This is a genomic window from Bombella sp. ESL0378 (assembly GCF_009725845.1).
Classification (GTDB): domain Bacteria; phylum Pseudomonadota; class Alphaproteobacteria; order Acetobacterales; family Acetobacteraceae; genus Bombella; species Bombella pollinis.
The window spans coordinates 286,696-344,366 of sequence record NZ_WNIF01000006.1; the positions used below are offsets into that span (position 1 = coordinate 286,696).

Annotated in this window: 53 protein-coding genes and 5 tRNA genes (2 of these 58 only partly in view); 29 read left to right on the top strand and 29 right to left on the bottom strand. The window is 52.8% G+C overall.

The window, feature by feature from the left end:
• From GM556_RS04860 to GM556_RS04955, 20 genes are all read left to right on the top strand, one after another.
• Positions 1–437: the 3' portion of a hypothetical protein gene (locus tag GM556_RS04860; RefSeq protein ID WP_155579421.1), read on the top strand. 307 nt of this gene lie to the left of the window's left edge; 437 of the gene's 744 nt are visible here — the last part of the coding sequence; its start codon lies beyond the left edge, outside the window; it ends in the stop codon at positions 435–437.
• Positions 438–654: 217 nt separating this feature from the next.
• A complete protein-coding gene (locus tag GM556_RS04865; RefSeq protein WP_230873299.1) occupies positions 655–2,427 on the top strand; it encodes a penicillin-binding protein 2 in 1,773 nt (590 codons plus the stop codon).
• A gap of 9 nt (positions 2,428–2,436) precedes the next feature.
• Complete coding sequence (locus GM556_RS04870) at positions 2,437–3,924, top strand: UDP-N-acetylmuramoyl-L-alanyl-D-glutamate--2,6-diaminopimelate ligase (RefSeq protein WP_155579423.1); 1,488 nt, start codon at positions 2,437–2,439, stop codon at positions 3,922–3,924.
• Positions 3,924–5,336 (top strand): UDP-N-acetylmuramoyl-tripeptide--D-alanyl-D-alanine ligase, encoded by a 1,413-nt coding sequence (murF, locus tag GM556_RS04875; protein ID WP_155579424.1) that lies wholly within the window; start codon positions 3,924–3,926, stop codon positions 5,334–5,336. The genes GM556_RS04870 and murF overlap by 1 nt, the downstream gene beginning before the upstream one ends.
• Positions 5,336–6,427: a phospho-N-acetylmuramoyl-pentapeptide-transferase gene (gene mraY / locus GM556_RS04880; RefSeq protein ID WP_155579425.1), complete on the top strand. Its 1,092-nt coding sequence runs from the start codon at positions 5,336–5,338 to the stop codon at positions 6,425–6,427. The genes murF and mraY overlap by 1 nt, the downstream gene beginning before the upstream one ends.
• Before the next feature lie 2 nt (positions 6,428–6,429).
• Complete coding sequence (gene murD, locus GM556_RS04885) at positions 6,430–7,806, top strand: UDP-N-acetylmuramoyl-L-alanine--D-glutamate ligase (protein ID WP_155579426.1); 1,377 nt, start codon at positions 6,430–6,432, stop codon at positions 7,804–7,806.
• Positions 7,806–8,999 (top strand): FtsW/RodA/SpoVE family cell cycle protein, encoded by a 1,194-nt coding sequence (locus GM556_RS04890; RefSeq protein WP_155579427.1) that lies wholly within the window; start codon positions 7,806–7,808, stop codon positions 8,997–8,999. Before murD ends, GM556_RS04890 begins: the two co-directional genes overlap by 1 nt.
• A 3-nt stretch (positions 9,000–9,002) precedes the next feature.
• Entirely contained in the window at positions 9,003–10,115 is a 1,113-nt protein-coding gene (gene murG / locus GM556_RS04895) for an undecaprenyldiphospho-muramoylpentapeptide beta-N-acetylglucosaminyltransferase (RefSeq protein ID WP_155579428.1), read from the top strand.
• 42 nt (positions 10,116–10,157) lie between these two features.
• A complete protein-coding gene (gene murC / locus GM556_RS04900) occupies positions 10,158–11,576 on the top strand; it encodes a UDP-N-acetylmuramate--L-alanine ligase (RefSeq protein ID WP_155579429.1) in 1,419 nt (472 codons plus the stop codon).
• A complete protein-coding gene (gene murB, locus GM556_RS04905; protein ID WP_155579430.1) occupies positions 11,573–12,484 on the top strand; it encodes a UDP-N-acetylmuramate dehydrogenase in 912 nt (303 codons plus the stop codon). Before murC ends, murB begins: the two co-directional genes overlap by 4 nt.
• Positions 12,485–12,497: 13 nt before the next feature.
• Positions 12,498–13,490 (top strand): D-alanine--D-alanine ligase, encoded by a 993-nt coding sequence (locus GM556_RS04910; RefSeq protein WP_155579431.1) that lies wholly within the window; start codon positions 12,498–12,500, stop codon positions 13,488–13,490.
• A gap of 6 nt (positions 13,491–13,496) precedes the next feature.
• A complete protein-coding gene (locus tag GM556_RS04915) occupies positions 13,497–14,390 on the top strand; it encodes a cell division protein FtsQ/DivIB (protein WP_155579432.1) in 894 nt (297 codons plus the stop codon).
• A gap of 4 nt (positions 14,391–14,394) precedes the next feature.
• Entirely contained in the window at positions 14,395–15,714 is a 1,320-nt protein-coding gene (gene ftsA, locus GM556_RS04920; protein ID WP_155573348.1) for a cell division protein FtsA, read from the top strand.
• A gap of 129 nt (positions 15,715–15,843) precedes the next feature.
• Positions 15,844–17,280 carry a cell division protein FtsZ gene (ftsZ, locus tag GM556_RS04925; RefSeq protein ID WP_155579433.1) on the top strand — a complete coding sequence of 479 codons (1,437 nt, stop codon included), beginning with the start codon at positions 15,844–15,846 and terminating at the stop codon, positions 17,278–17,280.
• Positions 17,281–17,292: 12 nt separating this feature from the next.
• On the top strand, positions 17,293–18,345 hold the full coding sequence (gene lpxC / locus GM556_RS04930) for a UDP-3-O-acyl-N-acetylglucosamine deacetylase (protein ID WP_155579434.1): 1,053 nt from the start codon (positions 17,293–17,295) through the stop codon (positions 18,343–18,345).
• Positions 18,327–19,364 (top strand): outer membrane protein assembly factor BamD, encoded by a 1,038-nt coding sequence (locus GM556_RS04935; RefSeq protein ID WP_230873287.1) that lies wholly within the window; start codon positions 18,327–18,329, stop codon positions 19,362–19,364. The genes lpxC and GM556_RS04935 overlap by 19 nt, the downstream gene beginning before the upstream one ends.
• A gap of 128 nt (positions 19,365–19,492) precedes the next feature.
• Positions 19,493–21,229 (top strand): DNA repair protein RecN, encoded by a 1,737-nt coding sequence (gene recN / locus GM556_RS04940; protein WP_155579435.1) that lies wholly within the window; start codon positions 19,493–19,495, stop codon positions 21,227–21,229.
• Entirely contained in the window at positions 21,226–23,301 is a 2,076-nt protein-coding gene (gene ligA / locus GM556_RS04945; protein ID WP_155579436.1) for an NAD-dependent DNA ligase LigA, read from the top strand. Before recN ends, ligA begins: the two co-directional genes overlap by 4 nt.
• A gap of 9 nt (positions 23,302–23,310) precedes the next feature.
• Positions 23,311–24,672 carry a hemolysin family protein gene (locus GM556_RS04950; RefSeq protein ID WP_155573353.1) on the top strand — a complete coding sequence of 454 codons (1,362 nt, stop codon included), beginning with the start codon at positions 23,311–23,313 and terminating at the stop codon, positions 24,670–24,672.
• Entirely contained in the window at positions 24,669–25,247 is a 579-nt protein-coding gene (locus GM556_RS04955) for an isochorismatase family protein (protein WP_155579437.1), read from the top strand. The genes GM556_RS04950 and GM556_RS04955 overlap by 4 nt, the downstream gene beginning before the upstream one ends.
• Before the next feature lies 1 nt (position 25,248).
• Here GM556_RS04955 and GM556_RS04960 read toward each other — a convergent pair whose 3' ends face one another.
• Entirely contained in the window at positions 25,249–26,631 is a 1,383-nt protein-coding gene (locus tag GM556_RS04960) for a glucoamylase family protein (protein WP_155579438.1), read from the bottom strand.
• 313 nt (positions 26,632–26,944) lie between these two features.
• Here GM556_RS04960 and glf point away from each other — a divergent pair, with 313 nt between their 5' ends.
• Positions 26,945–28,099 (top strand): UDP-galactopyranose mutase, encoded by a 1,155-nt coding sequence (gene glf / locus GM556_RS04965; protein ID WP_155573356.1) that lies wholly within the window; start codon positions 26,945–26,947, stop codon positions 28,097–28,099.
• Between the two features lie 6 nt (positions 28,100–28,105).
• Here the strand turns inward: glf and GM556_RS08800 are convergent, their stop codons facing one another.
• Complete coding sequence (locus tag GM556_RS08800) at positions 28,106–29,971, bottom strand: glycosyltransferase family 2 protein (protein WP_196424772.1); 1,866 nt, start codon at positions 29,969–29,971, stop codon at positions 28,106–28,108.
• Between the two features lie 144 nt (positions 29,972–30,115).
• Between GM556_RS08800 and GM556_RS04975 the strand changes: the two genes are divergently transcribed.
• Positions 30,116–31,009 carry a glycosyltransferase family 8 protein gene (locus GM556_RS04975; protein ID WP_155573358.1) on the top strand — a complete coding sequence of 298 codons (894 nt, stop codon included), beginning with the start codon at positions 30,116–30,118 and terminating at the stop codon, positions 31,007–31,009.
• Between the two features lie 109 nt (positions 31,010–31,118).
• Here the strand turns inward: GM556_RS04975 and GM556_RS04980 are convergent, their stop codons facing one another.
• The 4 genes from GM556_RS04980 to GM556_RS04995 all read right to left on the bottom strand — a co-directional run bounded on the left by GM556_RS04980 (position 31,119) and on the right by GM556_RS04995 (position 35,465).
• Entirely contained in the window at positions 31,119–31,760 is a 642-nt protein-coding gene (locus tag GM556_RS04980) for a hypothetical protein (RefSeq protein WP_155573359.1), read from the bottom strand.
• A gap of 111 nt (positions 31,761–31,871) precedes the next feature.
• Positions 31,872–32,912 carry a glycosyltransferase family 32 protein gene (locus GM556_RS04985; protein ID WP_196424601.1) on the bottom strand — a complete coding sequence of 347 codons (1,041 nt, stop codon included), beginning with the start codon at positions 32,910–32,912 and terminating at the stop codon, positions 31,872–31,874.
• A gap of 4 nt (positions 32,913–32,916) precedes the next feature.
• Complete coding sequence (locus GM556_RS04990; protein WP_155579440.1) at positions 32,917–33,573, bottom strand: hypothetical protein; 657 nt, start codon at positions 33,571–33,573, stop codon at positions 32,917–32,919.
• Positions 33,574–33,620: 47 nt separating this feature from the next.
• On the bottom strand, positions 33,621–35,465 hold the full coding sequence (locus GM556_RS04995) for an HAD-IIIC family phosphatase (RefSeq protein ID WP_155579441.1): 1,845 nt from the start codon (positions 35,463–35,465) through the stop codon (positions 33,621–33,623).
• A gap of 156 nt (positions 35,466–35,621) precedes the next feature.
• Here GM556_RS04995 and GM556_RS05000 point away from each other — a divergent pair, with 156 nt between their 5' ends.
• Both GM556_RS05000 and GM556_RS05005 read left to right on the top strand, forming a co-directional pair.
• Complete coding sequence (locus GM556_RS05000; protein ID WP_155579442.1) at positions 35,622–36,263, top strand: hypothetical protein; 642 nt, start codon at positions 35,622–35,624, stop codon at positions 36,261–36,263.
• Between the two features lie 17 nt (positions 36,264–36,280).
• Positions 36,281–37,315, top strand: coding sequence for a glycosyltransferase family 32 protein (locus tag GM556_RS05005; protein WP_155579443.1), 1,035 nt, complete (start codon positions 36,281–36,283; stop codon positions 37,313–37,315).
• A gap of 123 nt (positions 37,316–37,438) precedes the next feature.
• Here GM556_RS05005 and GM556_RS05010 read toward each other — a convergent pair.
• The 8 genes from GM556_RS05010 to ispH form a co-directional block, all read right to left on the bottom strand.
• A tRNA-Arg gene (locus GM556_RS05010) sits at positions 37,439–37,515 on the bottom strand.
• Between the two features lie 21 nt (positions 37,516–37,536).
• Positions 37,537–37,613: transfer RNA gene (locus GM556_RS05015), tRNA-Pro, on the bottom strand.
• Positions 37,614–37,692: 79 nt separating this feature from the next.
• Positions 37,693–38,208 (bottom strand): xanthine phosphoribosyltransferase, encoded by a 516-nt coding sequence (gpt, locus tag GM556_RS05020; RefSeq protein ID WP_155573365.1) that lies wholly within the window; start codon positions 38,206–38,208, stop codon positions 37,693–37,695.
• Positions 38,209–38,355: 147 nt separating this feature from the next.
• Positions 38,356–38,431 (bottom strand) — tRNA-Asn (locus GM556_RS05025).
• A gap of 129 nt (positions 38,432–38,560) precedes the next feature.
• A tRNA-Asn gene (locus GM556_RS05030) sits at positions 38,561–38,636 on the bottom strand.
• 110 nt (positions 38,637–38,746) lie between these two features.
• Positions 38,747–39,214 (bottom strand): ribonuclease HI, encoded by a 468-nt coding sequence (gene rnhA, locus GM556_RS05035; protein WP_155573366.1) that lies wholly within the window; start codon positions 39,212–39,214, stop codon positions 38,747–38,749.
• Positions 39,204–40,157 (bottom strand): homoserine kinase, encoded by a 954-nt coding sequence (locus tag GM556_RS05040; protein ID WP_155579444.1) that lies wholly within the window; start codon positions 40,155–40,157, stop codon positions 39,204–39,206. Before GM556_RS05040 ends, rnhA begins: the two co-directional genes overlap by 11 nt.
• A 6-nt stretch (positions 40,158–40,163) precedes the next feature.
• On the bottom strand, positions 40,164–41,186 hold the full coding sequence (ispH, locus tag GM556_RS05045; protein WP_155579445.1) for a 4-hydroxy-3-methylbut-2-enyl diphosphate reductase: 1,023 nt from the start codon (positions 41,184–41,186) through the stop codon (positions 40,164–40,166).
• Positions 41,187–41,349: 163 nt separating this feature from the next.
• On the opposite strand from ispH, the gene GM556_RS05050 reads away from it, so the two are divergent.
• Positions 41,350–41,952: a hypothetical protein gene (locus GM556_RS05050; protein ID WP_230873288.1), complete on the top strand. Its 603-nt coding sequence runs from the start codon at positions 41,350–41,352 to the stop codon at positions 41,950–41,952.
• A gap of 14 nt (positions 41,953–41,966) precedes the next feature.
• On the opposite strand, the gene GM556_RS05055 is transcribed toward GM556_RS05050, so the two are convergent.
• From GM556_RS05055 to GM556_RS05065, 3 genes are all read right to left on the bottom strand, one after another.
• Positions 41,967–43,061 (bottom strand): glycosyltransferase, encoded by a 1,095-nt coding sequence (locus GM556_RS05055; protein WP_155579446.1) that lies wholly within the window; start codon positions 43,059–43,061, stop codon positions 41,967–41,969.
• A 6-nt stretch (positions 43,062–43,067) separates the two neighbouring features.
• The gene (locus tag GM556_RS05060) at positions 43,068–43,664 is read right to left on the bottom strand and encodes a hypothetical protein (protein ID WP_155579447.1); all 597 of its coding nucleotides are present in this window, start codon (positions 43,662–43,664) and stop codon (positions 43,068–43,070) included.
• A gap of 179 nt (positions 43,665–43,843) precedes the next feature.
• Positions 43,844–44,389 (bottom strand): DUF4142 domain-containing protein, encoded by a 546-nt coding sequence (locus GM556_RS05065; protein WP_155579448.1) that lies wholly within the window; start codon positions 44,387–44,389, stop codon positions 43,844–43,846.
• 110 nt (positions 44,390–44,499) lie between these two features.
• Between GM556_RS05065 and GM556_RS05070 the strand changes: the two genes are divergently transcribed.
• Positions 44,500–44,886 (top strand): DUF423 domain-containing protein, encoded by a 387-nt coding sequence (locus GM556_RS05070; RefSeq protein ID WP_196424774.1) that lies wholly within the window; start codon positions 44,500–44,502, stop codon positions 44,884–44,886.
• Here GM556_RS05070 and GM556_RS05075 read toward each other — a convergent pair.
• The 11 genes from GM556_RS05075 to ffh form a co-directional block, all read right to left on the bottom strand.
• Complete coding sequence (locus tag GM556_RS05075) at positions 44,883–45,203, bottom strand: hypothetical protein (protein ID WP_370513589.1); 321 nt, start codon at positions 45,201–45,203, stop codon at positions 44,883–44,885. The genes GM556_RS05070 and GM556_RS05075 overlap by 4 nt on opposite strands.
• A 127-nt stretch (positions 45,204–45,330) precedes the next feature.
• Complete coding sequence (locus GM556_RS05080; protein WP_155579450.1) at positions 45,331–46,536, bottom strand: pyridoxal phosphate-dependent aminotransferase; 1,206 nt, start codon at positions 46,534–46,536, stop codon at positions 45,331–45,333.
• Positions 46,536–47,738, bottom strand: a complete 1,203-nt coding sequence (locus GM556_RS05085; RefSeq protein WP_155579451.1) for a pyridoxal phosphate-dependent aminotransferase — start codon at positions 47,736–47,738, stop codon at positions 46,536–46,538. The genes GM556_RS05080 and GM556_RS05085 overlap by 1 nt, the downstream gene beginning before the upstream one ends.
• Before the next feature lie 49 nt (positions 47,739–47,787).
• Positions 47,788–48,897 carry a 3-isopropylmalate dehydrogenase gene (leuB, locus tag GM556_RS05090; RefSeq protein ID WP_155579452.1) on the bottom strand — a complete coding sequence of 370 codons (1,110 nt, stop codon included), beginning with the start codon at positions 48,895–48,897 and terminating at the stop codon, positions 47,788–47,790.
• Positions 48,894–49,556, bottom strand: coding sequence for a 3-isopropylmalate dehydratase small subunit (leuD, locus tag GM556_RS05095; protein ID WP_155579453.1), 663 nt, complete (start codon positions 49,554–49,556; stop codon positions 48,894–48,896). The genes leuB and leuD overlap by 4 nt, the downstream gene beginning before the upstream one ends.
• A 2-nt stretch (positions 49,557–49,558) precedes the next feature.
• Positions 49,559–51,001, bottom strand: coding sequence for a 3-isopropylmalate dehydratase large subunit (gene leuC / locus GM556_RS05100; RefSeq protein WP_155573378.1), 1,443 nt, complete (start codon positions 50,999–51,001; stop codon positions 49,559–49,561).
• A 33-nt stretch (positions 51,002–51,034) separates the two neighbouring features.
• Complete coding sequence (gene rplS, locus GM556_RS05105; protein ID WP_155573379.1) at positions 51,035–51,412, bottom strand: 50S ribosomal protein L19; 378 nt, start codon at positions 51,410–51,412, stop codon at positions 51,035–51,037.
• 24 nt (positions 51,413–51,436) lie between these two features.
• Positions 51,437–52,141, bottom strand: a complete 705-nt coding sequence (gene trmD, locus GM556_RS05110) for a tRNA (guanosine(37)-N1)-methyltransferase TrmD (RefSeq protein ID WP_155573380.1) — start codon at positions 52,139–52,141, stop codon at positions 51,437–51,439.
• Positions 52,138–52,680 carry a ribosome maturation factor RimM gene (gene rimM, locus GM556_RS05115; RefSeq protein ID WP_155573381.1) on the bottom strand — a complete coding sequence of 181 codons (543 nt, stop codon included), beginning with the start codon at positions 52,678–52,680 and terminating at the stop codon, positions 52,138–52,140. Before rimM ends, trmD begins: the two co-directional genes overlap by 4 nt.
• 22 nt (positions 52,681–52,702) lie before the next feature.
• Positions 52,703–53,059, bottom strand: a complete 357-nt coding sequence (gene rpsP, locus GM556_RS05120) for a 30S ribosomal protein S16 (RefSeq protein WP_155573382.1) — start codon at positions 53,057–53,059, stop codon at positions 52,703–52,705.
• A 53-nt stretch (positions 53,060–53,112) separates the two neighbouring features.
• Positions 53,113–54,534, bottom strand: coding sequence for a signal recognition particle protein (gene ffh / locus GM556_RS05125; protein ID WP_266137487.1), 1,422 nt, complete (start codon positions 54,532–54,534; stop codon positions 53,113–53,115).
• A 207-nt stretch (positions 54,535–54,741) separates the two neighbouring features.
• On the opposite strand from ffh, the gene GM556_RS05130 reads away from it, so the two are divergent.
• The 3 genes from GM556_RS05130 to GM556_RS05140 all read left to right on the top strand — a co-directional run bounded on the left by GM556_RS05130 (position 54,742) and on the right by GM556_RS05140 (position 57,475).
• Positions 54,742–55,512, top strand: coding sequence for an NAD(P)H-dependent oxidoreductase (locus tag GM556_RS05130; RefSeq protein WP_155579484.1), 771 nt, complete (start codon positions 54,742–54,744; stop codon positions 55,510–55,512).
• 52 nt (positions 55,513–55,564) lie between these two features.
• On the top strand, positions 55,565–56,875 hold the full coding sequence (locus GM556_RS05135) for a DUF2130 domain-containing protein (RefSeq protein WP_155579454.1): 1,311 nt from the start codon (positions 55,565–55,567) through the stop codon (positions 56,873–56,875).
• 510 nt (positions 56,876–57,385) lie between these two features.
• Positions 57,386–57,475 (top strand) — tRNA-Ser (locus GM556_RS05140).
• A gap of 91 nt (positions 57,476–57,566) precedes the next feature.
• Here the strand turns inward: GM556_RS05140 and GM556_RS05145 are convergent.
• Positions 57,567–57,671, bottom strand: partial view of a hypothetical protein gene (locus GM556_RS05145; protein ID WP_099027240.1) — the 3' end only. Its footprint extends 159 nt past the window's final position; only the last 105 of its 264 coding nucleotides appear in the window; the start codon falls outside the window, past its right edge — the gene reads right to left on this strand; its stop codon occupies positions 57,567–57,569.

The following is a 57,671-nucleotide window of genomic DNA, read 5'->3' on the forward strand; positions in this document are numbered from 1 at the left end:
TGACACCTGCGCGGGAGCAAGCACGGCGTACATTAGTGGCCCTCACCACGCCTGCTGCCCCCACAACAGCGACCCCGCATGATGATAGCCCCCTCACTGAACACCACATCACACACACGCACAGCCCCGCCAGCATTGCGGATAAGCAGAGCGTCACAAACCACAGTTTAGAGCAAGACCTTGCCTTACTTAGCGGGCCTGATAATACTAAAGCTACACGCCCTCACCGGCATGATGCAGATGCTACCATCCTTCACAAAAGCCATTCTGTAACGTCCCATCCCCATACAGAGGCTACGGATGATGTCGCTTGGCATCCGTCTGCTTCTCACCAAGAGGGACACCACAGCCATGAAAGGGGCATCCATACATCCGCCCTCTCTTTTGGTGATGACGACCAAGCCCCCTTACCCCCGCCTACGCCTTTAACGAACTAATCAAAGCGGTAAGGCGTACCGCTCCCCTCCTCCACCTCTTTCGTAACCGAACCCCCGCCCCATGGCTGCCAAACCTTCCCATACAGCTCATAAGAAACAACGGAGGCCCTTTTTTCTCCTCCGTTGGGTAGCGGCCTGTCGGCAATGGCGCAATGACCGTAAGCAAAACCCTTTTAGCTGGTTAGAAACAAGCCATAATCGGCTCATCTATTTGGGGATGGGATTTCTCTTTCTTTATGGTGGGGTCGCGTTAAAGGCCCTCTTTGCCACCATTCTTGCCCCTATGGCCCCGCTTCCTAATCAGGTCGGGGCGATTATTCCTGACATTCCCCACCCAGACCCTAAAGCCCTCGCTGGCAGTGGGTTTGTACTGCCTAATATTCAACGCGCTACCATTACAGACCGTAACGGCCAGCCTTTGGCTCTCTCTCTGCCAGTTGTGCAAGTTTACGCCAACCCGATGGAAATTATTGAGCCTGAAGATGTTGCCAAACAACTCCATTCCATATTGCCTAACCTAAATATCCCTGAGACCATTCGCCGCTTAAAGCAGAAAAAACAGTTCGTTTATCTCGCCCGCAATATTGCCCCTGTTGATGAATTGGCAATTAATAATCTAGGCATCCCCGGCATTTATTTTGAGAATGGTGAACAACGCCATTACCCGCTTGGCACGCTTGCCGCGCAAATATTAGGGGCTGTGGATATTGATAATCACGGCATTGCAGGGGTGGAGAAATATTTTAATCAACGCCTCCTCAGCGACCGCACACCCCTGCGCCTCTCCCTTGATGCCCGCGTGCAAGCGGCAATGCGCGATGAACTTAATGAAGCCAAAACACGCTTCCGCGCTATCGGGGCCTCGGCCATCCTCATGGATGTCCATACGGGGGAAATCATCGCTATGATTAGCTTGCCTGATTATGATGCGAATGACTTCGCCCATGCCTCAGATGATGCACGCTTTAACCGTGCGGTAACAGGTATGTATGAGCCGGGATCGACCTTTAAGCTACAAACAGCAGCTATGGCGTTACAGCTTGGGGTAGCGCATCCGTGGGACCAATTCTCTACCACTCCTATCAAGGTAGGGCGGTTTAAAATCTCCGACTTAAAGACCGACCATTTCGCCCCTTGGCTGGCTCTACCATCGGTCATGGCGTTTTCCTCCAACCCTGCTTCAGCTCATATTGCCCTAGATGTCGGGCGGGAACGCCAACATGATTGGCTTAAAAATATGGGCTTCCTCGACCGCGTCCCAGTCGAACTCCCCGAGGCGGGCCGTCCCATCGTCCCTTCCCTCAAAAATTGGGGGGAAACCACCGTTATGACCGTAGGCTTTGGTCATGGTGTTGCGGAATCCCCTCTCGCTATCGTCCGTGGGACAGCCACAACGGGGAATGGTGGGTACCTCGTCACCCCTACACTCTTAGCCCGCGATCATCTAAATGATGATGTCGTGATGGCTGAGGAGGAGAAAGGCCCACATCTCATCTCCACCCACAATGCAGACCTATTACGGCGTATTTTACGGCTCGTTGTTACAAAAGGCATCGGTAAAAAGGCCGAAAGCCCCGGCTATCTCGTTGGTGGGAAAACCGGCACAGCAGAGAAAATCGGGGCACATGGCGGGTACCTTAAACACGTCAATATTACCGCCTTTACCGGCATGTTCCCCATGAACGCCCCACGCTATGCACTCTATGTCATGCTGGATGCCCCCCAAGGTACGGCAGAAACCCATGGCTGGACAACCGCCGGCTGGATTGCCGCACCGACATTCTCCAAAATCGTCACACGCGTTGCCCCTATGCTGGGCCTCTTTCCCGTCCCGCCGGAGAAGGCCCAGCAGCTTGATGACCAACTCGCCCTTGCTTTGACCCCACCCGTCCCACCGGGAGTACGTCGCCCCCTTGGCCCTGGTAATGACCCCGGCGCGGCGGCTGTTAATCGCCTCGCTGCTAAACATACCCCTCATCACGCTCATTAGGCCCTGCTCATGAAACTCTCTGCCTTACTCCATCGCTACGCTCTCTCCTCCCCCAGCACGCATGACCCCCTCATCACCGCAATCACGGCTGATAGTCGGCAGGTCAAAGCGGGGAGCCTCTTTGTCGCCCTAAGCGGCCATAAACATGATGGGCGAGACTTCATCCCCGCCGCGATTACCCAAGGGGCAGCCGCAATCATCCTTGCCCCCAAACAAGGGGAAACCCTCCCGCCGGAGCGACATGAAAACGGCCATACAGCCCCCCTCATCCCTGTAGCGAACCCAGCCCATTTCCTCGCCCAAGCGGCCGCTTACCTCGCAGGGCCACAACCAGCACATATCACCGCCATTACGGGGACAAATGGCAAAAGCAGCACAGCTGACTTCCTCCGTCAGCTTTATCAACTCCGCCATTATAAAGCTGCCAGCCTCGGCACGTTAGGCCTCATCAGCGATGTAGAGATGCCCCCTCTGCCAGCCTTAACCACGCCTGATGCTGTTAGCTTAGCAACAACACTCGCGCGCCTAAAAACCTATGGTGTTGAGCATGTTGCCTTAGAGGCATCATCCCACGGGCTTCATCAAAAACGGCTTGATGGCGTGGCCATTACCGCAGCGGGTTTTTCCAACCTCACGCGTGATCATCTCGATTATCATCACACGATGGAGGACTATCGAGACGCTAAGCTCTCCCTCTTTAGCACCCTATTGCCGGAAGGGGGGCTTGCGGTCATCAATGATGATATAGATGTTGAGAGCCGAGACGCCCTCCAGCGTATTGCCGCAAAACGCGCTCTAAAACTCCGCACAGTCGGCACAAAGGGTGAGACAATCCGCCTTCTCGGTGCGCAACCAACCCCACATGGGCAAGACCTCACCATCCAGCTTTATGGCCGTACATTACCGCCTATTCACTTCCCACTGCCGGGGCGGTTCCAAGCGGAAAATGCATTGCTTGCCGCCGCTCTTTGCTGGGAACATGAGGAGGAAGCAGACGCCATCATCGCCCTGCTCCCCCATTTAAAAGGGGTACCGGGCCGTTGTGAACCGGTCGCAACCCTCCCTAACGGGGCCTGCGCTTATGTCGATTACGCCCATACGCCTGATGCATTAGAGCATGTTCTCCTCAGCCTCCGCCCCCACGCAGCGGGGCGGTTGGTGGTGGTCTTTGGTGCAGGAGGCGACCGCGACAAAGGCAAACGCCCTCTCATGGGGCAGATTGCCGCTCATCTCGCTGATGAGGTCATCATTACTGATGATAACCCCCGCAGCGAAGACCCCGCCACTATCCGTGCCGCCATCCGCGCGACAGCTCCCCAAGCGCAAGAGATTGGTAACCGCAAAGACGCTATCCAAACCGCTCTTGAGAGCCTCAGAGAAGGTGATGTGCTGCTCATCGCTGGGAAAGGCCATGAGACTGGCCAGATTATCAACGGGGTAACCCATCCTTTTGATGACCGTACACTCACAGCCGCCCTCGCTGCGGAGTTATCATAATGCCCACCAGCACAGCCCCACTTTGGACAAGCCAAGACCTCCGCAACGCCACACAAGGCCGGCTCACCGGTGATGTGCATGTCCGTGCTGTCTGTATTGATACGCGCAGCCTCCAACCGGGGGACCTTTTTATTGCACTCATTGGCCATAATGCGGATGGGCACCAATATCTCAAGCAGGCTTTAGAGCATGGCGCGGCCTGCGTTATGGCGCATGATGGTGCAGCCATTGCTAAAGCTGGCTTAACCGATGACCCCCGCCTCCTCCTCGTCTCGGACACGATGCAGGCCCTAGAGGCATTAGGGCGTTATCGCCGTGCTCAGTTTAAAGGCAAGGCCATTGCCATCACAGGGAGCGTAGGCAAAACCACAACCAAAAACATGCTCACCACAGCCTTAGCCGCCTATGGGAAGGTTCATGCCTCGGTGGCTTCCTTTAACAACCATTGGGGCGTCCCCCTTACCTTAGCGCGCTTACCTCAAGACGCTGCCTTTTGCATTAGCGAAGTGGGCATGAACCACCCTGGCGAGATTGCCCCTCTAGTGGCTCAAATCCGCCCCGATATTGGCCTTATTACCACCATCGGGAGCGCACATCTCGGCCATATGGGCAGCCTTAACGCCATCGCTGCGGAAAAAGCCAGCCTCTTTGCGGCTCTACCAGCGGGTGGAACGGCCCTCTGCCCAGAAGAAGCCGCGCAATTCCCCGCTGTCACCCACGCTATCCCACAAGATGTCTCCCTCTGGCAGGTGGGGACAACGTCTCATGCAACCATTCATTGTGATGAGCTGCACTGCACCGCCACGGGAAGTCAACTTCATCTCTCCACGCCGGCGGGGGAAGCACAGCTTACACTTACAGCCCCGGGGCCTCACCTCGCCCGCAATGCCGCTTTAGCTCTTGGTGCAGTGGCTGCTTTGGGCCTTCCGCCCCAGGCGGGGGCCACGGCTTTACGCCACTTCCAGCCCGAGGCGGGGCGTGGGCAACAACGGCTTTTACCCGGTGAAATCACCTTATTGGATGAAAGCTATAATGCCTCCGGCCCCAGCATACGTGCAGCACTGGAGACGCTAAGCTTAATGCCCGCCCCCCGCCATATTGCCGCCCTGGGGGATATTCGCGAGCTCGGCACCTTTGCCGCAGAGGAGCATCGTGCCCTAGCCCAACCGTTAACAGAGCATAACATCCTTACTTTTTGTTGTGGCCCGCATATGAAATCCCTTTACGAGGCCCTTCCCCGATCCCTACAGGGCGGTTATGCTGAGACATCAACCCAACTTGCCCTGCTTCTACGCCCTGCTTTGCAGAAAGGGGACGTTTTGCTTGTAAAGGGCAGCTTGGGAAGCCGTATGCGTGACCTCATTGCGTTATTAGACCAACCCGAATCATCCCATAGCCCAGAGTCCGCCTAATGCTGTTTAACCTCCTTGCCGCTCCCTATTCCTCCCATGGTGGCCTGCTCAACCTACTGCATTATATGACCTTTCGGGCCGGATGTGCTTGCTTAACGGCGTTAATCATCTCCCTCCTCTTGGGGAAACCTTTTATTGCCCAGCTTAAACGCATTCAACGGCAAGGCCAGCCCATCCGCGCTTTAGGGCCAGAACGCCATATTTTGGAGAAAGCAGGCACCCCCACAATGGGCGGGGGCCTTATTCTTTTCTCCCTCGCTCTCTCCACCCTATTATGGGCAGATTTACGCGATGGTTTTGTGTGGGCTGTCTTACTCACCACGCTAGGCTTTGGCGCTATTGGCTTTGCAGATGATTACCTCAAACTCGCCAAAGGCAATAGCAAAGGGGTCTCTAAAAAACTCCGCCTCGGTGGGGAGTTCCTCATCTCTTGTCTTGCAGGCATTGCGATGGAGGCCCTCACCCCGCCAGAGTTCCGCAATGCGGTGGCCTTTCCCTTTACAAAAACCTTCATGTTGCATTTGGGCTATGCGTTCCCCCTCTTTGCAATGGTCACCATCACAGGTTTTGGTAATGCGGTAAACCTCACTGATGGGCTTGATGGCCTCGCTACTGTCCCCTCCATCATCGCTGCTTTGGTCTTTGCCTTAATCGCCTATCTGGTTGGTAACCACGTCTTTGCAGATTATCTTCAGCTTCATCACGTCCCTGGCACGGGGGAGCTAAGCATCTTCTGCGCGGCTCTCATTGGGGCGGGTTTGGGCTTCTTATGGTTCAATGCCCCTCCGGCAGAGGTCTTTATGGGCGATACCGGCTCCCTAGCCCTTGGTGGGGCTTTAGGCGCGGTGTCCGTAGCGGTTAAGCACGAGCTAGTCCTCTGCCTCGTAGGGGGGTTATTTGTGATGGAGACCATCTCCGTCATTCTCCAAGTCTTTTGGTTCCGCCGAACGGGAAAACGTATTTTTCTTATGGCTCCCCTCCACCATCATTTTGAGAAAATGGGCTGGCAAGAGCCAAAGATTGTCGTACGCTTTTGGATTGTCGCTATCATCTTGGGGCTATGTGGCCTCGCTACGTTGAAGATACGCTAATCATGGCCCATCCCACATCACCTCCTCCCTCATCATGGCCTAAAACCCTCCTCTCCGGGCAGCGTTATGCTGTATGCGGGCTAGGGCGTAATGGGGCTGCTGTTGTGGAAGCCCTCCTCGCTATGGGGGCGGAGGTTCATGCGTGGGATGACCATAGCCCTACCCTCTCTAAAGCCCTGACCGTCCATCCCAGCCTCACACTGGCCCCACTTGATGACCTCACCGGCTTTACAGCCCTCATCCTCTCACCCGGCATTGCCCATCATCTACCGCAGCCACACCCTACGGCACGCCTTGCCCAAGAGCAGCACATCCCCATCCTCTCCGATGCGGAGTTGCTCTGGCAAGTCACCCGCAAAGCAGGCTCTAAAGCGCGCTTTGTCTCCATCACGGGGACCAATGGCAAGTCCACCACTACGGCTCTATTAACCCATATCCTCACCGAGGCCGGTATTCCTGCTTATTGTGGCGGCAATTTCGGCACGGCCTCTCTGGCCTTACCGCCCCTTGGCGATGATGGTGTTTATGTTATCGAGATGTCCTCTTACATGCTCGAGCGTCTGGAGCATTATCACGCTTGTGCGGCTGTCCTCCTCAATTTAACACCTGACCATCTCCACCGTCATGGCTCTATGGAGGGCTATCTCACCGCCAAAGCTCATGTATTTGATAACATGACCAAAGGCGACCTCGCCCTTTTGGGAGAGGCTGCCTCATGGAGCAAACCCCTCCAAACCCGCCTGACCTCCCAAGGGCTAGACGTCCATACTCTTACTATCACCGATGCCCTTTCCCCGGAGGATGCCCCCTTCCTACCCGGCCCGCATAATGCCCAGAATATTGAAGCCTGCCGCCTCATAGCGCGTCATCTGGGGCTCTCTGATACAAGCATTGCCCGTGGCATACGCAGCTTCCCCGGGTTAGACCATCGCCTGCAACATATCGCAGAGGCAAAGGGCATCGCTTTTATCAATGATAGCAAAGCCACCAATGCGGAAGCCAGCTTCCACGCTCTACGGGCTTTTCCTCATCTTTTATGGATTGCTGGCGGTATAACTAAAGAGGGCGGCATTACAAATCTCGCCCCGGTTTTAGGGCATGTAAGTCGCGCCTTCCTCATTGGGCAGGATGCCCCCCTCCTTGCCGAGACGCTTAAAGCCCATAATATAGCTTTTGAAATCAGCACAACGTTGGAGCAAGCCACCCGCGCCGCTTGGGCCTATGCACAAGCCAGCACCACCCCCTTACCGATTATTCTCTCCCCCGCTTGCGCGAGTTTTGACCAATTCCGTAATTTTGAGGAACGTGGCACAGCCTTTGCCACCCTCGCACGCACACTCTGCCATGCCGATTGCCCTGCTGAGGAGGAAGCCCGCTAATGGCTCTATCCGACCGCACGAACAACTCCCACCATGCCCAATGGTGGCGTAGTCTCGACCATGTAAGCCTTAGCTGCGTTGGTGCGCTCATCGCCCTTGGCTATATCCTCATGCTCGCCGCAAGCCCTGCTGTGGCCCACCGCATTGGGGCCTCACGCAATATGTTCATCCTCAAACAAGTGGTCTTTTTGGCCTTAGCCGGGGCAGTCGTCATCGTCACATCCCGCCTGACCCCGCGCATGGTGCTACGCATTGCGCTCATTGGCGGGGTCATGGCCTTGGGAGCCACCTTCATGACGCTCATTCATGGGATGGAAATTAAAGGCGCGCGCCGCTGGATTGCCCTACCCTTAATGTCTGTGCAACCTTCGGAGTTTCTAAAGCCCTGCTTCGCCGTTGTGACGGGGTGGTTGCTTAACCTTCGTTATGAAAAAACCCTCTCTAATGGTTGGCGATTTCCGGGGCGTTTGGTCGCTTGTGGTGTTTATCTGGTCATTGCTGCACTCCTTCAAGCCCAACCAGATATCGGGATGCTATCTGTCATTAGCATGGTGTTCATCACCCAACTCTTTATTGATGGCTTGCCTATTATTGTCTTTGGTATGCTCGTCTCCGCAGCTTTAGGGGCTTTTGGTGTTGCGTATCTGGTGTTTGAGCATGTTCACTCCCGCGTGCAACGCTTCCTCCACCCCGATGTGGGGGACCATTACCAAATTGATACCTCTATGCGTGCCTTTGGTAACGGCGGGTTGCTCGGACGTGGGCCGGGGGAAGGCCGTGTTAAAGACCTCCTACCCGATGCTCATGCTGATTTTGTCTTTTCCGTCGCGGGGGAAGAATATGGCTTTGTCATGTGCCTTTTTATCATCGCGCTCTTTACTATCTTGGTCTTTTCCACGCTCAATCGCTTATTGGAGGAGAAGAACCCTTTCATCATCCTCTCCACAAGCGGGTTGATAACAGGCTTTGGCTTACAAGCTTTTGTCAATATGGGGTCATCGCTACATTTAATCCCCACTAAAGGGATGACCTTACCGTTTATCTCCTATGGGGGAAGTTCCGCTCTCTCTGTTGCTTTAACAATCGGCATGGCCCTAGCCTTAACACGCCACCGTGCAAAACCAGGCCTCTTTACACCAGCCTCTCATGAGGCCAATACACGCTTATCAGCTCCATCTAAAAAGGAAGAATAACGCATGACACACGCCCCTATCATCATCGCCGCTGGAGGAACAGGCGGGCATTTCTTCCCCGCTATTGCCTTGGGGGAAGAACTCCACCAGCGTGGCTACCCGCTCATCCTCATGACAGACCAACGCCGTAATCGCGCAGAACAAAGCATCTTTGCGCTCTACCCCCGCTATACACTCACCAGCAGCGGCGTGGCGGGTAAAAAACCACTTGATAAGCTTAAAGCAATTAGTCGCTTATTATGGAGCTGCCTTGGCGCGCGTAAACTCATCGCTATCTGCCGTCCAGCCGCCGTTATCGGCTTTGGGGGGTACCCCTCCATCCCCCCGTTACTAGGCAGCCGCTTGCTGTGCCGTAACCGCCCTGCGCTCATCATCCATGAGGGCAACGCTATTCTCGGCCAAGCCAATGTTGTTCTCTCACGCTTTGCTAATGCCATTGCCACCTCTTACCCACGGGTCATGCGCCTCCCTGTTGGGAAAAAGGTCATCCAAACAGGTATGCCCGTCCGCCCTGCGATTGAAGCCCTAGCTGATGAGCCATACAGCCCACCCACCCTCCATACAAACGAGGACCCCATCCATCTCCTCATCTGGGGCGGCTCTCTTGGTGCGCAGATTTTCAGTACGGTCGTGCCTCAAGCCCTCTGTAATTTACCCCAATATGTCCGCATCCGCTTGCATGTTACGCAGCAAGCCCATGAGGATATGGTCCCCGTGCTAACCAACTTGTACAAACAAGTCGGTATCACAGCACATGTTACCCCCTTTATTGATGATGTCGCCTCCGAGCTTAAAAAGGCTCATCTCGTCATCGGGCGGGCTGGTGGCTCCTCCGTGGCAGAACTCGCCACAGCGGGGCGTCCCTCCATCATGGTGCCCCTCCCCATTGCTGCCTCTGATGAGCAAGGCGTCAATGCTCAAACGATGGAGCGCGCAGGCGGGGGCTGGATGATTCGCCAGCGTGATTTCAAGTCTGAAAAGCTCTGCGACATGCTCCTCCATCTCTTTGAGCATCCTGATGAGCTAAAACATGCTGCCCATGCAGCACGGACGCTCCAACATCGCCATGCTGCTAAAAAACTGGCTGACCTTGTTGAAGCCACTCTAAAACGCTGATTATCTGCCCTCTCCCCCCTTTATTGACTGGAGTAACCCTTTATGCGCGCATTACCCCTTAACCTGGGTTTAATCCATTTTGTTGGTATTGGGGGCATTGGCATGTCCGGCATTGCAGAAGTGCTGCATCTGCTGGGCTATAAAGTGCAGGGGTCTGATATTGCCGAGAATGCGAATGTTCAACGCCTTCGCAAAGCAGGGATCACCGTCCATATCGGTCATGATGCCGCTAATTTGGGTGAAGCGCGCGTGGTGGTGACCTCCACAGCGGTTAAACGTGACAATCCAGAGGTTGTTGCCGCACGCGCCCGACTCATCCCCGTTGTAAGACGGGCCGAGATGCTCGCCGAACTCATGCGCCTACGCTGGGCTATCGCCATTGGGGGGACGCACGGCAAAACCACCACCACCAGCCTTGTGGCCTGCGTGCTAGAGCAAGCCAAGCTGGACCCGACCGTCATCAATGGCGGAATCATCGAGGCTTACGGCACCAATACCCGCATGGGTGCTGGGGATTGGATGGTCGTAGAAGCTGATGAGAGTGACGGCTCCTTCCTCCGCTTACCGGCTATCATCGCCGTTGTTACCAATATGGACCCCGAACATCTGGACCATTGGGGCTCTGATGAGGCTATGGAGGCAGGCTACCGGCAATTTGTCTCCAACATTCCCTTTTATGGTTTTGCCGTCTTATGTGTGGACCATCCACGCGTCCAACAGATGATCCCTCAACTCTCTGATCATCGCCTCATTACCTACGGCTTCAGCCCGCAAGCGGATGTCCGGGCCGAAATCACCGGGACAGATAGTGAGGGCGTCACCTTCCACGTCACCATCACAGACCGTACCGCTAACACCCAACGGCGTGCAGGGCCGTTCCATCTCCCCATGTTTGGCCATCATAATGTCCTCAATGCTGTAGCTGCCATTGCCGTAGCTTTAGAGATGGACATTCCCGATACGGTCATCGCCGATGCACTTGGCGGCTTCCGCGGGGTACAACGCCGCTTTACCCTCACCGGGATATGGAATGACGTAAAAATCATTGATGATTACGGCCATCATCCTGTTGAAATCGCCGCCGTGCTAAAAGCCGCGCGACAAGCTGGGGCAAAACACGTTATTGCTGTGATACAACCTCATCGTTATTCCCGCTTGCAGGCCCTCTTTAACGACTTCTGCACCTGTATGAATGATGCTGATACCGTCATCGTTGCTGATGTCTATGCCGCAGGAGAGCCCCCCCTTGAAGGCATTGGGCGTGATCAGTTGGTCGAAGGGCTACGCGAGCGTGGACACCGCCATGTTCTGCCCCTCCCTTCGGAAAAAGACCTCGCTGCCTTAATTGCAGACATTGCCGTACCGGGGGATTATGTCCTCTGCTTAGGCGCAGGTTCCATCACCCATTGGGCAAAAGCCCTCCCTGCTCAGCTCGCTGCGCATAAACCGGAGAGCTTATGACCAGTACAGCAGCCCCTTTCCAGCCGCTCCGTGGCAGGCTGAAAGCCAATGTCCCCCTTGCCCCGCGCAGTTGGTTCCGCACTGGGGGGCAGGCGGACTGGCTCTTTGTCCCACAAGATGAAGAAGACCTCGCCACAGCTCTACAGCAAAGCCCGCCTGATATGCCCCTTACCGTCTTGGGGGCATGCTCTAACGTTATCATTCGCGATGGCGGGTTAGCCGGACTAACGCTACGCCTCGCCGGTGGTTTTGCCCAGATTGAAGCTGATGGTGATGGGCTCATCGCCGGGGCGGCAGCACTGGATAGCAGCGTGGCAGAAGCCGCCGCCCGCGCTGGGATGGCAGGCTTTGCCTTTCTCTCCACCATTCCCGGCTCTATTGGCGGGGCAGTACGGATGAATGCCGGGGCTTATGAGGGGGATATGGCCTCCTTGTTAGATTGGGTTGAGATTCTCACGCGTGAGGGCACATATCAACGCCTCCCCGCAGCGCATTTGCACATGGGCTACCGCCATACAACCCTGCCAGACGGTGCCATCATCCTTCGCGCTCGTCTCAAAGCCCAAGGGGCGGAAGACCCCGCCCTCATCCAAGAAGCGATGCACATTATGCGGGCTAAACGCGAGGCCAGCCAGCCTTTACGTGCTCGTACTGGCGGCTCGACCTTCCGTAACCCAGAGGGTCATAAAGCGTGGGAGCTGATAGACGCCGCTGGCTGCCGTGGGTTGCGTCATGGTGGAGCGCAAATAAGTGAAAAACACTGCAATTTTATGCTCAATACAGGCCACGCTACCAGCACCGAGCTAGAAGACCTTGGCGAGATGGTCCGCGCCCGCGTGCTAGCACAAAGCGGTATAGAGCTACAGTGGGAAATCAAACGGCTAGGCCGCCTCTCTCATCCAGCATGATGAAGTTTTGAGTATGACGCAGCACTTATCCTCCTCTCCGACCTCACAGTCTGTAGCCGTTCTTATGGGCGGGACCTCCAGCGAGCGCAGTGTAAGCCTCTCAAGCGGCAAAGCCGTCACAGCGGCTTTAAAAGAAGCCGGACATCACGTCCACGCGCTTGATGTCGGGCCGGACATCACCACGACCATCGCCGCGTTAAAAGCCTGCCGCCCAACAGTTGTCTTTAATGCGCTGCATGGCCCCGGTGGGGAGGATGGTGCCATTCAGGGCGTGTTAGAATGGCTAGGCCTGCCCTACACACATTCCGGCATTTTAGCCTCGGCAATAGCGATGAATAAGGCCACCACCCGCATGGCCCTCCAAGCAGCTGGCCTACCCGTAGCAGAGGGCTGCCTCATCACCCCCGCCGCCCTTATTGACCATGCCCCCCTTCCCGCGCCTTATGTCCTCAAACCAGTCGCCGAAGGCTCCTCTGTTGGGGTTCATATTCTCCATCAAGATGATGAATCAACACGCCGCACGATTGCGGAATCATGGACCTATGGCCCGCAGATTTTGGCTGAACACTTCATCCCCGGGCGGGAACTTACCGTAGCTGTATTGGGGGATACCCCCCTCGCTGTAACAGAGATTCTTCCCCAAGAAGGCGGGGGATTTTATGACTTCGCTGCAAAATATCAGGCGAATGGCTCCCGCCATATCATTCCCGCCCCCCTACCTGCATCCATCACTGAGCGCGCTCTCACCTTAGCATGCCAAGCTCATCATGCCCTTGGCTGCAAGGGGGCAAGCCGGACGGATTATCGCTATGATGAACAAACTCATCAGCTCGTGATTTTGGAGGTCAATACCCAACCGGGGATGACAGCAACCTCCCTCCTGCCAGAGCAAGCCACCGCGCGTGGGGTCAGCTACCCGCAACTTTGTGATTGGTTAATCAAAGACGCGCTGGGCCAAACAAGCCCCCTTACCTTTACATCTCTGCCTTCGACACATACAGCCTAACACCCTATGGCGTTTTTCTTCAAAAAACGGCCTCACATGCCGCTAGACCCTTACGAGGACCGCCCCTCTCGCCTCTTTCTCTTTTGGCAGCGTCAAAAGATGATTCTCCGGCGATTGAGCATTGTCATACTCGTTACCGTCCTCCTCGCTGGGGCTGGCTGGCTGGCATGGCTCAGCCTAGGAGGCCATGCTTTTACCAACGCCTTAACCGAACGCTTCGCCCAGCTAGACCCCCTCCGCATCCGTCACATCATCATCACAGGCCGCCATTTAACTGATGAAAGCGACGTGATGGAGGCCCTCGGCACGGGCTTAGATCATTCGCTCTTCGGTTTCTCCGTAGAGGATGCCCGCAAACGCCTTGATAAACTACCCTTTATTGAGCATTCGACCGTCGAACGTCATCTACCCGATACAGTCCTCATCACGTTGGAAGAAAAACACCCTATCGCCATCTGGCAGATTGATGGCCATTTCATCCTCATCAACCAAAAGGGCGATAATGTCTCCCAGCAAGAATTGACCGCAGGTAACCGCTCTGCCTTTCGTAAATTACCGCTTGTTGTCGGGGCTGGGGCAAACCTAGAAGCCGCCTCTCTTTTAGGGTTATTAGACCATTATCCCGACATTAATAGCCATGTTCTTGCCTTCATCCGCATCGGGCAAAGACGCTGGAACATCCTCATGAAGAATGGCACAACCCTCCTCCTGCCCGAAGGAGCAGAGGCTGCCGCTTTGGAGCGTCTGCATAGCTACCAAACGACATTCCAACTCCTTGACCGTCCCTTAAAAAGCATTGACATGCGCCTGCCCGACCGTATGGTCATTCATCCTGAAGTCCCTAATACCGAGCAAGAAACCCCATCACCGCCTACCCCATCGCCCTCAGTAGAGCATTAAGCTTATGCCACACACACACCATCTTGCTCCCCTCACCCCCCATCCAGACCGTGCGGTTCTACCCATCCTCCCCTCAGAGGAGCAAAAAGGCTTCCTTTGGACCCCCGGCCTAAAGGCTGTCTTAGATATTGGCTCTACCAAAATTACATGCCTAATTGGGCAAGGGTTAAAGAATGGGGGGTTACGTGTCCTTAGTTGGGGCTGGAGACGATCCGAAGGTGTAACCTCTGGTGCGATTGTCGATACAAAACAGCTAGAGCGCGTCATCCGCGCTACAGTTGGCGATGCAGAGCGAAAAATTCACCGTCATATTAGGGATGTAACCGTCAATCTTTCCTGCGGGAAACCACGCAGCTACCATCTTGATGCCTACCTCACCCCCAATGGGCGCGAGGTTAATGACGCCGATGTCCACACACTTTACGAACAAGCACGCTATGAGGCTATGGAGCCTGACCGCCGCATCGTCCATGCCATGCCTCTCGGCTTCAACATTGATGATAGCGTCACCGTCCTCAACCCTTGTGGTCATCAATGTGAAAGATTAATGGGCAAGTTCCATATTATTGATGCCCAAACTGGCGTTCTCCATACATTAGATAACCTCCTCCAGCGGGCTGAACTCCGCGCTGTGGACATACTCTCTAGCCCCATTGCCTCTGGCATCGCGGTAACAGACCATGATGAACGCGACCTGGGTGTTACAGTCGTTGATATGGGGGCAGGCACCACAACCCTAGCCGTTTTTGCCCGTGGGCGTGTTCTTTATACACGCCATCTCCGGGTTGGAAGCCACCATATCACCAATGATATTGCCCGCGCCCTCACAATCCCTATTGATGCAGCAGAACGCCTAAAAACACTTTACGGTGTTGCCTATGCGTCTGCTGATGATGCTAGCCTCCCCATTGCTCTGCCTCTCCCCCATCATAGCGGCATCCGCCACATCACACGGGCTGATATTGTTCGTGCCATTGCTCCGCGTGTGGAAGAAACCCTAGAGATGCTCCGCCACGAGCTTAACGGCGCAGGGCTGGGCCACCCAGCAGAAGGGCCAGTCATCCTCACCGGTGGCGGGGCCTTGCTAAATGGGTTGGATAATGTTGCTGCGGAGATTCTCAACCGCCCCATCCAAGTCCGCCCCCCAACTGCTATACGCGGCTTGCCGCAATCCAGTCATCCCTCTATATGGGCCGGCTTCTCCACCGCAGCAGGGCTGTTGGCATGGTCAGCAGGGGCACGCAATAGCTTTTGCTTGGCAGACCAAAATGCGCCCCCCCGTGGGTTTGGTAAACGATTGGCAAGCTTACTGCGTAAAAAATGATAATTAGCGCAGAATACTCATATTTAAGGTTACATTTGGTACTATTAATGATAGCGTGCCAGCACTTTATAGCCGCTACACCATATCTGCGGTTCTTTTTTCTTTAACCCTAACCGGAGCTTCATCGTTATGTCATTAACTCTGACACCCACAACCCCCGGTTTAAGTGCCGTCAGCCCGCCGCGCATTACCGTTATTGGGGTTGGGGGCGGTGGTGTTAATGCCGTCAATAACATGATCAGCGGCCAGCTCCGTGGGGTGAACTTCATCGCCGCGAATACCGATGCTCAACAACTTGCCCTCTCCAAGGCGGAGACGCGTTTGCAACTCGGCCCAACATTAACGCGCGGCCTTGGGGCGGGGGCTAAGCCGGAGATTGGTCGCCAATCTGCCGAGGAAGTGGAAGACGAAATCCGCCAACATCTTGAAGGGGTAGACCTCGTTTTCGTCACTGCCGGTATGGGTGGTGGGACTGGGACCGGTGCCGCTCCCGTTGTTGCACGCATCGCCCACGAGGCCGGGGCCCTAACCATCGGCGTTGTGTCAAAACCTTTCGAGTTTGAAGGGGCACGCCGCGGCCGTGCCGCCGCCGCTGGGATTGCTGAGCTAGAGAAATATGTTGATACTTTGCTCGTCATCCCTAACCAAAATCTCTTTGGCGCAGCATCATTTAACACCCCTTTAGTGCAGGCCTACGCTATGGCGGATGATGTCCTCTATAGTGGGGTCCGCAGCGTTACAGACCTCATGGTCGAAGCGGGCTACCAAAACCTCGATTTTGCCGATGTCCGCACAGTTATGAGCGGTATGGGCAAAGCAATGATGGGTATTGGGATAGCCTCTGCCGAAGAAGACGGCGAGGATTGGGCCATTACAGCGGCAGAGCGTGCTATCTCCAACCCTCTATTAGAAGAAACCTCTATTAAGGGGGCCCGTGCTTTGCTGGTCAATGTCACGCTAGGGCCAGATATGAGCTTGATCGCTTATAATCAAATTATGAATCTCATCCGCGAAACAGCGAATTGTGACGATGAAGAAATCAATAGTGGCTTCGTTGTTGATGAGAATATGCAAGGACGGGTCCAAGTTTCTGTCATCGCTACCGGCCTTGATGGCAGAACACACACTGCCCCTCACTCTGAGGAACCTGCTGCACCCGCTGCTCCTGTAGAGGCTGCCGCACCTACACACACACAAGATGACGCCCAACCTATCGCTGAAGAGGCCCCTCCTACCCCCCCCATCCATGAGGAAACCCCTGCCCCAGAACCCCGCAGCGAGGATGCCCCTCACCACATAGCCGGTAGCTCCGCCGCGCCATCGGCTCCCAATTATACCCTTCCCGAACGTGAACCCTTGGAGGTCTCACGCCTACAAGAGGACGCTCCGCAAACCGGCGGCGGTTTGTTTAGCCGCTTTTTCCGCAGCCGCCCTACCCCACCGACGGAGCGCAAAACCCCTGTAGCCCCCACTATGCGTGAGGACACCCATCCCTCTCACCCTACAAATAGTGAGGAGGATGACCTCAACATCCCCACCTATCTACGGCGTGGCCCCAAATCCTAAAGGGGCCACTCCGTGCCCCCCACTAACATCGTAGATGCCCCACATTATGGGGGGCAGATACTACCCCATAAAGGTAAGCATGATCCCGCGCAACAAACCACTCTAGCTCACGCCATCCATTGCCGTGGTGTGGGGTTACATAGTGGACGGCCCGTTACATTACGGCTATCGCCTGCGCCTGCTGATACGGGTTTACATATCCAGCGGTTAGACCGCCCCGATGCGCGCCCTTTTCGGCTTACATCGGGCTGCATTATGTCTAGCCCCCTTGCCACGGTTGCAGCCTCTCCTCATCAAAGCGACCTCCATGTCGCCACCATTGAGCATCTGCTCGCAGCCCTTCATGCGTGCAAAATTGATAACCTCCTCATCCAACTTGATGGGCCAGAACTCCCCATTCTGGATGGTTGCGCAGCGTCCTTTATCTTCTTGCTAGAGGCCGCAGGGCGTACATATCTTAACGCCCCACGTCACATTATTGCTGTCCGTCAGCCTATCTCTGTCGAAGGAGAAAACGGAGCTTATGCCCGCCTCCTACCCCACCATCAAAACCAACTTCATCTCTCTTTAAGCATAGACTTCCCTGCCCCCGCTATTGGCCAACAATCCTATGCGCTCACGCTTGATAAAAAGCATTTTAAACGCGACATCGCCTTTGCCCGTACCTTCGTAAATTATGAGGATATAGGCCGCCTCCATGCTCAAGGGCTTGCCCTTGGTGGATCGTTAGAGAACGCCTTAGTCATCCAACACGACCATGCGCTCAACCCCGGCGGGATGCGCCATGTTGATGAATGTGTCCGCCATAAGATGCTTGATGCTATCGGCGACCTCTATTGCACAGGCTATAGCCTTGCCGCCCGGTTTGAGGCACATAAAACTGGCCATTCCCTCAATAATCAACTTCTCCGTGCCCTATTCGCCTCACGCGATAATTGGCAATTTGTTAAGGATTTCGCAACAATCCTTCCTTTACCTCATGAAAATATCGGGCTAAAGGACAAGAACACCCTTCCCCTAGAAAACTCCCATGCTATAAGAAAATCATGGTCAGCAGCATCCTAAACACACAGAATACCCGCTCTCGTTTCTATCTTTCGGCTTTTACAGCTCCTGTTCTGCTAGGCTTTGCCCTGCTCACGGGCTGCTCATCAGATGCCGATATTCAAGCGAAATTGCCACGCACCGCCGATGCCGAGACGCTCTATAATTACGGGATTGATGCCCTCCATGGCGGGCATTACAAACTCGCTAGTGCTGAGTTTGAGCTTCTGCAACAGAATTACCCATATTCCGGCTATACCGGTAATGCGGAGCTGATGGAGGGATACGCATATTACCTTCAAGGCGAATACGCGCTCTCTGTCCAGCAGTTAGAACGCTATCTGCAACTCCACCCCACCAGCCCAGATGCCGCCTACGCCTACTATCTGCGTGGCTTATGCTATTACGAACAAATCGGCGTTGTCTCGCGCGACCAGCTCGGCACGCTTGAGGCGATGGATGCCCTCCAAGAGGTCATTACACGCTTCCCGCAAACATCCTACGCGCGTGATGCACAATTAAAAATTGACCTCTGTCGCGACCATCTCGCTGGGAAAGAGATGTTCGTTGGTCGTTACTATCAGCGTGAGAAAGATTATCAGGCGGCTTACGGACGGTATCAGCGCGTTATCCAAGACTTCCAGACAACCAACCATGTTCCCGAGGCTTTGGAACGTCTTGTTGAGGTTAATCTGAATCTTGGCTTGCCAGATGAGGCCCGCCAAGCCGCTGCTGTGCTAGGTTATAATGCACCAGATAGCCGTTGGTACCATCTGGCTTATCGTAAGCTAAAAGCAAATCATCAACTTACACCGCAGATCCGCAAACCAGAGCCTCTGCGCAAGCAGCCGAAAGAAAAGCACCATCATGGCAAACATCATCATGATGCCGTGATGCCTGCCCCCGCAATTGCCAACCCTGCTAAGTCAGATTCTGTGATTACACAGCCTGTCTCAGCGACACAATCCACCCCTGTGGCAGCGATTGACATTCCACCAACCAATAACACTCCTGCCAACAAGGCAAAAAAAGGGAAATAAGCCTTAAAGTTAAGGCCAATAAGCCCGCAATCTTGCGAAATTGGCCTTAACGTCTCATATATCTGGCACTGCATGGTTTAAAACATCCAAGAGATGCACCATCTTTGCGAGGTTCTGGAGGCTGCATTATGCTCACACATCTCTCCATCCGTGATGTTGTCTTAATCGAGAAACTGGACCTCCCCTTCCATGCGGGGCTAACCGTCCTAACGGGGGAAACCGGGGCCGGTAAATCCATCTTGCTCGATAGTTTAGGCCTTGCTTTGGGGGAGCGGACCAATAGCCGCATCATCCGCTCTGGGGCAGAGCAAAGCAGCGTTACCGCCGTGTTTGAACTCCCCGCTGACCATCCCGCTTATGCCCTCCTCCGCCAAAAAGACATTGCCTCTATTGAGGAAGGCGAGCCTATCGTCCTCCGCCGTATTGTCACGCAAGAGGGACGCTCCCGCGCTTATATTTGTGACCAACCAGTCGGCATCACTATTTTGCGGGATGTTGCCGCCTTACTGGTGGAGATTCAAGGTCAGCATGAACAAATGGGGCTGGCGAATCAAGCGGCTCATCAATCATTATTAGATGCATTCGGCGTTCCTACCACCTTATGCCAAAAGGTCGCCAAAACGTGGGATGAATGGCAACATGCCCTCCGTTCCCTAAAGACCGCTCGCCAAGAGATAGAGGAGGCCACCCAAGAGGAGGACTGGCTCCGCCAAATTGCAGAGGATCTCACCGCCCTCGCCCCCCAAGAAGGCGAGGAGGAAGAACTCGCCGCTCTCCGCGTTAAGCTCCAACAAGATGAACGCCGGGGCGAGGCCGTAGCCGCTGCTTTGGGTGAGCTCACCCCACGGGATCGCCGCTCAGCCACGCCAGCCAATGCCCTACGTGCGGCTAATCGTGCGCTCTCTCGCCTCTTACCCTCCCCTTTAGATCGGGAACAAGCCACTACACAGGAGATTCCCTCTGCTCAGCAAGAGCAAGCGCAAGATGCCCTCACCGCGCTAGAAAAAGCCGAAGAATATCTCGCTGAGGCCGAAACCCTCCTCTCCCGCCTTGCAGTAGATACCACTGTCGATTCACGCCTTTTAGAAGAGACGGAAGAACGCCTCTTTACCCTCCGCGCTGAGGCCCGCAAACATAAGATAAGTGTCAGCGAACTCCCCAATTTTCTGGACAATATCAATCAACGCCTCGCCTCGATTGAGTCCAGCACAGAGGCTCTCGCAAAATTAGAAGAACAAGTACACCAAAAGCGCGCCGCTTATGAGGCCGCAGCGCAAGAGCTTAGCATCGCTAGGGAAAAAGCCGCTCGCCAGATTGAAAAACGCGTTATGGCGGAATTAGCCCCCCTCAAATTAGAACGCGCTCGCTTTATTGTAGAACTCTCCTCCCTCGCACCAGAGCAATGGAACCGCCATGGGATGGAGCAGGTCGCCTTCCTCATTGCGGCTAACCCCGGACAACCACCCGGCCCACTTGGCAAGGTCGCCTCTGGGGGGGAACTCTCCCGCCTTATGCTCGCTCTTAAAGTCGTACTCGCGGGACGGTCCTCCCTTACAACACTCGTGTTTGATGAAGTTGATTCCGGCGTGGGCGGGGCCACGGCCTCAGCCATTGGCGAGCGACTTCATCGCGTAGCGCAGGATGTGCAGGTGTTGGCCATCACCCATAGCCCGCAAGTTGCCTCTCGTGGAGATTATCAACTCCGCATTGCCAAGCATGTAAAGCAAAACCACACGCAAACCAGCGCAACCCTCCTCAGTGAGGAAGAACGCCGGGAAGAACTCGCCCGTATGCTTGCGGGCACTACCGTTACCGATGCCGCCCGTGCGGCGGCCGATAGCCTTTTGGGACCCACAACACCATGACCACCCAAACCCCGGCCCAACGTTACGCAGAGCTTGAAGCTAAAATCGCCCGATGGAATGAGGCGTATCATGGCCATGACGCGCCGGAAGTCTCCGATGCTCTTTATGACCAAACCCGGCTAGAGCTTGTCATGCTAGAGGCTCGCCACCCCGAATTAAAACGAAAAGATGGTGCCTCTGCCCAGATCGGGGCTGCCCCTAACCCTGCCTTCGGCAAGGTCGAGCATCGCGCGCCTATGCTCTCGCTCGATAATGTTTTTAATGAGGAAGACTTCGCCCATTTCATCAGCAAGATTGGCCGTTTTTTAGGGCTTGATAATAGCCAAACTGATGCCCTCATCTTCATTGCAGAGCCTAAAATTGATGGGCTTTCCATCAACCTAACCTATGAAAATGGCCAACTTACAGTCGCCACCACCCGCGGCGATGGCACGGTTGGGGAGGATGTTACGGCCAATATCCGTACCATCAGCACAATCCCACAACAGCTTCCCGCCCCTTATCCTGCTGTTATCGAAATCCGGGGCGAAATCTTTATGAGCCGCGCGGCCTTTCTCGCCCTCAACAAACAACAAGAAGAACGCGGTGAGAAGCCCTTCGCCAACCCACGCAATGCCGCTGCTGGGTCCCTCCGCCAATTAGATGCTTCTATTACCGCGTGCCGTCCTTTAGGGCTTTTTGCTTATGGGATGGGCTATAATACGGGGCTTGATGTCACCACCCATACAGAATGGCTCGATCAGCTAAAATCGTGGGGCTTCAGCGTTAATCCCCTCTCCCGCACCATCCATCATGCCAGTGATGTCCCCGCTTATGTGGCAGAGCTTGCTACGGCACGGCCTGACCTTGATTATGATATTGATGGCATCGTTTTTAAACTTGACGATATCGCCCTCCAAACACGGCTCGGCTTTGTAGGCCGTGCGCCTCGCTGGGCGATTGCGTGGAAGTTCCCTGCCGAACAAGCCATCACCCGCCTTAATGATATTGAGGTCCAAGTCGGCCGTACAGGGGCCCTCACCCCCGTGGCGCATTTAGAGCCTATCAATGTTGGTGGGGTCATCGTCTCGCGGGCTACCTTGCATAATGAGGATGAAATCCGCCGCCTTGATGCCCGCCCCGGTGACCTCGTCCAGATTCAACGCGCAGGGGATGTTATTCCCCAAATCGTACGCGTTATGGATGCAGAGCGTCCAAACCGTGCCCCGCCTTTCCACTTCCCCGACCACTGCCCCGTCTGCCACGCCCATGCCGAACGTATAGGTGATGAAGCCGTACGCCGATGCAGCGGTGGCCTTACCTGCCCCGCTCAAACGGTCGAGCGACTCATTCACTTTGTCTCTCGCAAGGCCTTTGATATTGATGGCCTTGGCGAACGCAGCATTCGCAGCTTTTACGAGCTCGGTCTTGTTCGCCGCCCCGGGGACATCTTCCGCCTATATGAGCATAAAGACCGCCTCCAAAAGTTAGAAGGCTGGGGGCCGCAATCGGTCGAAAACCTCCTTAACGCGATTGAAGCCCGCCGCACCATCAGCTTTGCGCGGTTCATCTACGCCCTTGGCATCCGGCGTATTGGGGAACGTAACGCCCAGCTTCTGGCCCGCCATTATCACAGCTACCCCATATGGCATAAAGCTATGATGGCCGCGCAACAGCCTGATAGCGAGGAGCGCGCTCATCTTAGTGCCATTATGGGCATCGGCCCCGCCATTGCAGAAGAAATCGCCAATTTCTTTGAGGAAGAACATAATCAAGAGGCCTTAAATGACCTCACCCCCACCCTCACCATCTCAGAGGAAACCAGCCCCACCCGCGGCGAAGGGGACGATGCCCCTTTAACAGGGGAGATTATGGTCTTTACTGGCTCCCTCACCACGATGTCCCGCCCGGAAGCCAAAGCCATTGCCGAGCGTCTTGGCGCGCAAGTAACAGATAGCGTCTCGCGCCGCACCACGCTGGTTGTTTTGGGTGAAAAAGCAGGCTCTAAAGCCAAAAAGGCCCATGAGCTTAACATCCGCACTGTTAACGAAGCCGAATGGCGCGCGATTGCCGGGTTAGCAGGAGACGTGTAGAGACAATCCATGCCCACCATATCACCAACCCACCATCCCCTCCTGATGCTCACAACCGGCCTCATCGCTATTGTGCTGCTTATTGGGGTGTCCGTCCTCATCTCCCTTTCGGAGATTTCCTTCGCTGCGGCGCGCGAGACGCGTATGCGTGCCCTAGCCGAGGCCGGGGATAAACGCGCCCGTGCCTTCCTTCGCCTCCGCCGCAATAGCGGACAAGTGATGACGGCTATCCAAATCTGCCTCAACGCGGTTGGGATTCTCGGCGGTGTGATTGGTGATGCCCTCCTTACCGACCCCTTTGCCGATGGGCTTTGCGCGTTAGGTATGGCCGCCCCTTTAGCGGAGAAAATAGGCTCCTTCAGCTCCTTTATCCTCGTCACTGGGCTATTTGTCCTCTTTGCGGACCTCCTGCCCAAACGCACAGCGATGAACGCCCCGGATAAAATCGCCCTCGCTGTTGGATGGTTCCCCGCCCTTGTCCTAAAATTGCTTTACCCGGCTGTGTGGGTCTTTTCGCATATTGCAGACCTCATCTTAAAACTCCTGCGCATCCCTGCTACCGCCACGGTAGAGCCTGTCACACCGGAGGACCTCCGCGCCATTCTGGCCGCAGGTACAGCCTCTGGCGTGTTGCTAGAGCAAGAACATCAAATGATTCAAAATGTCATGGCCTTACAGACACGCTCTGTGACCTCCGCCATGACCCCGCGTGATGAAATCGTCTATCTTGATGTCAATGAAAGCTTGGAGAGCCAACGCGATAAAGTCCGTGTCCGACCTTACTCGCGCTATCCTTTATGTAATGGCTCGTTAGACCAAGTTATCGGCTCTATTCGGGCTGAAGATGTTCTCGTGGCTGTGGTAGATGAACCCGCCACTCTAACAGACCCGCAAAAAGCTCCTCCCAAACAAATCTTCAACATGCGGCGTGATGTTCTCTCCCTGCCCGATACGCTTAATCTTTGGGAGACGCTCGCGCAGTTCGATACACATGGGGCAGGTTTTGCGCTCATCTTTAACGAATATGGGCTAGTTGTTGGCCTCATCACCTATAAGGATATTATGGGTGCGCTCATGGATGGGCTTGCTAACCCATTTGAGGAACAAGCCATCGTCCGCCGTGATGATGATTCTTGGCTCATTGACGGGGCAGCCCCTGTTCTTGATGTCGTACGGGAGCTTGATATTCCTCTCATTCTTGACCATGCCGAGTTTGATACAATCGGCGGCTTTGTCATCCACCGCCTCCGCCGTATGGCCCGCAAGGCTGATCGTATTGAGGTTGCAGGGTTCCGCTTTGAGGTAGTCGATGTCGAGCGATTCCGCATCAATCAGCTCCTCGTCACACGGATGAAGAAGGCCATTCCATGACGCCCTCTCTTGCCACACCGTACGGCACGGCCCAAGATGCGCTGCTCATTATCGATATGCAGCGGGACTTCATGCCCGGTGGGGCCTTGCCTGTCTCCGATGGGGATAGGCTCATCCCTCATATCAATCAGCTAACAAAGCTTGGCTTTCGTGCCGTCATCGCTACGCAGGACTGGCACCCGGCAGGCCATTGCTCCTTCACCCAACAAGGCGGGCCTTGGCCTATCCATTGCCTTGCAGGCAGCCACGGTGCCGCCTTTGTGGATGGGTTAAACCACAACCCTATAACCCATATCATCCGCAAAGGCACAGCATTGGGAGCAGACTCCAACTCCGCCTTTTACGATGATACAGGCACATCCACCGGGCTAACCGCCCTGCTCAAAGGCTTAGGCGTATCCCGCGTCTTTCTCTGCGGTGTGGCGTTAGATGTCTGCGTACTCGCAAGCGCGCGCCACGCCGTGCAGGATGGCTTTACCACCACCATCCTCCAACACGCCTCTGCGGGCATCAACATCACGCCTGAGTTTTTCGCAAAAGCCAAGCGTGAGCAGATTCATATCAGCAACCCCTAATTCACGGCATCGTCTCTTGCGGCTTCGAGAGCCATCCCCCCGTAAATCCGGCTTTCTCCAACCCTGCACGGATATAACGGTTCTTCCGCATCACCTTCCATACAAAGCCGCTGCGTAGATTCTCAATCATCAGCAAAATTGGCCCTTGATCAATACCAAGCTGCTGCTCATCCACCCAAAACCCATCCTTCGTCTCAAAACTTGGATTAAACGCATCCAAAAAACCATATTGATTATAAATCCGCGCTCCGTAGCGTTCCTTCATCGCTTTTAGCGCGGGCAGCGTAATTTCCGGCGCAAACGCAACGGACCCACCTATGGCCGTTGGGGCAATCGTACCATCATCTAAGACATAATCGCGCCCCGCCCCACGGGCACTATAAGCCATAAAATGCCGCTTCTGCCCATCGACCTCACGCTCAGCCTCACCCGGCCCATCGGAGGCCGTTAAGCCCCAGATATTCTCATCATATCCCCGCCAATGGCCCGGATTATGCACGGCATAATCCCGCTGCGCATAAACAGCCTCACGACTATTCTGGAAGTAATCATACCCGCGCTCACGGCTCGCTTTATCGCGAATATCACGGAAATCGACCCACGATTCGCTATATTGATGCCCAAATAATGGCGCGAAATTAAGGAGGTGATGCCCGTAAAACTCCCCTTGCTGTTCTTTATGCGTCTCCGTCCAACGGTCCCATGTTTCCGCTGGCAGAGCATGAGATGGGGCCCCTAACGCCATAACATACAGCATCAGCCCCTCATTATAGCCTTTCCATTCCGCAGAGAGGAACTTATCAGGCGGCATCCACCCCATGCTCAACCAAGAGCTTTTACCGCCTGTCATCCAACGCCAATTCACACGGCGATAAAGCTTATCCGCTAATGCCCGAATCTCACGCTCATCAGCATTATGTCCATCATAATAGGACTGGGTGAATAACACCCCAGCCATCAATAAGGCCGTATCAATACTCGAAAGTTCCGACCAATCTGCCACGCGCAAACCGGTCTCAGAATCTAAGAAATGATAGAAAAACCCACGATACCCCGCCGTCCCATTCACCGCGCGCCCTTGCGGTAAAGAGAGAAGAAAACGCAGCGTGACCAAACTGCGCTCCACAGCCTGCGCCCGTGTGATATAGCCACGCTCCACACCAATGCCATAAGCTGTCAAACCAAAACCAACACTGGCAATACTCGCCGCCCCATGCGGCAAAGGCGCACGGTCTGGCACCAACCCATTGCGCGGATTCGCCGTCTCCCAAAACCAATTAAAGGTCCGATGCTCTACCTCCTCAAGGAAAATATCATGAGAGGAAAGAGAGGCCCTAGAGGACTGTACTGCCGAGGATGCCGCATAAGACGTTGAGGGGATCATACACCCTCCCCCCACACATGCTGCTATCCCTACATATAAGAAACGCCACACGAATGAGCGTAAAACGACACGGGACTCCGTCATACTCTCTTATCCTCCCATCAAATCGCCTCTCTATGAAAAAACAAACCCCGCCACACCACAAGGACCAAATGGTCTCCCCCAAGGAGGAAAGGTATAAAATAAGATATATAATTATTTAATTAAATATAAACCATATATTAATGTATGATTAGACATATAATTTTTCTTCTTAAAGTTAAAAATATAGAGTATATTTTAAGTATTACGTTTTATTTATAGAAGGTTAATAATGAAGTTCTGCGTTATTGGTGCTGGCTTTAGCGGGACCATTATTAGCCGTCATCTCGCCCTACATGGTCATGACGTTCTCCTATTAGATGAACGCCCACATCTCGCAGGTAACTGCCATACATCGCGTGACCCGAGCAGCCATATTATGCTTCATCATTATGGGCCACATATCTTTCATACAGCCCATCATCATGTTTGGGAATTTATAACGCAATTTGGTACATTTCGGCCCTATATTAATCGGGTCAAAGCCATAGCTCAAAATCACGTCTTTTCTTTACCTATTAATTTGATGACCATAAATCAATTTTATAAAAAGACACTAAATCCTCAAGAAGCAGAACAATTTATCTATAATATCGCTGACAAAACAATCAAAAATCCTTCCAATTTTGAAGAACAAGCAATCTCCCTCATCGGAAAAGACTTATACAATACCTTCTTCCGAGGCTACACACGCAAACAATGGGGGATGGACCCTAAGGAGCTTCCTGCTTCCATCCTAAAAAGGCTACCAATACGGTTTAATTATGATGACAATTACTTTAACCACCCTTATCAAGGGATTCCAGAGCAAGGCTATACAGCCCTTATCAACTCTATGCTGCTCAACCTCCCTATAGACATCCAACTCAATACAAGGTTTGAAGATATTCCTTTCAAAAATCAATTTGACCATATCTTCTATACAGGACCACTTGACCGTTACTTTAACTATGCCTACGGCCGTCTACCCTATCGCACATTAGATTTTGAAAAATATGAAGGCCTTGGTGATTACCAAGGCACAGCCGTCATCAATTATTGTGATGAAGCCGTTCCCTACACACGCATCGCCGAGCATAAACATTTCACCCCATGGGAGGCACCACATCTTAAAAAGACCGTTTGGTTTCGGGAATATAGCCGCCTCGCTCAAGCTGATGATGCGCCTTATTACCCTATACGGCTTGCTCATAAGAGCCAAAACCTAGCCCATTACATCCAAAAAGCACGGGCGACCCCTCATGTGTCCTTTCTAGGACGACTCGGCACTTATAGATATTTAGATATGGATGTCACAATCAACGAAGCCCTTCAGGCCTGCCAGAAGATAGACCACGCCCTAAAGAGCGATACGCCTATCCCCAGCTTTTTTATAGACCCGTCCTAAAAGAGCTTAACTATGCAAGGTCAGGCTTCCAGCCCGCTCCATCGGAATAGTATCCAGAATATAACGCCACTCCTCCCGCAAGCGCGATGCGACATCAGCTTCCTCAATCATATCCAACAGATAATTCAGCCGCTCCTCCCACGCATAGCGGACGATATTTTCAGCATCTCGCAAGGCAGGTACACGGCGGAGACGTTCCAATTCATTCCGTGTTGCATGTTCACGCAATAAAATATTCTCATTTACCGCGGTGGATGTATCCTCAAGCTGCGTGATGTAAGAGTTCGCCCAATAATCAGCATAACGCTCAACACCGAAGGAAATCGCACCATCTAGCCCGCTATTACGCGCATATTTCCAAACCCATTCCACAATAGATTTAAAATAATAATGCGAGACATAGATTTTATCGAAATACCCGTGGTCAGAGAAAGCAGGGTCCCGCCCGATTCCCGGCGGTGGGTTGCGATATTCATGCAAACCGCCATTAGCCAACCGGTAAGTAAAGGAATCACCATGCCAAGCCAGTGGGTTATGCGGGCGTGATTGCAGCACGCTATGAGGCCGACAGACTGTCTTAACAAGACGCCATCCCTCACCAACACGCCCATGAGACACAATCACCCTATTACGCTGTGTCAGCGGGATTGTAAGGTCGGAGAAACCATTCTGATTCACTTCAGACGAGATAAACTGCCAATTAAGCGCGATAGCATCGGCATCCCATCGCTCCATGCCTTTTAAATAATCTTGTACCCTATCAAACATCGGCGATAATGTTATGAACTCATCCCCATCAAGGATAAAGCTCCATTCATAATCCAAAATATCGGGCAAAATATTCAACGCATGTCCATATGCTTTTAACTGCGCTGAATCCCCTAACGAGACCTTATTATCAATATATGTGATGATACCTTCATTATGTAAGGCTTTTAACAAAGCATCAGATTGGTCATCATTATCATTACTATAGATAAAGAAATGCTCAACACCGATATTTCTATGATAGGCAATCCATTCTAATAGATAAATACCCTCATTGCGTACTGTGGAAAGCAGGCACACTTTTTTACGCGGCTGGATATGGCGGCGCATATAATGCACCAGCATTTGTAAAAAGCCTTCCGGGGCCCCAACCACACCGTAAGTCAGCCTTATATTACCCTCATCACAGACCAAAGAGGCGCGTGATGCAGGACGACCTTCATCATCCCACGCAACCAAAGCCTTAATAGCCTCGACCCAGAAGCCCTCTTTCACCTTCTGCCCCAAAGCCCCTAATAGAGCCTCATCCTTAAAGAGCAGGGCCGCAAAGGCGCGCATATCCGCCGCCCGCATGAAAGGAAAAACGGCATCCAGCACATGCTGGAGGCACGGCCCCTCATAAGTGAGAATCAATGTGCGTAATGCGTCTGGCCTCAAAGTTTGCCGGAAATGCCCCGCTAAGGCACGACCAAGCTCCAGCAAGCTCCCCTCAGGCTCTACTGGACAGAAGCGGAACTGCTCCCACCCCTTCATCTGCACGCAATCACCGAGGAGATGGTTAACACCCTTTGTATAAGACCATGCGTGCGTTGTGCAGAAACGCTCTTGTACAAAAACGCTCTCTAACCCCGCATATTCCCCACTTTCTACCGTTTTAATGCGGCGAAAAGGAATCACTGTGCCTTTATAGAGGAACTGATCCACCCATAGGACAGAAGGCATTGTACCTTCCTCCATAGGGGGCTCTGCTGTTAAGAATGCATAATCAGGCCATTGTGGGAATACCACACACAATAATGGGCGATAGAGTGACGTACCATCCTCTGCGCGCGAGACCATCTCATCACAACGCACATGGCACACCGCACCGTCTGCCTGCCTCACAGCTAGCCAGCCTCCGTGGGCAGTTTCCAAATAAAAAAAACTTCCCCGGTCTGCTTTCATGCCTGACAACCCTTCTGCATTCTTACCACACTAATCTCGCTTTTTTATCTTGGCACCTTTATCAGGTATTGGTATTGTTTGGCTATGCAGACATTACCTCTCCCATCGGCTGGCACCATTCCCATCGTTCTAGGCCTAAGCGAAAACTTCGCGCCTTACGCCTATACTACCATACAATCCGGGTTAGACAATATTCTTCCCGGGGTTCGTTTGGCCTTTTACCTATTCCATGAGGGGATGTCCGAGGCGGTGCAAAATATTGGCCGCGCCCTCTTTAACACGGACCGCTCAGAGATCCATTTCGTGGATGTCAGCGAGTGGATGAACAGGCATAATCCTTCTTACTTGGGCCATGCCTCGCGCCCTACTTTCTACCGCCTTGCAATCCCAGAGCTGCTGCATAATTTTCCGCGTGTTATCTATCTTGATTCTGACATCTTTATGCGGCGTTGCCCGAGCTTACTTTATTATTCCATCCATAAAGATGCCCAAATTGGGGCCACACGGGACCTTTTGATGATCCCTGCTCAGCATAATGGCTTCCGCCTCCCGCAAGAAGTCGCTGGGGGACCTCCTTTAATTGATTATCATCGCGGCGCGCTTGGGGTTCAGAACTCTGATGACTATTTCCAAGGTGGTGTGCTGGTTATCAATATCAACAAAATTACAGAGCATCAGGTCAAAGAATGTGGTGCATTATGTGGTACGCTCTTTTGGATGATGGACCAAGATATCCTTAATCGCATCTTCTATGGCCGTGTTTGTTTTATTCATCCCAACTGGGATGTTTGCTGGGGGCCGGGATGTGAAGAAGCAAGTGAGAATCTGCCCGACCATTGGCGCGATCTCTACCAAGAGACCTTAAAAGACCCATTTGCCATCCATTATACCGGCTTCCCTAAACCATGGAATGGATGGGATGGTCCTTACACCGATGATTACCGTAAAACGCTCGAACGCGTTATGGTACGCTTCTAAGATCTAAGACAACACCCCAGAGACATCATCTCTGGGGTGTTTTTTTTGCCCTTAACACCACCCCTTTCATAATTCCTTTAAAACTATGAAAGGGTATGTATCGCTGCAATCAGTCTTCCAACGGCACGTCAGAACGTGTCACTGTTAGCTTTATCTGGTCGCTCTCTGGGCTAAGCAACAGCACATCCACAGACTTACCCGGCGGAATCTCACCAATCTCAGCCAGCTTCTCAAGATTCCGAGAAAGAGCCACTTTATGCTCGCCGAGCCAGAAGTAGTTCCCGATATTATGGGCAACATCCGGCCATGTCAGGCCGCTCACCGGCTTACCATTAATCTTCAACTCAGCAAAAGAGCCATCAATAAAAATGGAGAAAGCATCCATCATGGGCTTTGTCAGAGGGATGAAACGTTCCCAATCCAACAGGTAGCCAGCATACCAGTGTGTATCTTCGTTGCTAGGGTTAATGGAGAGGAATGTCCCCGCAGCCCCTTGCGTTTGAAGCCCAACAATATGCTTACCAGCCTCCACAAATTGTGCCTCTGGTAAACCTTGAGGGATAGAAGATGTCCGGCGCAGCATTACACGTGACGGCGTTTGCACGGGCCAAGAAGAAATCATAAACAAATCAGGATATTCACACGGTGTCAGAAACTGACGACGCAAATCCTTCCGGTCGGCATCATAATTTAGAACATGGCCGAACCAATCCATAAGCCATACACGTTGCAAAGCATCAAAATCAGGCATAGACATTTCCTTCACTGGAGATAGGACATACGCCAACAGGCGTACACTCTCTTAACAGGCTTTACCAGAATCCTAACAAAACATCAAAAAAAGATGCGCACTACACTCCATTTATAATGCAGCGGGGTTCTGCACTATAGGTGAGATAGACGCAGAATAATGCACGCGACCTGTATGCTGCTCATGCCCGCCTCTCTCACCAACGGTTGTATATTCCACGCCGTTGCTTAAACTATGAATATGACGGACTGGTCCCTCGTGAGCATAAGCCTCAATCATACGCGAATACATAATAGGGCCTGTCAGCACCAACGTACCATGCCGCCCAGTCCCCTGCATATCCGGCTGATAAACCCGCAATAAACACATCACCTGATGGATAATACGCCGCATTAAAGGATGCCCAGACGCGCAGATGATATAATATTGCTCATACTCACCATAGGTCATATGCTGAACCTCGGGATGTTGACGCGCCCCATGCCACCATTGCGAGACCAAGAAGCGATCCTCAGGCTTAATAATCGTACTAAGCGGTGCTGCGATAACGGATTTTAAATCCACATAAACACCACCTACCGCGTATAAACATAAGTACCGGAACAGGTCAGCTTTCGCCGCACCATAATCAGGATGAATAGCCTGATAATATTCGTAAACCTCCTCGCTATAATAATCCAAGAGGAACTTTTTTATGTCAAAAAACCCACCATCAGACCAATAAAAATACTCATATTCTGAATTTAAATGAATGAGCTGTGCGCGGTTTTCACGAAATATTTCGGGGTATTCTCCCGGATCACCCAAACCAATACCAATCTGATGAATATTCCTCTCAACCCCTCCATTAAGAGGCCGCTCGGCTACAGGGTCTGGAAGGATGGAAGGGTCAATCTCCTGAAAAATCTCATTCTTCCTTGGTGATGCAACATGCGTGACACTCATATCATGGGCAAAAGAGAGGCAACCCTTCTCTGCATGTTGAAAAACATACCGCCCATTTGCCACATACTGACGCACATAGCCTCTTGCTTCTAACTCCTCTTGCGTGAGGGGGTGTGCCTCATCCTTATCAAACCAAGAACATAAATGGCGTTGTACAATCTCCCCATCATGCAGGGCGATATAAGTCCCCAGATACCCAACGAACATGGCCTTAGCCCTCCCCCACGATAGGTTGCAGACGGGTTGCTGTGATAATGCAATGCCCTTTCCCCTCATAAAGGGGTAAAGAGAGTGTTACAGTTTCATTCACACCCAAACGTCCCAAAGCCGCAAAGGCGACTCGGCTTTCCTTTAAATCAATCCGGGCATCACCCAGCAATGCAGTATGGAACTCAGACGCACCCCCTACAGGAAACACTAATTCCCTTACTCTTTGTCCTGTAGAGGCTAGTCGTACTTCGCCAATATCGGGGTTTGTCATTAAAACCAACCCTTGGAACATATCATGCGTAATAGGTAAAAAACGCTCCCACCCATTAAGCCCAACGACAAGAGGCGTTTTGTTATTATGAACGTCAATAGAAAGATATTCGCCTGTTAATTTCTTACGCAAAGTTACAAAATCATCAGATGTACGTTCTAACAAAAACTCTGGCACCTCTAACGGGCTCCCTGCACTCCCCCACCATGTCGGCACAGAGGAGATTGGCAATGGATAAGGCAGAGCCACAAATCCCTTTAATAACATCCCTAATATCGGAACGCGCGCCAGCCCTTTGTAATAAGGAGCGTAACATAGAACATGCCCGTAAGCATCAAGGAACCAAATACGCTCAAAAGAGACATTAAAAGCGTTTTTTATCGACATTTAAAATCCTTATTACCCTACTATTCTAACACATAGCGATATTGTGCTTATTGCACGGCTAAATCATCAGGCGAAACATCTTTCTCTTTTACAGAGGAAGGCCCTTCATCCTGCTCTGAAACTGGTGCTTCGTGCAATTCACGCAGCTTCTTTTGATACAAATCCTTGAGATACTGCCCAGCCCTTAAATAAACCACACGACCAAAATGATCATAGGTGTGAGCATCCTCAGGGGATTGGATGAATTGGTCAAAATTGACACAACGCACATTCGGGAACTCCTCAGAGACCTCATACTGCCAGAATGCCACCGTATTATGCCGCTCTAAAATCCCAGAATCTGGATATAAGTCCGGCACCTTAGACGGCAAGGTAAACAACACAACATCACAGTGAGCAGGAACTTTACGCAAAATAGCCCTTAGATTCTCCTTATGTCGCTCCTCATCAATCACACCTAGGGGCCGTAGATTCGCTTTTGCAAAGCGATAATGCCGCAACTCAGAACGTGGACCCCCCATCCTCAAGAAGTCATCTTCATAAAACTCTTGGAAGTTACCGTATGCTACCTGCGGAGGGCAATAAGTCGCCGTATGCTCACTATCGGGCAAACGGTAAATCTGGAATCCAGCATCAGCCCAAAAACTAAAAACAACAAGTCCCCAAGCGGCATCTTCTAATGGCTTTAAGGAGGGGAAGAAATCCTCCGCTTGATAACCACATTGCCGCAGAGTTGTTTTTTCCTGCTCGCAACCTTCCACACTAATGCGCACCATAGAGGAATGGTCCCGCCGGATAAGGAAGCCATGGCGCACCGTATTTGTAAAAACGGTAATATCGCTAGAGCAATCCTTCACATAATGCCGAATGGAATCAACATCACATCCGCCACCCATAAAAATGGGATAATCCGCTTGCTCAAGAAGGACAGCCTCCCCGTCACTATCAAAGGATGTGAGCTGTACCCAATCCACGGGGGCTGTATCTGTAGTCGGGTCATTTGCGACCTCGCCTTGTACCTCAAGATAAGGTTTACCTAGATAACGATAAACCCATGTCTCAATATGCATCCCCAATGTACGGCAGGAAAAGCAGAAATGCACAAGGAAGTTATCCGTTGCATTTTGCACGACATGGAAAAAACCAACAATCCCATAATCGCCGTAATTATCCCGGACACGCACCACCGCCATATGGTTGAACGTGCCTGTATGCTCTACCATCCGCTCTACATCATAAAGGGCTTCCGCTTTATTCTCTGAGAGCCTCTTTTTTGTAAAGTTAAGCTGATTCGTCCGATTGAGCAGCTCGGCAACACGCTCTTTATGGTCTGTCAAATCATAGATAATTTCGACCTGTATATTACTCTTTCTAAGAAACTCATAATCATCAAGAGCAGCATCACCATTTCCTTCACGGTCTGCATATTTCTGCTCTTGCAATTTATACTGTTTAAGACGTGTTCTTTCTTTATCATCTTTGCCCTTAAAAAGGTCAGACTCTAATATCTGGGCTATAAAATGCTCATCCTCAACCTGAATACCGGGGCAGGCTTGACGCACTTCCTCACGATTAGTGGCATTATCATCAATGAACATAACCGCCTCTGGGCGAAGCTGCATTTTTTGAATAATCTCAGCAACACGTTTACCTTTGCTGGACCAATCAATACTGGGAAACACAAAGTGATCCCACACACCCATAGCCTCAAGCTGCGTTTTGACAGATTCAAAATCATTTTTTGAACAAATCGAGTTCATAATGCCGCGCTCCGTTAAAGAGACGACAATCTCCGAAGAATCACTTCCCGCAATGATGCCCTCCTCGGCTAATGTACCTTTCCAAAAGGTCTCGTCCATGTCCCATATTAGCAATCGAACTGCTTCACTCATCCCCACATCCTAACCCCGTACAGAAAGAAGGCTTTTTACAACCCTCTCACCTACGGCACACAAAGTGTAACGCTCTATCTCCGTACAGTATAAACTTTTTCTCAAGAATGAGGAAATAATCTTATAAAGAATCATAAAAAGTTCTATAGTCTTGTGATGATGCAGCATAGCTCACCTTTTTTTGAGAGACTTTGGTTTCTGGATTGCTTTGGGCATATCATCAGCTATGCTCCCTCTCAGGGCCGCCTTATTCGTACGCCCTTCCAAGGGACGCTAACCAATGGCTTTGTACCCTCCCCCTTCCCCATTCCGCTAGAAGCGGAGCTTACATGGTGGACCCTTTATGGGGAGCAACTACCCATTGAGCCTCTGATTATGAAGAAAATCCGCAGAGGTCTGGTTAAGTTGCAGAAGAAAGGGGCACAAGAATTTTTGAGCATCAATCCACGTTCTGATGACCTAGGCTTTGTAAACGCCGTAAATGCGTGGGAGCAGTTTCTCCCTGTGACAGAGCAAATATTGCAAGGGCTTTCCCTCATCAGTGACCCTGATATGAGCACTATTTGTGAGGCGACATCAGCGCAACATGTGGGGCATTTCTCTTTTTTACCCCCTAGTGAAAATAAACCAGGCTGCGGGCGCATCGGGGATCATATAATCAATATTTATAACAATCTCTCTAGCCTCTCTGCTTTATCCAGCATTCAAGAGGGCGAGATGCGCACAATCTCTTTAACAAATGATGAAGATAACGCCATCAGTCACTTCACCCTCTCCTGCCGCTCGGTCAAACCCTAAGCGAAAGGGCCTGCATCATGTTCCTTAGCCGCCTTAATACTTATATTGCCTACACCACCGAGAGGCTAACACAACAGCATGTTTGCGCTTACAGCGATGAAAACGCTCTCCCTCCTGCCTCTGAGCAAGAGATGGCAAAGCATGGCTATGTGCTTAAAAATATGGGCAATAATCAATGTGTCTTTACCCATCCTGAAAAAGGAAACCTCGTTCTCCATCCTGATATGTCCATGGCTCACCATAGCAATATGCTCAGTGCCGATAGCTATGTGCGTATCATTGACCCTAATATACTTCCCGCCCCGCCATCAGCCGTAACGCCAGCCACCCAAATTGCAAAATATATCCACCAAACAGGCAAAGAGGCTGAGTTCCCCGAATCGTTTCGGCAAAATCGTGATAATCTGATTCTTCTCAACCCAGATTATGACTTCTGCTATTGGTCCGACCAAGGCGGCCGTACTATTCATGAGTTTATAGCAGAGCACTATGGTCACGATGTTTTACAATATTATAACGCTATAACCCCTCGCTACGGAGCCGCACGAGCCGATCTTTTCCGCTATCTTTGCCTCTATCAGCTTGGCGGCGTGTATTTGGACCTTAAATCAACAATCGTTGTCCCGCTGCATACAATAATTCATCCTGACGATACAGCCTTATTATCTTTCTGGCCACGTGTCAGTACGGAATATCCTGAGATTCAGCATGTTAAATATGCAGGAGAATATCAACAATTCTTCCTTATCTACGCAGCAGGGCACCCTCTATTGCGGCGTATTATTCATCAAACATTATGTAATATTAAGCTTTATGACCCTTTCATCCATGGTGTCGGCCTGCAAGGGACGTTCCTAACCACGGGGCCTATTATATATTCCCGTATTCTCCACAGCTATCGTACACCGCACAATGCACGGCTTTTCCATGCGTTAACAAGTGGTGTTGAGTATAATATTTTCTCTCACGAGGCTCATTACGCCAAAATTGGGCCAACGCATTATACGCGCCAAGACACCCCCCTCATCCTCAACCCCGAATCACTCCCTTAAAACACTGCCCACAGCACTAAGGGAGTGCGCGGCTCCATGTTGTGCCCTTTTACGGAGAGAGGATTAACTGTCCTACTCACAGAGGCTAAGAAGGCTATCTATTGTAAAGGGTAAAATATAAGCTGGTGCGCCCTGCTGGATTCGAACCAGCGACCCACAGCTTAGAAGGCTGTTGCTCTATCCAGCTGAGCTAAGGGCGCGCTGTGCCCTACTATAAAACGTGGTCGGGGCGCCCGGACTCGAACCGGGGGCCTCCTGTACCCAAAACAGGCGCGCTACCAGGCTGCGCCACGCCCCGACGACGTGAGCTACTTCTTAAAGGGCCTTACCCTTTTAGACAAGAGGGTTTCGGCCCAAAAAGGATGTTTTTTTACAAATTATACAACACTCCCTCGGCTAAGGGGCGGTACAAATTGCGGGGCCATATCCCACGGGAACAACACCCATGTATCTTGTGCGACTTCCGTTACATAATGGTCTGTATAAGGTCGGCCATCGGGTTTGGCATAAAGGCACGCAAACACCGCCTTAGGCAGCATCTCCCGCACATAACGCGCTGTCACACCGGAATCGACAAGGTCATCAACAATGAGGAACCCCTCACCGTCCCCTGCGGCCTCTGCCGCTTTGAGCAGTTTGGGTGCCTGCTGGGTCCCTTCCTCCCCCTCATAGCTCACTACTGAGACCGTCTCGATCAACCGGCATCCCAGCTCTCGCCCTAAAATTGCGGCAGGAATCAAACCGCCCCGTGTGATAGCCACAAGACCACGAAAGGGCCTATATTGACGCATCAACTCCGTTGCAAGCAGACGCGCATCACGGTGGAGTTGATCCCATGTCACGGTTGCATATTTAATGCTCTGAGAGCCTTGTGTCTGCGCTGCGCCTGTCATGTTGTTCTCTGCCCTTCCTTATGGCTAGTCCTCATACTTCCCCCCTCATACTGCATTGTAAGAAAGGGTAGAACCGTTAGGGCAGATTATTTGCAAGGGCTATAAAAAAAAGCCCGCACCTTAAAAGGTCGGACTTACTAAAAAGGCTGGCTCCCGAAGTAGGACTCGAACCTACGACCCAGCGATTAACAGTCGCTTGCTCTACCAACTGAGCTATTCGGGACCAGCGAGGCTCTATCTAGCGAAACTTAACCGATGGGTAAAGGCTTTTTTTCACAATGATGAAAAAACTTTCCTCGCTTTCAGCACAAAAAAAGCCCGCACCTTAAAAGGTCGGACTTGCCCAAAAGGCTGGCTCCCGAAGTAGGACTCGAACCTACGACCCAGCGATTAACAGTCGCTTGCTCTACCAACTGAGCTATTCGGGACCAGCGAGGCTCTATCTAGCGAAACTTAACCTATGGGTAAAGCCCTATAATGCGCTTCTCCACAAGAAAGATGCAAAACCTTCCTTATTGAAGGAGATAGCGGAGGCCCCTTACTCCAGCTCCTCCCGCCCCTCAGTTGCTAATTGGTCAACGCGCTCATTTTCCTCTAGCCCTGCGTGAGCCTTCACCCAATGCCATTCTATTTTATGGCGTTTTGCAACGTCTAAAATGCGCCGCCATAAATCCATATTCGCTACCGGGTCACCTGATGCATTACGCCAATTACGGCGTACCCACCCTGTATGCCAACGCGTTATGCCATTCTGCAAATAAGCACTATCGGTATAAAGATTCACGATACAAGGTCGCTTTAGGGCCTCCAAGGCCATAGCGGCAGCGGTAAGCTCCATACGATTATTGGTCGTCTCCGCTTCGCCGCCTTTCATTTCCTTCTCATGCCCTTGATAGCGCAAAAGTACGCCCCATCCCCCGGGGCCGGGATTAGGTTTACACCCGCCATCGGTCCAAATATCAACCTCCATAGTGGGGGTATCTTTCGCCTCAGCATTACGGGACATGCGGCACCTTTTGGAAATGATTCAACCGCCGTTGATACGCCCATGGGTCTTTACGCGTCACTAACGCCCCGGCTGGGGTATGAACCCAGTCATAAAGACGCGTGAGCAAAAACCGTAACGCCGCCCCTTGGCATAAGACCGGCAAAGCCGCCCGCTCTGCATCACTTAGGGAGCGAATCTGCTCGTAACCTTGTAAAAGGGCCGCTGCTCGGTCGGGTTGATAATCTTGCTCGGCTTTAAAGCACCACGCATTTACACAAATAGCGAGGTCATAAGCGAGAAAGTCTGTACAGGCGAAGTAGAAGTCGATAATGCCGGATAAGGTCTCTCCTTCAAAAAAGACATTATCCACGAATAAATCGGCATGAATCTGCCCACGCGGTAAATCATTCGCCTCTGGCCATGCCTTAATGACCGCAGCGAGAGCCTCTTTTGTTTCTGTAATAAGGGCTGCTACAGCCTCATCACCGCCATCGGTGCAACTTGCGAAGACGCTTTGCCATCCCTGTGGCCCCAGAGCGTTGGGACGCTCCGCTTCATAACTTTGCCCCGCCTTGTGCAAACGCGCCAAAGCCTGCCCCACTTGCGCGCACGCCGCTGGTGTAATCTCCTCCCGTGCGTGCCCCTCAAGGAAGCTGACAATCACAGCAGGCTTACCCGCTAATTGCCGCAATACGCGGCCATCCCGCGCCATGACAGGTTGAGGGCACGCAATATCATGCTGCGCTAAATGACCCATCAACCCCAAGAACCACGGCAATTCTTGCGGATTCATGCGTTTTTCAAAAAGGGTTAGGATAAAGCGGCCCTGCGTTGTCTTGAGCAAAAAATTGCTATTTTCAACACCTTCCGCAATTCCAACGAAGGAGTGCAAGTCCCCTATAGCGTAAAGGGAGAGGAAGTCCCGTAAGACCTCCTCATCTAACTCCGTATAAACGGCCATAAGGCTTTAGACCGCATCCGCCAGAGGCTGTGGCAAGCGGAAATTGATATTCTCCTCCTTCACAATGCGCTCCTCAATAGTGACATCATAGCGAGCGGAAAGCTCCTCTATCATCTCCTGCACCAAGCTCTCCGGTGCGGAAGCCCCGGCACTCATCCCCAATGTTTTAACGCCATTCAATTCGCTCCAATCCATATCGGAGACTTTCGGCACCAAGAGGGCACGCTTTGCAAGAGAGCGTTCTGCCACTTCGCGTAGCCGTTGCGAATTGGAGGAGTTGGGCGAGCCAATAACAATCACCAAATCACATTCCGCAGCCAGCTCCTTAACCGCCATTTGGCGATTCGTCGTGGCGTAACAAATATCTTCCCGCCGTGGCCCCTCAATATTAGGAAAACGCGTACGCAGAATATCAACAATCTCCGCTGTATCATCAACTGAGAGTGTCGTTTGGGTAATGAAGGCGAGGCGATTCACATCCTTTGGCTGAACCTCAGCAGCCTCACGCGCATCATTAATCAAGGTAACGGCTCCGGGAGGGAGCTGCCCCATCGTCCCCACAACCTCGGGGTGACCTGCATGGCCAATCATCAAAATATGACGCTGCTCCGGCCCACCACCGGCAAAATGACGCTCTGCCTCCCGATGCACTTTAGAGACAAGCGGGCATGTAGCATCCAAATATAAGAGGTTACGCCGCTGCGCCTCCGCTGGCACGGATTTCGGCACACCATGGGCGGAAAACACCACATGACCATCTTCAGGAACTTCATCAAGCTCCTCTACAAAGATAGCCCCTTTTTCTTCCAGCCCCTCCACAACGGTACGGTTATGAACAATCTCATGGCGGACATAAACAGGAGCACCATAGCGGCGTAAGGCTTCCTCCACCACACGAATGGCGCGGTCCACCCCCGCACAAAAGCCACGCGGGCCGGCGAGTAGAATCTTTAATTTAGGCCGAGAGGCCGGCGAATCTGCTCCGGGGTTAGCAGAGTTGGCGGTTACAGGTGTCGTCTGTTCTGACATAATCTTCCCCAGGCAGGCGATAAACGATACAATATTGAACGGTTTGGCGATACCTCATACAAGGACATAGCGCATAAAGCATCCCCTTGGGGCCCTATATCGTCTGTATTGCCGTCTGCTGCAATGTCCTGCACCTAATTTTCTGTGGAGTTTTCTGAGTCCGATGCCTGTATTCTCCTCTCCTACCCGCATTTTCTCCCACCTGATGGGGGGACTCAGTGCCCTCATGCTCGTAACATTACTCACTGGCTGCGAGGGTGAAGACACAACCCACACCTTCGCCCCCGCCTGCCCTAAGTTTGATGTACCCAGCCCCTTAGCCGACCTCATTACCTATGATGGTAAAGGGCTAGATGCCGCGCACAGGCTGACCTCAACGCATATTCTGGCCGTGCAAGGTGATTGCCGTACAGGCCCTAAGGATGAACAAAAACGCCCCCTCACCCGTGTTCGTCTTAGCTTGAACCTTCAGCTAGAGCGTGGCCCGGCGGCAAAGGGCGATACTGTGACCATTCCGTATTTTGTAGCCATCCTGCAAGATGGACAGATTGTGGATAAAAAAATCTTCACCGAGACGGTGAAATTAACACCCTCTCTCTCGGTTATGCAGGCCAACACGCCCTTACGCTTTATTGATATTCCAACAGGGAACAACCCGCAAATTAGCCCCTACTCTATGGAAATCGGCTTCCAATTAAACCATGATGAGCTGACATATAACCGCACACATTTGCGGGCTGCGCAGTTCCAAGAGCATGTGCAGTAAGTAAGGTCCGTCCCCTATATGGCGGCTATATGCCGCCACCTATGCTCATCCTCCAAAAGCGTGCCGAGTGTCTGGCCAATCAAATAATTGGCCACGGCACGCTCATTAAACAGCTGATGATAACGCTGCCACCCCGCCCGCGCGACCGCTTGCCGCGCCTTGGGGTGGTGATGGAAGAAGCGCAGCATCTCACTTAGCTCCTCCAGCGTATTAAAAAAGCCCATTTCTTGGTCAGAAAAGAGGCGGTCATACCCTGTTTGCCGCTCCATAACCACAAGCTGGCCATTGCCAATCATCTGCGCAAGACGGTCAGAACTATAGAGGTAATAATCTGCGCGGCGGCTAATATTAAGACCCATTGCGCTCTGCTCTAGCAATGCGGCGTAAGAAGGCCCGTTCACATAAGGTTGCCCGCGTACCCCAGCATACGCATAGCGCATAGTGGGCGGCAATGTCCCCTCTAACATCTGGCAAAACCGATTCATCTCCCAGCTCTGACCACAAATGAGCCGCTCTCGCGCTGGATTGCCACAAGAATAAAAAAGGTCCGCCTTCAAAAACTGATTCGCAAACGCTCGGCCACGCTCAATGCTGGCATCTACCGGATTCGGTAAAAAATAGACGCGCCCTTCCTCTCCCACACACTCTCGCACAACAGAGCCTGCTGTGGAGATAAAGCTTGCATCCACCACCTGATGCCGCGCTGCAAAATCCCGTGCATTATCGGGAACAAATAATGCATCAATATTCCATTGAACGATGAGCATACCCGGCTGCTGGCGGCGTATCTCCGCAATAACAGCCGGGGGAATCATGTAGCCATGACCTAGTAAAAGAAGGTCCGGCGCACTAAGAGCGAGAAACGCCTTCAACGCACGCCATAAATATCGCCGCCCTAAGTTGCGGCTGCCAAACCATCCCCCTGCACGCGCAATATCGCGGTAGGAAACATCAATAACGTGATGCCCGTTGCGGATTAACCCATGAGAGAGCTTTCCCCCCACGCTAAACTGGCTAGGGGCGTTCTTCTTCAAACTAAAAAAGAAATCCCCGACATGGACAATCTTTAACGGGCGCGCCGCCACCCGTTCTTGCCCATGCCGCGGCATAGCCCCTTAATCCTTCCACCATTGCACTGGCTCTTGGCCAGATTCATCCGTCTCCAATGGAGCTGTTTTCACCGTCTCCACCGCCGCAGATTTTTTGCGTTGTTGCTCCTTCAGTTGATGCAGCTCCGAACGAAGGCGTAAAATCTCCTCATCACGTTTTCGGAGTTCAGTCTTCCCTTCATCCACTTGGAGACGCAAATGCGTTATTTGCGTTGTCGCCGTACGGACACGTTCCCCCAAAAGCGCAATTTCTGCCTCTGCGTCATGAGCGCGGCGTCTTTCCCGCTGTAAACTCTGCTTGAGCCGCTCTTGCTCCTGCCCCGCTTCTGTCGTGATAGCCGCGCGGTTTGTATGCCGCTTCTGCCCGGGGCGCGTAAGAGTTTGATGCTCCACGACCACGGTATCATCCCCCGCAAAACGCCGCCGCCTTGCTGTGGTCTGCTGCCCTACCCGCGCCCTAGAGGGACCACGCCCCTCCTGATGAGCTTGCGGGCGTGATGTGCCCTCACTGCCTTGCGGGCTTGTCTTCCCTTTATTACCCATCCCCATTCTCTCCAACGCTTCACGGAGAGAATGTTCACTCAGATATGATTCATCCTGCATTGTCTATAATTTCAACAATCTTCAATAAAGTGATACAGCTAGGCCCGTTACCCTACCCCTCTCTCTACAAAATCCCCCCTCGAAGAAGAATGATGCATCACATTTAGAGAGAATAACGAACCTTTATTGTGAGCTACTACTTGCCTCTGCCACATCATCACAAAAAAGTCAAAAACAAGTTAACGATGATATAACCCATTACCTTGAGTACGGCACTGCTCCAACAAAGTTGCTACTGCAGTTGCAAGGCTTTTCACATCGGCTATACTCCCATTTTTCTGCACAGCAACTAAAGTGGCTCGCTCTTTAGCCGTGGAAGCATGGGTAATATCGTATAAGAAGGCCTTATCAAAAGGCCGCCCATACAGCTTGCCCAACGTCGCCAAACGGGCTTTCTCCACCGGCGAGGATGTATCCGCCAAAGTAAGATTAAAGTTCGTTGCAATCTTCTGCGCGGCAACATGCGTTTTATCGTAATCTTGCGCTAGCTGACTTGCAAAACCCTTAATAAGGGCATCCTCACTATGGGTTGCGGCTAAACTTGCAATAGCCTTCATATAAACGGCTTTAGAATCAATGCTCTGCACTATACCCACATCTGCCGCAGCAAGCTTAAGCGATGCTGTAGGGCCTTTTGGCAAGGGGGGAACCCTTGGAGGATTCGGCGGGAACATACATCCCCCCATCGCTAAAAATGCGATGCAGGTTATAGAATAACGTCTCATACAATTTTCCCCTTCTCATCCCTCAAAACAACTGAAACAATGGGCGTCTCTTAGAATGACATCAGGTTATACTCAATATGCCACCACATAACAGGATGATTCCCCACTCTATGTGTAAGATATTACATTATCTTTTCGCACTTGGTGCTCTTTATGCTGGCCTTGCTGTGGCAACACAGGCACTTGCAACGCATCTACCTGATGCCGCCTTCCTCCCACCACAAGGGCGTAGCATGGTGCAAAAAGCCGCTGATATTGCTTTATGGCACGGTATTGCACTTTGCGCTCTTACCCTAGGCGTCACCCGCCTGCATCCGCTTCGCCTTACTATAGGATGCTTAGGACTCGCACTCGGCACCACCTTTTTTAGCATCCCCGTCGCCTTACATGGCTTTGGGTATCTCCTTCTCGCACGGCTTGCCCCTCTTGGAGGCAGTATGATCATCCTCTCATGGTTGTGCGTGGCATCATCCGCTTTAGGGCAAAAGAAGCCCTAACGACTGCGGAGTTTATGTAAGAGCCACAACCCGATAAGCTGAATCAGCAGGGCCAACATAAAACACGCCAACACAATGCCAAGGAGCAACATTTGCTCCCGCCCCAAAGCGGTCTCGATATGGAATAGGCTATAAAGCTGCTGCCACCATCTTGTCCCAGCCACATACTGCACAAGAGGAAATACAGGGCGATAAAACCGCACGAGCAGAAGGAAGCCGAATGTCAGCCCCAACAACACAAACATACGACCAAGCGTAGAAGCAACTGATACCTCTTTCCGTGAGGCTTTATAAAAAATTGGCCGTTTTCGTCTCACCGCAAACACCTATCCTCCTGATGACGTGCCCGCACCCTAGCAGGAAATCACGGCTTATCAAGAAAGGCCGACTTTTAAGAAGTATTTTCACAGTTGCGCTGTTACGCTTTTGCTAACAACTATCGTCCTAGCCCTTTATCCCCGCCACAAAATCCTTCAATCGCTCGCAGGCTTCGGCAAGCTCTGCATCAGCGGCCGCAAAGGAGAGCCGTAAATGTGGGCCATAACCAAAGGCAGAGCCGGGAACTGTAGCGATATGCGCCTCCTCCAACAGAGCCTCAGCAAAGGCAACATCATCTTTTAACAAACGCCCCCCGGCTGAATGCATGCCCATCAAAGTAGATAAGCCGGGATAAGCATAAAATGCCCCTTGCGGCATAGCGCAGCTAAGCCCGGTAATCTGCTGTAAAGCCCCGACCACAACGCCACGTCGCCGCTCATAAGTTGCCCGCATCGCCTGCACCCCGGCCATATCTTCCCGCAAAGCCGCGGCGGCCCCGCCTTGTGCCAAGGTACAAATGCCGGATGTCGCATTGCCCTGTACTTTAATCATCGCCTTAATGAGCGGCACAGGACCACAAGCGAAGCCGACACGCCAGCCAGTCATCGCATAAGCTTTGCTCATCCCATTGATGATGAGGACACGCTCTGCCAAATCCGGCGCGACATTGAGCAAAGAAAGATGCGCTTTACCATCAAAGGTGAGATGCTCGTAAATCTCGTCACTCATCACCATGACATGCGGGGCATCGCGCAACACGGCAGCAATCGCCTCCAAATCAGCGCGCTCTAGAATAGCCCCGGTCGGATTATTGGGGAAGTTCAGCACAAGCCAACGCGTGCGTGGGGTGATTGCTGCGCGAATCGCTTCTGCTTGTGGGCGAAAGCCATCTTCCTCCCGGCAAGGGACCTCCACTGGCACACCACCAAACATCCGCGCAATGAGGGGATAACTCACCCAATAAGGAGCGGGAACAACAACCTCATCCCCCTCATTTAAGGAGGCCATAAACGCATTAAAAATAGCTTGTTTGCCGCCATTACAGACCATCAACTGCTCTAGCGATACATCCAACCCATTATCCCGCTTAAACTTTGCCGCAATGGCCTCCAATAGCGGCTTCTGACCGGGAATTGGCGGATAGCCAGTATGCCCCGCGCGGACTTCTGCCACCGCACCTTCCAACGCGGCGTTAGGCGATGGGAAATCCGGCTGGCCCAAGGCTAAGGAAATCACCGGCTTACCCTGCGCTTTAAGCTCACGCGCACGCGCGGCCATAGCAATGGTTGCGGGTGTGGGTAATGTCGCTAAACGCTCAGCTGGTTTAAACATTAGGCTAGCCCCTCACAAAAACGGGCAATGCGGCGACAGGCTTCCCCCAAAAGCTCCGTGCTTGTCGCGTATGACACACGGAAATAACCCGGCATCAAAAACGCAGTGCCATGCACGGCAGCAACCCCGGTTTCATCCAGCAAGGCCGTGACGAAATCTTCATCATTCTTCAGCACATGCCCACTTGCTGTGCGCTTACCCAACAGATTTTGCACCGAGACGAACACATAAAAAGCCCCTTCCGGCTTAGGGCATATAAGCCCCGGCACGCGGGAAAGGGCTGCGACCACGAGGTCCCGCCGTTTTTGATAAACAGAGACCATCTCTTGAATGAAATCTTGCGGGGCAGACACAGCCGCCAAGGCCGCCGCTTGGGCGATAGAGCAGGCATTACTCGTACTTTGGCCTTGCAGCTTTATCAGCTCCTTTATCAACTGCACGGGGGCGGCAGCAAAACCAATACGCCAGCCTGTCATGGCATAGGCTTTACTGACACCATTCATCGTAAGGGTACGCTCCCGCAAGCGCGGCTCTACCTGCACGATGGTATAAGCCTGCCGCCCATCATAGGTCAGCTTGGCATAAATATCGTCCGTTAAAACCCAAATCTGCGGATGCTCTAGCAGCACATCTGTTAGGGCCTTTAACTCTTCACGAGAATACGCACTGCCTGTCGGATTACAGGGGGAGTTCAACATCAGCCAACGCGTCCGCGGTGTAATGGCTGCCCGTAACTGCTCGGCTGTTAGACGGAACCCCGTCTCGGACGTCGTGGGTACGATGACCGGCTTACCATCAGCCAGCTGTACAATATCAGGGTAAGAGACCCACGCCGGGGCCGGGATGATGACCTCATCCCCCTCATTCAATGTCGCGACCATGGCGTTATAAATGACCTGCTTACCGCCTGTAGAGATGCAAATCTCCTCCGCGCGGTAATCAAGGTCGAAATCAGCATTCAACCGCGCAGCAACAGCTTGGCGTAAGGCCGGTGTTCCCGCTACGTCTGTATATTTTGTCTCGCCACGCTGGATTGCCTCTATCGCTGCCTGTTTGATGAAGTCAGGCGTATCAAAATCCGGCTCCCCGGCAGAGAGGCTAATAATATCCCGCCCCTCTGCTTTTAAAGCCCGCGCCTTTTGCGTAATGGCGATGGTCTGGCTAGGCAAAATACGCCCCATCCGCGTGGCAGCAAGTGGCATATCCACTCCTCTTTACATCTTTAACAGGGGCTTCTTAGGCCCCTTGCACTTAAGCGCGGGCGCGCAATGCTTTGAGAACAGCCGCACCCATCTCCTCAGTCCCCACGGGGGTATCGCCCGCCGCCGCAATATCTGCCGTCCGTAACCCAGAGGCCAGAACATCAGACACGGCTTGCTCAATCAACGCAGCATCCTCACCACGCTCCAGCGAATAACGCAGTAACATCGCTAAGGAGAGGATTTGCGCAAGCGGGTTCGCAATGCCCTTGCCCGCAATATCGGGTGCACTCCCATGAATGGGCTCATATAAAGCCGCGCGTTTATCACTCCCGGCCGGTGTGCCTAATGTGGCAGAAGGCAACATGCCTAAAGAGCCCGTCAACATCGAGGCGAGGTCAGATAATAAATCCCCAAAGAGATTCCCCGTAACCATCACATCAAATTGCCGTGGGTCCCGCACGAGCTGCATCGCACAATTATCAGCTAACATGTGGGTCAGCGTGACATCGCTATATTCACGTTTATGTAGGTCCGTCACAACCTCACGCCAGAGCAGGCCGCTCTCCATGACATTGCCCTTCTCTACCGAGCAAACACGACCACTCCGCAAACGAGCGAGGTCGAACGCTACACGAGCCACACGCTCAATCTCGGCTGTGGTGTAAACTTCGGTATTAATCCCGCGCTTTGTGCCATCGGGGAGGGTCTCAATACCGCGCGGCTCGCCAAAATACACACCGCCGACCGTCTCGCGCACAATCATCAAATCCAACCCACGCACCACATCCGGCTTTAACGCAGATGCCGATAATAGCGGGTCGAACAATTTGGCAGGACGTAGGTTTGCGTAAAGATTCAAATCCTTACGCAAGCGCAGAATAGCCACCTCTGGCCGGCGGTCAAAGGGGACATCCTTCCATGCTGGGTCCCCTACCGAGCCAAATAAAACAGCATCGGCCGCTTTTGCTTTAGCAATCACCTCATCGCGGATGGGTACATCATATTTAGCCAGAGACGCCCCACCGACAAGGTCCTCCGACAAGTCAACATTAAGCCCGCGCTCGGCCTTCAACCAATCAATAATCTTGACCGCCTGAGCCATAATCTCTGGTCCGATGCCATCACCGGGCAGCAAAAGGATTTTATGTGAGGCACTCATACTGTTTCTCCTTTTGCGCCAATGACGCTTTGCGGGCGGCTAGCTTGCTTCGTTGAAGGCACCCACGCGCGTGAAGGCCGGGCCTCAAAAGCGCGGATGGCCTCCTCATGAGTCTTCAGCGTTTGAGCCACATCATCCAGCCCTTCTAAAAGAACCTGACGGCGGAACGGGTCCATCTCAAACGTCACGACCTCACCATCAGGGCGATGAATCTCTTGCTTTTCCAAATCAACGGTTAAGCGCGCATTTTCACCATGGCTCGCATCCTCCATCAGAGCGAGGCATTGCTCACGCGGCAGGCGAATGGGCAAAATGCCATTCTTAAAGCAGTTATTATAGAAAATATCGGCAAAGCTGGGCGCGATAACGCAACGAATACCGAAATCCAACAACGCCCAAGGGGCATGCTCGCGCGAAGAACCACAGCCCAGATTATCTAGCGTGATGAGAATACCAGCCTTACGATAGGCTGGTTTATTCAGCACGAAATCCGGGTTTTCCTTCCCCTGCGCATCATAACGTTGCCCGGCGAAAAGATGCTTACCCAACCCCGTGCGATGAATGGTTTTAAGAAAACGAGCGGGGATGATTTGGTCCGTATCCACATTCTCTTGTGGGAGAGCCGCTGCAACGCTGGTTAAACGTGTAAATTTTTCCATGATTAAGCGGCTCCTTCTGCCAATTCAGGCTTTAACAAATCACGCGCATCACAGAGCGTCCCTGTCACAGCCGCCGCAGCGGCCATAGTGGGAGAGCAAAGATGCGTCCGCCCATCCGGGCCTTGCCGTCCCTCAAAATTACGGTTGGAGGTGGACGCAGAACGCTGCCCTGCACTGAGCTTATCGGGGTTCATACCCAAGCACATAGAGCAGCCCGCTTCGCGCCATTCAAACCCGGCTTCACGGAAGATTTTGTCCAGCCCTTCTTGCTCCGCAGCATAGCGCACAAGGCCAGAGCCCGGCACGACCATCGCGCGCACACCCTCGGCCACCTTACGCCCCTTGAGGACTGCCGCAGCGGCGCGAAGGTCCTCAATACGGCTATTCGTACAAGAGCCAATAAAGACGACATCCACCGGTGTGCCGGCAATTTTCTGCCCTGCTTCTAGCCCCATATAGGCCAGCGTGCGGCGGATGCGCTCGGCCTTGGCTGGGTCGGCAAACTCCTCAGGGCGGGGCACGGTGCCTGTAATGGGCAGGACATCTTCCGGGCTTGTCCCCCATGTGACAGACGGCGTAATTGCCGCGGCATCCAACACCACTTCTTCATCAAAATGCGCGCCATCATCAGTGGCTAACGTCTTCCAATAAGCCACGGCTTGCTCGAAAGCCTCACCCTGCGGGGCAAAAGGACGGCCCTTTACATACGCAAAGGTCGTTTCATCCGGTGCGACCATGCCTGCGCGCGCTCCGGCCTCGATAGACATATTACACAGCGTCATGCGCCCAGCCATATCCAGATTACGGATGGCAGAACCTGCAAACTCAATCACATGGCCTGTCCCACCGGCTGTGCCGATACGGCCAATGATGCTGAGCATGATGTCCTTTGCCGTCACGCCCGGTGCGACATCACCCTCAACCCGCACACGCATATTCTTGCTACGCTTCTGAAGCAGCGTCTGGGTTGCTAACACATGCTCGACTTCGGACGTACCAATACCAAAAGCCAAAGAGCCAAAAGCCCCATGGGTGGAGGTATGGCTATCCCCGCACACAATCGTCATGCCGGGGAGGGAAACGCCTTGCTCTGGCCCAACCACATGCACAATGCCCTGCTGGCGGGACCGTAAAGGAAAATATGGAACGCCAAACTCTTTAACATTCGCCTCCAATGTTTCAATTTGAAGGCGGCTCTGCGGGTCTTCCACCGGTTGGGAGCGGTCAGAGGTTGGAACATTATGGTCTGCCACAGCCATTGTGGCATCAGGACGCCGTACTGGGCGGCCCGCAGCCCGCAAACTCTCAAAAGCCTGCGGGCTGGTCACCTCATGGAGGAGGTGCCGGTCGATGTAGAGAAGGCTTGTTCCGTCATCAAGGGTTTTCACCACATGATCATCCCAGATCTTATCGTATAAAGTTCTAGGGGTTTCCGGATGTTGCATTCTCTCTCATCTCCTTTAATGAGAGCTGAAGAATCAGCCCTCCTGCTTCACATCGCGTGGACGCTCGGCAATACGAGCGGACTTACCAGAGCGACCGCGCAGATAATATAGCTTCGCACGGCGCACCTTACCACGGCGCACTACTGTAATATCAGCAATCGCAGGGGAGAAAAGAGGAAAAACACGCTCCACCCCCTCACCATTGGAGACTTTACGCACCGTAAAGCTGCTGCCAAGGCCACGGTTAGAGCGGGCAATCACGACCCCCTCAAACACCTGAACACGTTCGCGTGTGCCTTCCACAACGCGCACACCAACGCGCACTGTATCCCCTGCGGCGAACTCTGGCACGCTACGGATAGCAGCGAGACGCTCCATTTCGCGCGCCTCATATTGCTGAATGATGTTCATACTCAAACTCCTGCAAAAACAAACTCAATCGTACTGAAAGCGTTCATACACAGCCCAGAGGTCTGGGCGGCGCGTCCGCGTTACAGCAATGGATTTCTCATCACGCCAACGGGCGATCTCCCCATGATTGCCAGATAGCAGAACCGGAGGAACCTCGCGCCCCTCCCAACATGCAGGCCGTGTATATTGAGGATATTCCAACAATCCAGCAGAGAAGCTTTCTTCCTCCCCACTTAATGCGGACCCCATCACACCCGGCAGAAGCCTCACACAACCATCCAAAAGGGCTAACGCTGGGATTTCTCCCCCTGAAAGGACAAAATCCCCCATGCAGACTTGCTCGACTGCATGTTTCTCCAGCACGCGCTCATCCACCCCTTCGAACCGTCCACAAAGAATGATAACCCCATCCCCCTGAACGTAACGTGCAATATCCTTCTGCCCTAGGCGATGCCCACGCGGTGTTGGATAAATCACCGGGCGGTTATCGCCTACCTGCTTTACACTGGTTAGGGCGTCATCCAGCACATCAGGCCGCATAACCATCCCTGCTCCCCCGCCAAAAGGCGCGTCATCCAAAGCTTTATGCACCCCCCGCCCAAAGGGGCGAAGGTCGTGCGTATGGCACGCCCATAAAGCTCGCTCTAACGCACGGCCTGCTAAAGAACAACCTAGCGGGCCGGGGAACATCTCCGGGAAAAGGGTTAAGATATCAGCCTGCCATGTCATGAGCGGACTTCTACCTCACCAGCTAAATCCCCTTCTACCTCCACAGCCTCCGGCGGAACGATCACAAGGCGTTTTGCCTTTATGTCTAGCTCCGGCACGCACGCCATGGTGAAAGGAATCAACTGCCCTGTTTCCAGCTCTAAGCTTGTACCTGCCCCATAATCATGGACATTCACAACACGCCCAACTGCTTCCCCAGAGGTGAGAGAGGCCTCCATACCGATGAGATCAATATGGTAGAACTCATCCTCATCTGCCTCTGGCAATGCCTCACGCGCTGCATAGAGCTTACGATTCACCAGCTTTTCTGCCGCTGTACGGTCCGGTAATGGCTGGCCATCCTGCCCTAGAATGGCCGCTATGCCCGGTGCCTTCCAGCGTATATGCCACATAGCCCCTGTCTCATCATGCAGAGGGCCAAGTGCCTCCACAGTTTCGGGATGCTCTGTGGCAGGATGCAGGCGCACAAGGCCCCTTACACCATGCGGGCGGCCAATTGTGGCCACCAAAACATCCTGATGTGACGAAGATTGTGACAAGAGGAAATCTCCCGCTTAGGCCTTACTCGGCCTCGGCTGCCTTAGCGGCCTCAGCAGCGGCAGCAGCACGCTCTTGGGCTTTCTTCTTCGGTGCAGATTTCTTCGGCTGCTCATGGAAGGTCGGCTTCGGAGCCAACCCTGCATGACCGAGGAAACGTGCCACACGGTCGGTCGCTTGCGCGCCCTTCTCCAGCCAATGCTTAATGCGCTCGTCATTAAGACGGACACGCTCGGCATGGTCGGAAGGAAGCATCGGGTTATAAGCCCCGACCTTCTCTACAAAACGGCCATCACGCGGGCTACGGCTGTCGGCCACCACAATGTGATAGTACGGACGCTTCTTCGCCCCTGCGCGGGATAGACGAATCTTCAGGCTCATAATAACTCCTGCCTTATCAAAACATTACAAAAAACACACAGCCAAGCAGACACTTAGCCAAAAGGTGGTCGGCCAGCTGGACCGCCCATCCCCTTGAGCATATCACCTAGGCCACCAGCACCCCCCATGCCACGCATCAACCCTGCTAAGCCGCCCATTTTACTAAGCCGCTTCATCATCGTGGCCATCTCGCTAAATTGCTTTAATAGCCGGTTGACCTCTGGCACGCTCGTCCCAGAGCCAAGAGCGATACGCTTCTTGCGTGACGCCTTGATAATCTCCGGGTTTTTGCGCTCCTGCGCTGTCATGGAGGAAATAATCGCCTTGTGCCGGTTGAAGATGGAGGTATCCAAATCCTTCCCCGCGAGCTTATCCTTCAGCTTGCCCATCCCCGGCAACATACCAAGAATACCAGAGATAGACCCAAGGCGGTTAATTTGATTGATCTGTGAGACGTAATCATTCAGATCAAACTTGCCGGCGAGCATCCGCTTGGCAACACGCTCACCTTCTTCCTGATCAAGCTGCTCGGACGCTTTTTCCACCAGCCCGGCGACATCGCCTAAACCGAGGATACGCCCTGCAACACGCTCAGGATGAAACTCTTCCAGAGCGTCCATCTTCTCACCAGAGCCGGTGAATTTGATGGGCTCCCCTGTCACGGCCTTCATGGAGAGGGCGGCACCACCACGGGCATCACCATCCATACGGCTCATAATCACGCCTGTTAGCCCGACCTGCTCCTTAAAGGATTGGGCGGTATTAACGGCATCTTGCCCGGTCATGGCATCTACAACCAGCAGCGTTTCCACCGGTTTTGCCACGTCACGGACCTGACGGACCTCATCCATCAAAGCTTCATCAATCGCCAGACGCCCTGCGGTATCTAAAATAACGACATCAAAGCCTTCACGACGGCCAGCCTCTAGCGCGCGGCGGGCAATATCAACCGGCCCTTGCCCCTGCTCTATCGGCAATGAGGTGACTAACCCCTCCGTCCGTCCCCTCACTTGCTCAGCAATTTGCTGAAGCTGCAACTGCGCGGCGGGACGCTGCACGTCCAAGCTCGCCAGCAGCACCTTTTTACGCTCCCGGCTAGCAAGGCGCAAAGCCAGCTTACCGGCGGTCGTGGTTTTACCCGCCCCCTGCAAACCAACCAAAAGATACGGAATCGGTGCCGGGGCAGAGAGGTTAAGCGGAACAGCCCCCGCCCCGCCCAGAGCCTCAATCAACGCATCATTGACAATCTTCGCCACAGCCTGACCGGGGGAGACGCCATCCAGCACCTCACCACCAACAGCGCGCTCCTTTACCTTGCTGACAAAGCTGCGCACCACAGGCAGGGCGACATCGGCCTCCAGCATGGCCAAGCGAACCTCGCGCATGGCCTCGGTGACGTCACCCTCCGAAAGCTTCCCCCCACGGGAGAGACCCTCAAAGACCTTCGACATTCTGCCAGAGAGCTGCTCGAACACGATCTATCCTTAATTCCATGACAAATGCGCCACTGCGCGAACCCTCGCGGAGTGACGTGTCCGTAAACTTTTTATGCCTTTACGACCTCTACCGCCCTCCGTCAAGCATTTCCCACTCTGCCCTACCTTCTGTTGCCTCTCTTGCAGCAGAAGCGTAGCCTAAGTGGGCCTCTTTATATGATGATCGGACTCACAAAGGGTTACAGCATGAATATTCTCATCGTCCTCGCCCATCCTGAACGCCAATCCCTCAATGGGGCTTTGGTTGATATTGCCGCACGAGAACTCGGCTCCCTCGGCCATGAAGTGCGTCTATCCGACCTTTATCGCATGGAGTGGAAAGCCACGGTTGATCGTGCTGACTTCCCCCATCAAACAACGGGCGAGCCTTTTAATGTCGCAGCCTCCTCTGCCCAAGCTTATAAGAGTGGAGAACTGACCGAAGATGTTAAAGAGGAGCAAGAAAAGCTCCTCTGGGCTGATGCGGTTATCTTCCAATTCCCCCTCTGGTGGTTTTCTGCTCCGGCTATTTTAAAGGGATGGATTGAGCGCGTCTTTTCTGCTGGCTTTGCATATGGCACAGGCAAAAGCTACGGCGATGGAAGCATGAAGGGCAAACGCGCCATGCTCAGCGTGACAATCGGCGGGACAGAACATGACTACGCCGCCCGCGGCATTTGCGGCCCTATTGAGGACCTCCTCTTCCCGCTCACTCACGGCACGCTCTTTTATACAGGCTTTGCTACCTTGCCGTCCTTCCTCGTCTATAACGCCGACCGGCTAGAAGATTATGGCGAAGGCTTCCCAGCTGTTGTTGACCGCTTCCGGGAGCGTCTCGCCACGTTAGAAACCACGCCGCCTATTGCGTTCCGCTCCGCAGCGAGTGGGGATTACGACCCTAAAACGCGGGAGCTTCGTCCCGGTTTGGAAGAGGCTCATGCGCATGGCTTTAACCTCCATATCAAAAAGCTATCCTAATCCCGCTCTAACACGCGTTCTCTAACCCTCTCCCCCTCCTGAAAGCTGCTCCATGACCGCACATAACATTACTTGCCCGCACTGCCATGAGACGTTCTCGCTTGATAATGCAGGCTATGCTGACATTGTTAAACAAGTGCGCGATAAGGAGTTCTCCAAGGCCCTGCATGAAAAGTTGGAAGCTGCTGCCCAGGAGGAACGTCTTGTTGCCGAGCGCGCTAAGCTGGCCTCCGAGCGTGAGATGAATCAGGCCCTTCATGAGCGTGATGCGAAAATACAAGCCCTTAAAAACCAGCTTGAGCGACATGAAGCCGACCAGCAAGCCGCCGCCCGCCTCGCTGAAGCAGAAAAGAAGGCCCAGCTACAAGAGGCTGTGCAAGCTAAGGAGCGGGAAATCCATGCCCTCCAAGCCAAGCTATCAGCAAGCAAAACAGAGCAAGAGCTTGCTATTACGAAGGCGGTGGACGCGATTCAGAAGGAACGTGACACCCTACAAAACACCTTAAGTGAAGCTGAACTCAAAAGCCGCCTCGCCACCACGCAACTAAAAGAGCGTTACGAGTTGCAGCTAAAGGACCGTGACGACCACATCGAGCGGCTAAAGGACATGAAGGCCCGTCTCTCCACCAAAATGGTTGGGGAAACGTTGGAGCAGCATTGCGAGGTGGAGTTTAACCGCTCCCGCGCTATGGCCTTCCCGCGCGCGTATTTTGAGAAAGATAATGACGCACGCTCTGGCAGTAAGGGCGATTACATCTTCCGCGATATGGATGAAAGCGGAACGGAAATCCTCTCCATCATGTTTGAAATGAAGAACGAAAATGACAGCACCGCCACCAAAAAGAAGAATGAAGATTTCCTCAAAGAGTTAGACAAAGACCGCACGGAGAAGAAATGCGAATATGCCGTGCTGGTCTCCCTGCTAGAGCCAGAAAATGAGCTATATAACACAGGCATTGTGGATGTCTCACATCGCTACCCGAAGATGTACATCATCCGCCCGCAATTCTTCCTCCCCATTATCTCCCTCCTCCGCAACGCGTCCACCAATGCGCTAACCTATAAGAGAGAACTAGAACTCACACGCCAGCAAAGCATTGATGTCACCAATTTTGAGGAGAAGCTGGAGACATTTAAAAACGGCTTCTCCCGCAATTACGACCTCGCCCATAAGCAGTTTAACAAAGCGATTGAGGAGATTGATAAATCCATCTCCCACCTTCAGAAAATCAAAGAAAACCTGCTGAGTTCGGGCAACAACCTCCGCCTTGCCAATGACAAAGCCCAGGACGTCACCATCAAAAAACTCACACGCGGCAATGCAACAATGAAGGCGCAATTTGCGGCTCTGAAGGGAGAGTGATGGGTTTCATGAAGATAGTAGGATATTTCATGCGTTGACCTCTTTCATGGAAGGAGCTATCTTTATTCCATGGTAAAAGAACTGGTGAGTCGCCCCTCACCAGTTCTATGCCTCCATGCAACAGATACGGAGATTATCATGAAGTATGATGCACCTCACTCTAACATAAAAAACTGGTTACATACCAGTCTTTTCATACTAACTACCGTTCTCCCTCTTCTCATCAACCACCCCGCGGATGAGAAGCAGATCGATATTTCTGCAGTAATCGCGATATCCATCCAAAAAATGTAATCACTTTTTAGCCGTTCCTAAGTTCCTCGCCTTTGCGGGGATGAACCGATAGTCGAATATTTCATCGGTTCTATGGAAGAACGTTCCTCGCCCTCGCGGGGATATACGGAAAAAGCCACTCTATAACGGGGTGGCTTTTTCTTTACCCTTTATACCCCCATACCGCGAACACCGCTTGACGCTATTCGCGTGAGACAGTATCAACAGCCGCAGATTGGATGGGTGTCCGAGTGGTTTAAGGAACTGGTCTTGAAAACCAGCGTGCGTGGAAGCGTACCGTGGGTTCGAATCCCACCCCATCCGCCACGAGCCATGTAAGGTCGTCCTTACAAAGACGGCTCATCTCCCTATGATAGAAGACGAGCCGTTGCGTTTTGTAAGGGTAGTCGGCACGTTTTCAGCCGCGATGGTCGTACTGGGCGCGCTCTCCAAGCTTGGTGATCTGTGCGGCCTCTAGCCCTTCTGGGTTATGCTGAGCCTTTTTAGCAATCTCGCGCTCTGC

What these genes read in the sequence shown, in the direction of transcription:
- GM556_RS04870 (WP_155579423.1), top strand. Translation starts at nt 2,437, where the DNA reads ATGAAACTCTCTGCCTTACTCCATCGCTACGCTCTCTCCTCCCCCAGC.
- GM556_RS04955 (WP_155579437.1), top strand. Translation starts at nt 24,669, where the DNA reads ATGACGCCCTCTCTTGCCACACCGTACGGCACGGCCCAAGATGCGCTG.
- GM556_RS05085 (WP_155579451.1), bottom strand. Translation starts at nt 47,738, where the DNA reads ATGCCACTTGCTGCCACGCGGATGGGGCGTATTTTGCCTAGCCAGACC.
- rpsP (WP_155573382.1), bottom strand. Translation starts at nt 53,059, where the DNA reads ATGAGCCTGAAGATTCGTCTATCCCGCGCAGGGGCGAAGAAGCGTCCG.
- GM556_RS05055 (WP_155579446.1), bottom strand. Translation starts at nt 43,061, where the DNA reads ATGCCGCGGCATGGGCAAGAACGGGTGGCGGCGCGCCCGTTAAAGATT.
- GM556_RS05050 (WP_230873288.1), top strand. Translation starts at nt 41,350, where the DNA reads ATGCCTGTATTCTCCTCTCCTACCCGCATTTTCTCCCACCTGATGGGG.
- GM556_RS04935 (WP_230873287.1), top strand. Translation starts at nt 18,327, where the DNA reads ATGGTCAGCAGCATCCTAAACACACAGAATACCCGCTCTCGTTTCTAT.
- GM556_RS04995 (WP_155579441.1), bottom strand. Translation starts at nt 35,465, where the DNA reads ATGAGTGAAGCAGTTCGATTGCTAATATGGGACATGGACGAGACCTTT.
- GM556_RS05070 (WP_196424774.1), top strand. Translation starts at nt 44,500, where the DNA reads ATGTGTAAGATATTACATTATCTTTTCGCACTTGGTGCTCTTTATGCT.
- GM556_RS04915 (WP_155579432.1), top strand. Translation starts at nt 13,497, where the DNA reads ATGGCGTTTTTCTTCAAAAAACGGCCTCACATGCCGCTAGACCCTTAC.
- GM556_RS04975 (WP_155573358.1), top strand. Translation starts at nt 30,116, where the DNA reads ATGCAGACATTACCTCTCCCATCGGCTGGCACCATTCCCATCGTTCTA.
- murD (WP_155579426.1), top strand. Translation starts at nt 6,430, where the DNA reads ATGGCCCATCCCACATCACCTCCTCCCTCATCATGGCCTAAAACCCTC.
- rplS (WP_155573379.1), bottom strand. Translation starts at nt 51,412, where the DNA reads ATGAACATCATTCAGCAATATGAGGCGCGCGAAATGGAGCGTCTCGCT.
- GM556_RS04985 (WP_196424601.1), bottom strand. Translation starts at nt 32,912, where the DNA reads ATGTTCGTTGGGTATCTGGGGACTTATATCGCCCTGCATGATGGGGAG.
- gpt (WP_155573365.1), bottom strand. Translation starts at nt 38,208, where the DNA reads ATGACAGGCGCAGCGCAGACACAAGGCTCTCAGAGCATTAAATATGCA.
- GM556_RS04910 (WP_155579431.1), top strand. Translation starts at nt 12,498, where the DNA reads ATGACGCAGCACTTATCCTCCTCTCCGACCTCACAGTCTGTAGCCGTT.
- GM556_RS05065 (WP_155579448.1), bottom strand. Translation starts at nt 44,389, where the DNA reads ATGAGACGTTATTCTATAACCTGCATCGCATTTTTAGCGATGGGGGGA.
- GM556_RS04890 (WP_155579427.1), top strand. Translation starts at nt 7,806, where the DNA reads ATGGCTCTATCCGACCGCACGAACAACTCCCACCATGCCCAATGGTGG.
- recN (WP_155579435.1), top strand. Translation starts at nt 19,493, where the DNA reads ATGCTCACACATCTCTCCATCCGTGATGTTGTCTTAATCGAGAAACTG.
- ftsA (WP_155573348.1), top strand. Translation starts at nt 14,395, where the DNA reads ATGCCACACACACACCATCTTGCTCCCCTCACCCCCCATCCAGACCGT.
- rnhA (WP_155573366.1), bottom strand. Translation starts at nt 39,214, where the DNA reads ATGTCCCGTAATGCTGAGGCGAAAGATACCCCCACTATGGAGGTTGAT.
- GM556_RS04980 (WP_155573359.1), bottom strand. Translation starts at nt 31,760, where the DNA reads ATGCCTGATTTTGATGCTTTGCAACGTGTATGGCTTATGGATTGGTTC.
- ligA (WP_155579436.1), top strand. Translation starts at nt 21,226, where the DNA reads ATGACCACCCAAACCCCGGCCCAACGTTACGCAGAGCTTGAAGCTAAA.
- murB (WP_155579430.1), top strand. Translation starts at nt 11,573, where the DNA reads ATGACCAGTACAGCAGCCCCTTTCCAGCCGCTCCGTGGCAGGCTGAAA.
- GM556_RS05005 (WP_155579443.1), top strand. Translation starts at nt 36,281, where the DNA reads ATGTTCCTTAGCCGCCTTAATACTTATATTGCCTACACCACCGAGAGG.
- GM556_RS04960 (WP_155579438.1), bottom strand. Translation starts at nt 26,631, where the DNA reads ATGATCCCCTCAACGTCTTATGCGGCATCCTCGGCAGTACAGTCCTCT.
- trmD (WP_155573380.1), bottom strand. Translation starts at nt 52,141, where the DNA reads ATGACATGGCAGGCTGATATCTTAACCCTTTTCCCGGAGATGTTCCCC.
- GM556_RS04990 (WP_155579440.1), bottom strand. Translation starts at nt 33,573, where the DNA reads ATGTCGATAAAAAACGCTTTTAATGTCTCTTTTGAGCGTATTTGGTTC.
- murF (WP_155579424.1), top strand. Translation starts at nt 3,924, where the DNA reads ATGCCCACCAGCACAGCCCCACTTTGGACAAGCCAAGACCTCCGCAAC.
- GM556_RS04950 (WP_155573353.1), top strand. Translation starts at nt 23,311, where the DNA reads ATGCCCACCATATCACCAACCCACCATCCCCTCCTGATGCTCACAACC.
- leuC (WP_155573378.1), bottom strand. Translation starts at nt 51,001, where the DNA reads ATGCAACATCCGGAAACCCCTAGAACTTTATACGATAAGATCTGGGAT.
- ispH (WP_155579445.1), bottom strand. Translation starts at nt 41,186, where the DNA reads ATGTCAGAACAGACGACACCTGTAACCGCCAACTCTGCTAACCCCGGA.
- GM556_RS05060 (WP_155579447.1), bottom strand. Translation starts at nt 43,664, where the DNA reads ATGCAGGATGAATCATATCTGAGTGAACATTCTCTCCGTGAAGCGTTG.
- ftsZ (WP_155579433.1), top strand. Translation starts at nt 15,844, where the DNA reads ATGTCATTAACTCTGACACCCACAACCCCCGGTTTAAGTGCCGTCAGC.
- leuD (WP_155579453.1), bottom strand. Translation starts at nt 49,556, where the DNA reads ATGGAAAAATTTACACGTTTAACCAGCGTTGCAGCGGCTCTCCCACAA.
- leuB (WP_155579452.1), bottom strand. Translation starts at nt 48,897, where the DNA reads ATGAGTGCCTCACATAAAATCCTTTTGCTGCCCGGTGATGGCATCGGA.
- murG (WP_155579428.1), top strand. Translation starts at nt 9,003, where the DNA reads ATGACACACGCCCCTATCATCATCGCCGCTGGAGGAACAGGCGGGCAT.
- GM556_RS05040 (WP_155579444.1), bottom strand. Translation starts at nt 40,157, where the DNA reads ATGGCCGTTTATACGGAGTTAGATGAGGAGGTCTTACGGGACTTCCTC.
- GM556_RS05080 (WP_155579450.1), bottom strand. Translation starts at nt 46,536, where the DNA reads ATGTTTAAACCAGCTGAGCGTTTAGCGACATTACCCACACCCGCAACC.
- glf (WP_155573356.1), top strand. Translation starts at nt 26,945, where the DNA reads ATGAAGTTCTGCGTTATTGGTGCTGGCTTTAGCGGGACCATTATTAGC.
- GM556_RS04865 (WP_230873299.1), top strand. Translation starts at nt 655, where the DNA reads ATGGGATTTCTCTTTCTTTATGGTGGGGTCGCGTTAAAGGCCCTCTTT.
- GM556_RS05135 (WP_155579454.1), top strand. Translation starts at nt 55,565, where the DNA reads ATGACCGCACATAACATTACTTGCCCGCACTGCCATGAGACGTTCTCG.
- mraY (WP_155579425.1), top strand. Translation starts at nt 5,336, where the DNA reads ATGCTGTTTAACCTCCTTGCCGCTCCCTATTCCTCCCATGGTGGCCTG.
- GM556_RS05130 (WP_155579484.1), top strand. Translation starts at nt 54,742, where the DNA reads ATGAATATTCTCATCGTCCTCGCCCATCCTGAACGCCAATCCCTCAAT.
- murC (WP_155579429.1), top strand. Translation starts at nt 10,158, where the DNA reads ATGCGCGCATTACCCCTTAACCTGGGTTTAATCCATTTTGTTGGTATT.
- GM556_RS05000 (WP_155579442.1), top strand. Translation starts at nt 35,622, where the DNA reads ATGATGCAGCATAGCTCACCTTTTTTTGAGAGACTTTGGTTTCTGGAT.